We start from the raw sequence: 56,894 nt of genomic DNA, 5'->3' as shown, positions 1-56,894 counted from the left end.
GCGCGCACCAAGTTCAACGTCGACGGATCCGGCATGACGGTCGCCGTCCTCGATACCGGGCTCCGTACCACGCACGTCGATTTCGCGGGCCGGGTTCGGGCAGGCCGGAACTTCACTGCCGACAACAACGGTTCGCCCACCGATCCGAGCGACGGACAGGGGCACGGCACCAACGTCGCGGGGATCATCTGCGCCGGCGGGGTGCACACCGGGATGGCGCCGCGCGCGAACATCGTGCCCGTCAAGGTCCTCGGCAACACCGGCGGCGGTAGCTTCGAGGCGATCCGTGACGCACTGCACTGGGTGCTGGCCAATCGGGCATCGTTGGGCATCTCCGCGGTGTGTATGTCGCTCGGCGCATCCGACAACAACACCTCGGACGCGGAGTTCGCCGGCGACGGCATCGGCGAGGTGATGCGGAGACTCACCGACGCCGGCGTCGCCTGCTGTGTCGCGGCGGGTAACGACTACTTCGCCCACAACAGTGGCCAAGGCATGAGCTACCCGGCGATCTTCCGCCAGACGATCAGTGTCGGCGCGGTCTACGACGCCGACGAGGGCTCGTTCAGCTACGGCTCCGGGGCGACCGCCCTATCGACGGCGCCTGATCGGATCACACCGTTCTCACAGCGCCTGCACTCGAGTGTGGGTGGCGCCTGCGCGACCGATATCTTCGCGCCCGGCGCCCCGACGACCTCGTCGGGGATCCGCAACGACAGCGGCGAGTCGATCCAGCACGGCACCAGTCAGGCCACGCCCGTGGTCGCCGGCGTCGTGCTGCTGGTTCAGCAATTCCATCTGCGGGTGGCCGGGACGATGCCGTCGGTCGCCGATGTTCGCAAATGGCTGCTGGCGGGTGCCGTGCCGATCGTGGACGGCGACGACGAAAACGACAACGTCGTCCACACCGGACAGACGTTCAGCCGGATCAGCGCGTTCGGCGCGCTCACCGCCTGCGCGAAGGACGTGGCGCGCTCGGCGTTGGTCGAAGCGGGTATCGACCGTTCGCGGGTGTAGCTGCCATGAAGGCCAGGCTGTTCCTCAGCCATTCGAGCCGGGACAGCCGCGAAGCGGTCGCACTGCGGGCATGGCTGATCGAGGCGGAACCCGGTCTGGTGGGCGAGATCTTCCTCGATCTCGACCCGGACACCGGGATTCCGGCAGGCGTGCGCTGGAAGGACGCGTTGCGCCGGGCAGGCGACCGCTGCGAGGCGGTCATCTGCCTGCTGTCGGACAACTGGGACAGTTCTCATGAGTGCAAGGTCGAATACCGTCATGCCGAGACCCTGAACAAGCCGATCTTCACGGTCCGGCTCGAACCGCTGAGCGGGCGCGACATGACCAGCGAGTGGCAGCGCTGCGACCTGTTCGGGGACGGACCGAAGACCACGATCTCGGTGAACGGGGAAAAGGTCGAGTTCCTGACCGAGGGGTTGCAGCGACTACGTCACGGTCTGCGGGCGGCCGGTATCGGCGCCGACACCTTCGGCTGGCCACCGCCCGGCGACCCGGGACGCGCACCCTACCGAGGGTGGGAACCGCTCGAATCAGTGGATGCCGCAGTATATTTCGGCCGCGATGCGCAGATCGGGCGAGCGATGGACACCGTGCGCGGCCTGCGTGGGCTCGGCGGCGGCCATCTGTTCGTCGTCCTCGGTCCCTCCGGCGTCGGCAAGTCGTCGTTCGTGCGCGCCGGGTTGCTGCCCCGGCTGGCCCGCGACGACCGCCACTTCCGCACCATGGACATCGTGCGGCCGCACCGCAGAGCGCTCACCGGCGACGCCGGATTCGCGCGGTCGATCCACGCGTTGCGCGTCGGCGTCGGGCTGCGCCGACCCTGCCTCACCGAGATCGAGGACGGCGTCCGTGACATCGAACAGGTGCGGGCCTGGCTGATCGAAGCGCAGCAGGCCGCGCGCGATCGCGTCCTGGACTCCGACGACGACCCGGCGCCGACACTGATTCTGCCGATCGACCAGGCCGAGGAGCTGTTCGGCCCCGAGGCGGGGGAGCAGGCGGGCGTGCTGCTCACTCTCCTCGGCGGACTGCTCGACCGCGAGCGGGGGATCGCGATGATCGCGGTCGCCACCATCCGCTCCGACCGCTACGAACCGCTCCAGACCGCACCCATGCTCGCGTCGGTCGCGGTGCGGCCGTTCGACGATCTGAAACCGATGCCGCAGGCCCAGTTCAAAGAGGTCATCGTCGGGCCCGCGCGGCGGGCGAGGGAAGCCGGCGCGGCGTTGTCGTTCGCCCCGGACCTGGTGGAGCGTCTACTCGACGACTGGTCGCGCGGCGCCGACACCCTGCCGCTGCTCTCGCTCACCCTCGCCCGGCTGTATCGGGACTACGGGGACGGGGAGATCACCCTCGCGCACTATGAATCCCTCGGCGGATTGCGGCGGGTGGTCCAGCGGGAGGTCGACGAGCTTCTCGACGCCGACCCCCAGGTCCGGGCGGGGCAGTTGGCGATCCTGCGGCGGGCTTTCGTGCCGTGGCTGGCGACGATCAATTCCGGCAACGACCAGCCGATGCGCCGCCCGGCCCGCTGGTTCGATCTGCCGCCGGAGAGTCATCCGCTGCTCGAGGAGTTCGTCGCACGCAGGCTGTTGGTCAAAGATGAGCGTGACGGCGCCGTGGTCGTCGAGGTCGCGTTGGAAAGCCTGCTGCGCCAATGGGACACCCTCGCCGACTGGCTGCGGGTGCAGGCTGCCGAGCTCGAGGCCGCCGACAACCTCGAGCGGGCCGCGCAGGCGTGGGAGCAGAACGGGCGGCGCGAGGAATGGCTGCTGTCGGGGTCACGGCTCACCGATGCCGAATCACTGGCCACCGCACCAGGATTCCGCGAACGGCTCAACCCGGTCCGGGGATTGCTGCTGGCCTCACGGCAGGCCGAGGACGAGCGCCTCGCCGAGGAACGCCGGCACCGGGAGGACGAGCTGCGGGCCGCCAGGGAACGTCAGCAGGCCGCGGAAACGTTGGCTGCCACCGAGAGCCGGGCGAAGGAGGACGCGCAGCGTAGCGCCAGGGCGTTGCGCCGGCGGTCGCGGATCCTGCGGGCGGCGCTGGCGGTGACCATGGTGGCCGCGCTGGTCGCGGGTTTGCTGTGGGTGCGCGCGGATCGGGCGCAGGAACGAGCCGTCGCCGAGAGCCGTCGCGCGACAGTGCTGGCGTTGTCGGCGAATTCGCAGCTCATGCTCTCGGGCAGGTGGCCGGGCAAGAGCGACGACATCCTGGGTATGCAGATGGCTGTCGCCGCGTACCGTCTCGGCGAGGGGGACGGGCGGGAGTTCGCCCTGCTCAACGCAATTCACCAGCAGGGCAAAATCCGCAAGATCGCCCACATGGACGAGGCCGATGTCTCCAGCGTCACCTACAGCCCGAACGGGGAACTCATCGCCACGACTCGTGGCAACACGATCCAGCTCCTCGACGCCACGACGTGGACCCCGATCGGCGCTCCGCTGTCCGGTCATGCGTCCGAAGTCACTCGCATCGCGTTCAGTCCGGACGGTGCCCGGCTGGTGTCCGCGGGTCGAGATCGAACTGTTCGGCTCTGGGATGTCGAGTCCCAGAAGCAGATCGGGGCCGACATGCGCGGCCACACCGGTGTGGTCGTCGGCGTCGCGTTCAGCCCGGACGGCCGCACGATCGTGTCGGCGAGCTCGGACAAGACCGTCCGGCTCTGGGATGCCGACAGGCACGAGCAGGTCGTCGAGATGACCGGGCACACCATGCCGGTGACCTCGGTGGCGTTCGGTGGGGGTGGGCTGATCGCCTCGGGCGACGTCGGCGGCACCGTCTATCTGTGGGACGCCCGGACCGGACGGCCGGCAGGCGATCCGCTGACTGTGTACACCGGCAGCGCGGTGAACAGCCTTGCCTTCGACCGCACTGGCGACCGGCTGGTGGTCGCGGGATTCGATCTCCAGCAATGGGATACCAGGACTCGCAGGCCGATCGGGGAGCCGCTTCGTGGGCACACCGCGGCGGTGGAGCAGGTCGTTTACAGCCGCGACAGTACTCAGATCGCTTCGGCGGGCGATGACAAGAAGATCCGGCTGTGGGATTCTGCGACGGGTCGGCCGATCGGAGAGCCGCTGGAGGGTCACGAGCTCATCGTGTCCAGCGTCGCGCTGCATCCCGGCTCCGGTCGAATCCTTTCCGGGAGTATGGATTCCACCGTCCGAGAATGGGATGTGGGTGGTGGGCGAACCATCCACAGCGGCGCCAGGGTGTTGGGCGCGGACGTGAGCCCGGACGGCCGCCATATCGTCACCGGCGGTGCGGACGGCACCGTTCGGCAGTGGGATACCGGCACCGGTGCGCAGGTAGGTCCCCTGATCCGAGGCGAAGAGGGCCTTTTCCAGCTCGCGGAGTACACAGCAGAAGGCACACAGCTGGAGGCCGCCGGGTTCAGCCCCGAATCCCTCACCTGGACCGAAATCCGGTTCTGGGATGCCGCATCGGGCGCCGCGGTCGGGCCGCCGATCTCGCTGCCGCCCGAAACGGCTGTTTTCGCGCACGATCCTGGTCGGCGCAGGCTGGTGATCACCAGCGACGGCAATGCCCAGATTCGAGACATGGCGAGTATGCGGCCGATCGGATCCGAACTGCGACACGACGACGGCTCTGTGCAGATGGTGTCGATCGACAACGCCGGACGCCGCGTCGCCACCGGCGCGACCGACTACGCGGTGCGGTTGTGGGACGCGGACACCGGTCAGCCGGTCGGCGAGCCGATGGTCGGGAACGGGTGGGTCAAGAGCACCAGCTTCAGCCCGGACGGCCGCCTGCTCGCTGTCGGCTACGAAGACAAGACGATTCGCATCTGGAGCACCGACACCGGCCAGGAAATCGGCGCACCGATGGTGCAGGACGGCCCCGCCACCAGAGTCCAATTCTCTCGGGACGGCCGCACACTGGTCACCGTCGGTACCGATAACGTGTTGCGGCTGTGGGATGTGGGGACGCACCGCCAGATCGGACCGGCGCTGGTCGGTCACGGCGCCCCCGTCACCGCTGTCGATTTCCTGCCCGATGGTTCGGGGATCATGTCGGCGAGCGTCGACGAGACCATCCGGATGTGGCCCGTGCCGACCGCCTCGCCCGAGCAACTGTGCGCCAAGATGACGCACAACATGAGCCGGGAGATGTGGCGGACCTGGGTGTCTTCGGAGATCGACTACATCGAGCTGTGCCCGGGACTTCCGATTGCCGGCGAGGAGGAGTAGCCGATGTCCGACGACGATCTCCTGAACACTCTCTGGCAGCGGCGAACTCGCTGGTCGGCCACCGCTACCCGGATGAAGCGCCGGTTGGATCGAGTGCGGCTCACCGTACTGTGCCTCGGCAGCTGGGGTGCGATCGCCACGGCCTCGACCACGACGATCCTGCGCTCGGCCGGCACCGCGACCCGCGTCGTGGCGCTGTCGGGTGCCGTGGCGCTGGCGGTGGCGACGTTCCTCACCGCCCAGTACCTCACCGCGGAATCGACCCGCCGCTGGACCCGGGCGAGGGCGGTCTCCGAAGGCATCAAGCAGAGAATTCTCACCTTCCGCGCCATCGGCGACGCACAACAGGCCGAGCGATTGCGGGCCGAGATCGAAGGCATCGAGCAGGCCGCCGAGGACCTGCTGCCGGTGCTCGCGCCCGGCGACGACGCCGTCCAGGCGCCGCGATCGATGCGGCCCGACGAGTACGTTCGCGACCGGGTACGGGCACAGATCGACGACTACTACCTGCCGGCGGCCCGCTGCTACGGCGCCCGCGCGACCAGGTTGCGCCGCGCGGCCATCGGACTCGGCCTCGCGGCCACGATCGTCGCCGCGATCAACACCGGCGTCGGCGCGGAATCGTCGGGCCGGATCGCTCCATGGGTCGCGGTCATGACCACGCTGAGCGGATCGTTGCTGGCCTACCTCGCGGGCAAGCGGTACGACTTCCTGGTGATGACCTATCTCGCTACCGCGGATCGCCTGCGACGGCGGCTCGATCGGTGGCATGCCGACGGATCACCCACCGATCGGGTGCGGTGGGCGGAATTCGTCGCGGACTGCGAGAACACTTTCTCGATGGAGAACGCGAGCTGGATGGCGAAATGGAGCGAGCGCGCGGAGACCTGAACCCGTGCAGCCGAATCCGAGTTGCGGCAGGGGTTGCCCGTGCCGGATAACCTGAGCGCAGTCACGTGGGTGGTCGTGCGAAGGAGTGGTGATGGAGTTCGGGCCGGAGGCGATCCTTGCGGGATACCGCATCGAGCGCAGGCTCGGCGGCGGGGGGATGGGGACGGTGTATCTGGCCCGACATCCTCGGCTGCCTCGCCGCGACGCCGTGAAGGTGCTCGATGTGCGGCTCGCGGTGGAGCCGACGTTTCGGGCCCGGTTCGAGCGTGAGGCCGATCTGGCCGCGCGGCTGCGTCATCCGAATGTCGTGCAGATCTTCGATCGGGGCGTCGACGGCGATCGGTTGTGGATCGCGATGCAGTTCGTGGACGGGCTCGACGCGGCACAGCTGCTGCGCCAGGGACTGTCGGTGCTCACGCCCCAGCGGGCGGTACGCATTGTCGCCGAGGCGGCGAAGGGACTGGACTACGCGCATCGGCAGGGGTTGCTGCATCGCGATATCAAACCGGCGAACCTGCTGATCGCGCGTGCCGACGACGGAACCGACGAGGTGATGGTCACCGACTTCGGGATCGCTCGGAGCATGGGGGAGACGACGAGTCTCACCTCCGCGGGATCGGTGCTCGGCACGCTCGCGTACGCGGCGCCCGAACAGCTCGAGGGGCAACCGCTGGATGTGCGCACCGATGTGTACGCCCTCGGCGGCACCCTCTACGAGCTGCTCACCGGGTTCGTGCCGTTCCAGCGGGAGAGTCCGGCCGCGTTGATCAGCGCGCATCTGATCGAGCCGCCGCCGCGTCCGTCGGCCGGCAATCCGGGGCTGCCGTCTGCCCTGGACGGGGTGATCGCGCGGGCGATGGCGAAGAATCCGGGCGACCGGTACGCCAGCTGCGGTGAGCTCGCCGACGCCGCGGTCTCCGCTCTCACCGGCGCGCCGGTGGTGGGGGATACCGCTGTGCTGCGGCGGGACACGCCGCGGGCTCCTGGCTGGTCGCGGACCAGGAAAGTCCTGCTCGGTGTCGGTGGCGCGGCGGTGGTGGCCGCGGTGACCGCGTTCGCCGTGCTGACCGCCCAGGACCGGGGTGCCTCCAACTCGCCCGCCACGCCGCAGGCCGCGCGGATCGGTGCCGTTCCGAACAGCCCGAAGGCGGCGGCGGTCCTGCGTCCTTGGCTCGACGATGTCCTCGCCGGTGACATGAGCGCGCTGATCCGCAAGTGCTGGACCCAGTCGCCCGCCGAGATTCCCCGGATGTACGGCGACGTCCTGCCGATCGTCGATGCGGTGCAGCGCCCGGGTGTGCTCGGCCAATTCGGGCCCTACTGGCAGAACGAGGACCTCGTGATCAGCTTGCGCCCCAGCGAGTTGCGATCCGAATACGGCTGCCCGACCGTGAGCGAGCGATGGAAGACCGGCCTCACCGACGAGCAGGCTCGCTACACCGTCGAGCGCTACCTGAGCCGGGTGGTCGGCGATCCGGTGAACCCGGCCGACGTGGAACCGGACTATCCGCTGCTGTGCAACGGCGCGCAGGCGGGCACCGCCCTGTCCGGGGTGCGGCGATTCGAGGACACGGCACTCACGGTCCGCGGCTCGACAGGCTCGGTCGTAACCATCAACGCGCCGGTGAGCAGTGCGGACGGTGCGACGTCAGCGGTCGACCTCACCCTCGATCACGCCGCGAACGGCTACTGCATCTCCCGCATCGACCGGGCAGGCTGAGCTGGGGTTTCGAAAGCCCCGGCGGCAGGCGCAGCTCATCCGAAAAGGGTGATCCGTCCGGCTCGCCGCCGTGGCTACGGTGGAGGAACGTCCACGCTGAATCCAGTCAGGAGTTGCCGTGCCGAAGTTGGAGATCAAGAGGAAAACAGAGCTCTCCCGCAAAGAGGTAGGCGAGCGGCTCATCATGATCGGACGGGCCCTCGCCCACGGCTCCGAAGTGGAACTGAAGACCGGTGACGACTCGATCGAGATCGTCGTCGCCGACCGCCTCCACTGGGAATTCGAGATCGAAGTCGACGGCGACGAGACCGAAATCGAAATCGAGATCAAGTGGCACGACGATCCGGCCGCCGAGACAGGGGCCGACGCGAAACCGGCACCGGCACCGGCGACGAAAGCCGCACCGGCAAGGAAAGCGGCACCGAAACCGGCCAAGTCCACGCGCCGACCCCGGGCGCGCAAGACCACCGCCAAGTGAACCGGCTCCATGACCTCCCCGGACACCACCGGTAGCCGCGCTCGCCGCTGGTGGGCGCGGCTGGCGTTCGTCTGCGCCGCCGCGGCCGCGGCGGTGCCTGTGCTCGCCGCCGGAGTGCTCGGCGCCGTGGCGTTGCTGATCGTCGGCACCGGCGGTGTCGTGGTCGCCGTGGCGGCGCTCTACACGTTCATCACCCGGTTCGGAATCCTGCGGTGGATGGCACTGGGGGTGGCGCTGCTCGCACCGGTCATCGTGGTGGTCTCGTTCGTGCGGGCGAATCTGCTGTGGGTCGTCCTGGTGTCGGGTGCGCTCGCGCTGGTGACCATCGGCGCCGCCCGCATCGCCCTGCGCGGCAGCGGTGCGGAGACGACGATGCCCGAATACTCCGCTCCAGCACCGGAGCGCCCGTTCCTGATCATGAATCCGCGCTCCGGTGGCGGGAAGGTGTCGAAGTTCGACCTCGTGCGCAAAGCCGAGGAACTGGGCGCGCAGGTCGCTCTACTCGAAGGGCCCGAGGAAATCGACGTCACCGCGCTGGCCCAGCGGGCGGTCGCCGACGGTGCGGATCTGCTCGGGGTCGCGGGCGGTGACGGGACTCAGGCCCTGGTCGCGGCGGTGGCGGTCGAACACGATCTGCCGTTCCTGGTGATCAGTGCCGGCACCCGCAATCACTTCGCCATGGATCTCGGGCTCGATCGCGCCGACCCCACCCGCTCGCTCGACGCACTGCGCGACGGGGTGGAGTTGCGCGTCGATCTCGGCACCGTCAACGGACGGCCCTTCGTCAACAACGCCTCGTTCGGGGTCTACGCCGAGATCGTGCGCAGTCCGGCATACCGCGACGACAAGACCGCGACGGTGCTGGCGCTGCTTCCCGATCTGCTCAACGGACACCGGGGCCCGAGACTGGTCGCCCGGATCGGGGAACTCGTGGTGGACGGGCCACAGGCGATCCTGGTGAGCAACAATCCCTACGGCAGCAATGATCTCGCGGGCCTGAGCCGCCGCGTCCGCCTCGATCGCGGTGTCCTCGGCGCGGTCACCCTGTCTGTCACCAGCACGAGGGAAGCGGTCGGGCTGCTGCGCCGCACCCGGCTTCGCGGCCTGTCGCAGGAAACGGCGATCGAGTTGATCGTCGACGCCGACACCCCCGAGATCCCGGCGGGCATCGACGGCGAATCCATGCTCCTCGACACCCCGGTCCGGTGCACCATCCAACCGGCGGCTCTGCGCGTGCGAGTACCCAGAACCCGACCGGGAGTTCGTCCCGCCGCCGCGGCCTTCGACTGGGCACGACTGTGGCAGACGGCGCGCTGGGCTCGCTCCGGGTCATAGCTCTGCCGCCTGGTCGTCGAGCCGGGCCGGTCGATCATCGGGCTCGGCTCGCCCGAAAAGAGTGACTCCCTCGCTACAGTGGCCCGGTGCGTCGGTGGCGGGGCGAGAGCGGGTCGGATGGACCCACCTCAGGGGTAACCCCTGGGCATGTTTTGTCAGTTGAGCTCAGCGTCCAGAGCTCGGGCGCACGCTTCGCGTGCCTCGCAGCACCGCGGACGAAGGATTCTGGTCGCCCCGTCACCGCCGCATCCCGATGAGCCGGGCGATCGGGCTCGAGCTGGCCGCGCGGCTGGCGCGCTCGTTCGGGCTGCTCGACGACGGCTGGGGGCTGTCGACACTGGCCGAGGCCTTCGCCGACGTTGTCGAGCCCGATCGAGCACAGGACATCGCGGGGCGCGTGATCGAGCTCATGCCGGTGGAACCGGTCGATCCGGTGAACACGCTGCGCCGGGTACTGGTCGACCTGCCGAAGCTGCCGACGACCGTGGTCGCGCTTGATCCGGCGGTCGTGCCGACGCGATTCGGCGCGGTCGAGATCCCGGACCTCGCCGCACTGGCGCTGCTGCTGAACGTGACCCCGACCGAGCTCGAATGGTTCGCCGATCGGGGCGGCTGGTTGCGCCGCGCGTGGTCACAACCGTTGTCGCACTACCGATATCAGCGATTGCCCAAAGCGACGGGGGTGCGGGTCGTCGAGGCGCCGAAGGTGCGACTGCGCGAGATCCAGCGCCGGATCCTGCGTCGGATTCTCGCGGGCGTCCCCGCTCATCCGGCGTGTCACGGATTCGAGAAGGTTTGCAGCGCGGCAACTTTCGCCTCTCCGCATGCCGGCTCCACGCTCGTGATCAGACAGGATCTTCGCGACTTCTTCCCGACGATCACGGTGGCGCGGGTGCGCGCGGTGTTCACGGCCTGCGGTTATTCCCCGGCGGTAGCCCGCGTTCTCGCCGAACTGTGCACCACCGCCACACCGGTCGCGCAACTGCGTGGACTCGACTACTCCCAGCGCACCTTGCTCGCTACCCGCCATCTACCGCAGGGCGCTCCGACCTCGCCACGACTGGCCAACCTCGTCGCTCACGGTCTCGACCGCCGCCTGACGGGCTACGCTCTCCGGCACGGTCTGACCTACACCCGCTATGCCGACGACCTCGCCTTCTCGGGCACCGCCGGCCTCGACACCGGCCGGCTGATCTGGACGGTCACCGAAATAGCCCGAGACGAGGGCTTCGCCGTGCACACCGGCAAGACGCTGGTCCGCCGCGCCCACCAGCGACAGGTGCTGGCGGGCCTGGTCGTCAACGATTCCCCGGCCGCACCCCGCGACCGCTACGACGCCGTCCGTGCCCTGCTGCACAACTGCGCGCGCACCGGTGCTTCCACGCAGAACATCGACGAGCACAACGACTTCCGCGCCCACGTCTACGGCCTGATCTCGTGGATCGGCGAGACCAGCCCGCACCGCCGCGACAAACTCCTCGCCATGGCCGATCGAGTCGACTGGACCAGCTGACCGCCGGGGCTAGTGGTCGACGAGGTCGTCGGCGGAAATCCGGGCGAGTTCTTCGGCGAGGGCGGCGACGGTGTCGCGGATCTGGTCTTCGGTGTGGCAGGAGGTGACGAAGAAGCGGAGCCGGGCCAGGTCTTCCGGCACGGCCGGATAGATGATCGGGTTGACGTTGATCGCGCGATGCAGCAGCGCGGTGGACAGTTTCAGCGTCTTCATCGAGTCGCCGACGATGCACGGGATGATCGGAGTGTCGTGGCTGTCGCCGGTGTTGATGCCCGCCTCGCGGGCAAGACGGAGGAACAGTTCCGCATTGTGCCGAAGGCGGTCGAGCGGCGTGTGGTCGGCCCGCAACAGCCGCATCGCGGCCAAGGACGCGGCCGCGTTCATCGGTGTCATGCCGACGCTGTAGACGAAGCCCGGGGTGGTGTATTTCAGGAATTGGACCAGCTCCGCGCTGCCCGCTACATAGCCACCGCAGCCCGCGAGCGCCTTCGACATCGTGCCGGACCACAGCTCGACATCACGGCGGTCGACATCGAAGTATTCGCCGATGCCACCGCCGTTCCCGCCGAGCACGCCGACGCTGTGCGCCTCGTCGATCATCAGCAGGGCCTGGTGCTTCTTCTTGATCTCGATGATCGCGGGCAGATCGGGAATGTCACCGTCCTGGCTGTACACACCTTCGATGAGGATCAGGACCCGGCGGTACTGGTGCCGGATCTCGGTCAGCAACGCGTCGAGAGCGGCGTGGTCGTTGTGCGGGAACGGTCTGCGGGTCGCACCGGACAACCGGCAGCCCTGCAGGATGGAGTCGTGCGCCAGGCTGTCGTGGATCACCAGATCCTCGGGGCCGACCAGATGGCCGATGATCGTCACGTTCGTCGAGTGACCGCCCACCAGCGCGATCGCGTCCTCGGTACCGAGCAGGGCGGCCAGTTCGGCCTCGAGTTCACGATGGATCGGCTTCTCGCCGGAGAGCAGGCGGCTGGCCGAGACCGAACTGCCGTAGCGGGCCACGGCGTCTTGCACGGCGGCGACGACGGCGGGGTGACCCGACATCCCCAGGTAGTTGTAGCTGGAGAAGTTGACCACCTCCGTGCCGCCGATGAACGAGGTGTCTCGGGTGACGCCGTCGTTGATCAGGAAGTAAGGGTTGGCCAGGCCCAGTGCTTCGCCGCCCGCGAGCCGGTCGGTGATGGCCCGCACCTCGGCGAAGTCGGAGATCCGGTATTCGGGGGCGATGCCTGCCTGCCTGGCTTCGGCTGCGGTGGAGGGGGTTTCGGATGTCTCGACCGACGTGTTCGGTGCGGCGGGCGGATCGGAGCGTCGACCGGTGAAGTGGGCGATGACATCGCCGAGCGTCGTTGTTCCCGTGACCAGGGCCGGGTCGACGGTCGTGCCGGGGATCTTGCGGACCAGACCGGTGAACAGGTCGGTGAGCATGAGCGAGTCGAAGCCCAGGCTGTCGCCGAGTGTTCGGCTGTCCTCCAGCCGGTCGGCGGGAAATCCGCTCACCCTGGCCACTTCCGCGCGGACGATCGCGGCGGCGTCCGGGGCGTGATCGTGGCGCACGGAGCCGGAGCCGGTGTCGAGGGGTGTGCCGGGTGCCCGGCCGGGCGCCGCCAGCAGGCCTGCCAGTACCGCGTTCTGTTCACGGAAGAGCGCGATCAGTGAGTCCATCGTCGTTTCCTCGGTAGGTGCGGAGTGGGGTGCGGGTGCCGATGCGCCGGCTTCGCCGACTGTGGGTGGTTCCACCCAGAACCGGTGCGCGCCGGAGAACTCGTACACCGGCAGACGGTGACGGACGCGCTGCGCGGGTTCGTAGAGTTCGTTCCACACGGGGTCGAGACCGTCGCGGTAGAGCGCGGCGACGGTGGCAGCGAGGTCGTCGCCGGTCGCGCCGGGGCCGGGACTCGGGGACAGGCAGCGCGCGCCGAGCCCGGGATCGATCCTGCGCACCGCCGCGGCGAGTACGCGCCGGGGGCCGACCTCGACGAGGTGCGTCGGGTCGGTGCCGAGCGCGGCGTGGACGGCGTCGCCGAAACGGACTGTGGCGCGGACGTGTTCGGTCCAGTATTCGGCGTCCATCACCTCCTCGGGATCGAGAAGCCTGCCGTGCACGGTCGAGTAGATCGGCAGGGCGGCGGCGCGGTAGGAGCAGGTACTGGCGATGGTGTCGAACTCGGCGAGCATCGGCGCCATCAGCGGGCTGTGGAACGCGTGCGACACGGTGAGTGGCTTCGCGACCACCGACCGGGTGCGCAGCGCCGCGGCGATACGGTGCAGCGCCTCGGCGTCGCCGGAGAGGACGAGATCCTCCGGACCGTTGACGGCGGCGACCACAACGGCGGGTTCGCCGGTGAGCAGGTCGGCGATCCGCTCGGTGGCGGCGCGTACGGCCAGCATCGCGCCACCGGTCGGCAGTCGTTGCATCAGCCGTCCCCGGGCGGTGACCAGCTTGCAGGCGTCGTCGAGATCGAAGACACCCGCCACCGCCGCGGCCGCGAATTCGCCGATGCTGTGCCCGATCAGCCAGGCCGGTCGGATGCCGAGGTCGGCCAGCGTCTTGGCGATGGCGTATTCCATGGCGAAGATCGCCGGTTGCGCGAGGGCGGTGGGATCGAGGTCTGCGTCTTCGTCGAGCAGCAGGTCTCGGATCGATCGGCGGAGGTGGGGGGCCATGGCGGTGTCGACGAGTTCGAGTGCTCGCCGGAACCCCGGGCTCGTCTCGTGCAGCGTCCGCCCCATCCCGGGGAATTGCGAGCCCTGGCCGGTGAACATCCAGCCGGCGCGCACCGGCTGCGCGAGACCGTGGCGCCGGCTCCCGTCTTCGCCTGTGCCGTCATCGGGGCGCAACTGCGCGATCGCCTCGTCGCGGTGGCGGGCGACGACGGCGAGCCGGTGCCGACCCGACGACTTGACCTGATTGCTCGTCCAGCAGAACTGGGCGAAGTGGTCGTCGGTCACCGATGCCAACGCCTCCGACATTCGGATCGCGTTGCGTCGCAGTCCATCCTCGCTGTCCGACGACAGGGTGATCACCTTCGCTCCGGATGCCGTGGGCGTCTCGGAGGGTGCGGATGCCACGGGCGATGCGGTGGTGGCGCTCGCCAGCACCATGTGCACATTCGTCCCGCCGAGCCCGAAGCTGCTCACCCCACCGTGCGCGCGTCCGTCGAGCGGCATCGGATCGTCGAGCAGGCGCAGGCCGTGCCGCGCCATCTGCAGGCGAGGATTCTCCTGGTCGGCGAACCTCGACGGCGGGACCACACCGTGGTGCAGGCTGAGGACGGCTTTGATGAGTCCGGCCACGCCCGCGGCGCCCTCGGTGTGGCCGAGGTTGCCCTTGATCGACCCGATCCCGCAGGGCCGCGCCCGATCGCTGCCGTGCAGCTTGCCGAGCGCCTTGACCTCGATCATGTCGCCGAGAACCGTTCCGGTGCCGTGTGCCTCGATGAAGTCGATGTCGTCGGGCCGTACGCCCGCTCGCCGGTAGGCCTCGCCGATCACCTTCTGTTGCGCCCATCGGTTCGGCGCGGTGATGCCGTTGCTGCGCCCGTCGGAGTTGACCGCGCTGCCTTTGATCACCGCGTAGATCGGCAGCCCCGCGGCCTCGGCATCCGCCAGGCGGCGCAGGACGAGCACCGCCACGCCTTCACCGCGCACGATCCCGTCGGCGTTGCCGCTGAACGGTTTACACCGCGCGTCCGGCGCCGACAGACCCGCCTGGGTGTAGAACACGCCGACGGCCGGAGTCAGCACGAGATTGACGCCCCCCGCGACGGCTTGGTCGCAATCGCCCGCCGCCAGGGCATTGCACGCGAGATGGACCGCGACCAGCGACGACGAGCACGCCGTGTCGACCGCGATGCTCGGCCCTTCGAGGTCGAACTGGTAGGACAGCCGATTCGCGGTCATGAAGTAGCCGTTGCCGGATCCGTGCTGCGGCGTGATCGCGGCGTAGTCGCTCATCTGCAGGTTGGCCCACTCGTTGGCCATCACGCCGACATAGACCCCGGTCCGTGAGCACGCCTGCTCCCGGGGGTCGAGGGTGGCGTCCTCGAAGGCTCGCCAGGTGGCCTGCAACAGCAGTCGTTGTTGCGGGTCCATCGACTCGGCCTCGTGTGCGGTGATGCCGAAGAATTCGGCGTCGAACGCGTCGGCGTCGTCGATGAATCCGCCGCTGCGGGTGTTGATGGTGCCGGGCGCGCCCGCCGGGTCGTGGAAGTCGTCGGCGTTCCAGCGGCTCGACGGGACTTCGGAGATCGCGTCGCGGCCCTCGATCAGCAACTGCCACAACCGCGCCGGGTCGGCGGCGTGCGGGAAGCGGCAGTCGAGGCCGACGACAGCGATATCGGTCATGCCGCGACGGCGATTTCGGCGGTGAGGTAGGTGGCGATGGCCGCGATGGTGGGGTATTCGAAGACCAGGGTCGGGTCGATGTCGAGCATCCACCGGTCTTCGATCTCGCCGCACAGGGCCACTGCCGACACCGAGTCCATGCCGAGTTCGGCGAGCGGGATCGTCGGGTCCACCTGGTGCGGTGCGCGTTCGGTGTAGTCGGCGACGCGCTCGACGAGCCAGTCCTGGGTCGTCGTGGCGTGAGTGGTGATGGTGGCGAACATGTTTCGGCTCCTCAGTGGGTGGCGGTCGAGGATCGGCTCAGGGCCGGTTCGAGGTCTTCGTGCAGGACGGTCGAGATGCTGTTGTCGACGAAGGCCTCGCGCATCGAGGCCCGTTGGACTTTGCCGCTGGTGGTGCGGTGCACGGAGCGGCTCTCGACGAGGACGACGCTCGGTGCGGGGACATCGAAACCGCGGGCGACCGCGACCTTGATCGTCGAGGTCAGCTCGGCGAGGGTGGTACCGCGCAGCAGCGCTGTCTTGATGCCCTGCACGACGACGAGCCGTTCCCGGGCGCCTGCTTCGACGGAGACGGCCACGCCGGTGGTGAGCGCGGGATGCAACGCCTCCACCAGTTCCTCGACATCCTGCGGGTAGAGGTTTCGGCCGTTGATGATCAGCAGGTCCTTGAGCCGCCCGGTGACGAACAGTTCGCCGTCGCGCAGCATTCCGAGGTCGCCGGTGCGCAGGAAGGGCCCTTCGTCGCCGAGATGCGCGTCGAAGGTGTGCCGGGTCTCCTCGGGCCGATTCCAATAGCCGGCTGCCACGCTGTCGCCGCGAACCCAGATCTCGCCGACGGTGTCGTCGGTGACCTGCTGCCCGGTGTGCGGGTCGACGATGCGGACGGTGAGACCGCGCGCCGGTTGTCCGCAACCGACCAGCATGCTGTCGGGCCCTTCGGTGACGACGGGCTGTGCATCGACCGGCCCGGAGGTGACGAGCAGCGTCGCCTCGGCCAGGCCGTAGGCGGGCAGCAGTGCGGTCGGTCGCCACCCCGCGGGTGCGAACCGTTCGCGCATCGCGGTGATGGTGCGTTCGCGGACCGGCTCGGCGCCGCACAACGCCACCTCGAGGGAGGACAGGTCGAGGGTGGCCAATTGTTCGTCGGTGACGCGCTTGGCGATCAGTTCATAGGCGAAGTTCGGGGCGGCGGTGCAGGTGGCGCGGTACTTGTCGATCGCCTGCAGCCAGCGCACGGGACGCTTGAGGAAGGTGGTGGGCGACATGAACACCAGATTCGCGCCGACGTAGATCGAGGCGAGCAGCGAGCCGATCAGGCCCATGTCGTGAAATTGCGGGATCCAGGTGACGCCGGTCGAGGTGTCGTCACTCCCGATCGCGGCGGAGATCGCGGCTTCGTTGTGCAGGAGGTTGCCGTGGGTGACGACGACACCCTTGGGTGTGCCGGTCGAGCCGGACGTGTACTGCAGGAACGCGATGGTCCCGGTGTCGATGTCGGGCAGGCGCCACGCCTCGGGGTCGCCGAGCTGTTCGTCGGTGGCCACCACGGCCGCGGTGGTGGCCGCGGCGACCATCGGCTGGAAGTTGGCGGTGGTGAGAACCAGGCGGGCGCCGGAGTCGGCGATGATGCCCGCTACGCGCCGGGTGCTGCGCTCGTCGTGCGGCAGGGGCGCGGGCACCGCGATGACGCCGGCGTAGAGGCAGCCGAGGAAGGCCCGCAGGAAAGCCATACCGTCGTGGTAGAGCAGAACGACGGGTTCCGTCGATTCCGGGCGATCGGCCAGCCACGCGGCGAGCGCCCTGGCATCGCGATCGAGATCGCGGTAGGTGACGACCTCCTCGACGAGCTCGCGCCCCGCCTCACGCAGGTAGATGTAGGAGCGGGTCTCGCCGTAGACGCGAACCTGCTGCCTGACGTGGTGCACGTAGCTGGGCTGCATGTGGCCTTTCCTTCACAGGGGAGAAAGTCATAGGGGATGACTATGACTATCCGCTCTCTGTGCCGGTCCGGATAGTGCCCGCAGGTATCACCCAGCGAACCCGGGGGTGGCCGCTGTCCACCCCTGGGTGTGGGCCACCGCGGCCTCGGTGCGATCGCGCGTGAACAACTCAGATGACGATGACCCGGCGTCCGCGTGAGTGACCGGCCTGGCTGTCGATGTGCGCCGCGGCGGCGTCGGCCAGCGAGTACGACTTCTCGACCGGGATACGCAGTGTGCCCTGTGAGATGAGGGCGGCGGCCTCGGCGAGCGCGTCCGGCACGCTCCCGGCCACGCCGGAGAATCGGACCCCGAGCGCCGGCGCACCGAGATCGGCGATGGTGAGCACCCGCTGTGGATCCCCGGTCAGCTCGACCAGCTCGCCGATCACCCCCGAGCCCGCCAGATCGAGGGCCGCGTCGACCGGCCCGAACCGGCGCACCCGTTCGACCCACCCCTCGCCGTACGTCGTGGGGAGGGCGCCGAGGCTCCGGAGATAGTCCTGGTTCGCAGCCCCCGCGGTGCCGATCACCGTGATGCCACGCTCGCGCGCGATCTGCAGCACCGCCGATCCGACACCCCCGGACGCGCCGCTGACCAGCAGCGTCTGCCCGGCCCGCACACCGACCTCGCCGATGACGCGCAGCGCGGTCTCCACCACGGACGGATACCCGGCGGCTTCCTCGAACGTCAGGCTTTCCGGCATGCGGGCCCAGGCCGTCAGCACGGCGAACTCGGCGTAGGTGCTCGAGCCTTCGCCGAACACCGGGTCGCCGACCTCGACTCCGTCGACGCCCGCGCCGACCTCGTCCACCACCCCGGCCGCGTCCAGCCCGACACCGGCGGGCAAGGCGATCGGATGAGCCCCGAGCACCTGGCCTTCGCGCAGCCGCCAGTCCACCGGGTTGACGCCCGCCGCGCGCACCGCGATGCGAATCCGGCCGGGGCCCGCATGGGGCTCCTCGGCATCGATGAGTTGCAGGACGTCCGGACCGCCGAACTCGGCGAAGCTCACTTTTTTCATGCCTCGAACATAACACTAACGGTTAGTGTTTTGAAACGAGTATGAGTTCATAACTGATACAGATTGCTAACTGGTAGCCTCCTGGCATGACCGTGCCTACCGGACGTCGTGAGCGCAAAAAGGCCGCGACCCGCCAGAAGATCGCCGATACCGCCCTGCGGCTCTTCCTGGAACGCGGGTACGACGAGGTGGGCATCCGCGACGTCGCCGCTGAGGCCGACGTGGCCGTCACGACACTGTTCGCCCACTTCGCCGCCAAAGAGGCCCTGGTGTTCGAGCGGGATGAAGACTTCGAACAGGGACTCGTACGGGCGGTCACCGACCGTGCGGCCCACGAACCGCTCATCCCCGCGCTGCGGCGCGAAATCCATTCGATGGTGCGACATTGCTCGGCGGACAGCGCCGCCCCGATCTGGCGCATGATCGACGAATCCCCCGCGTTGCGCAGGTACGGGGAGTCGATGCGGGTGCGCCATGCGCAGGCGCTGGCAGCGGCCATCGCTGCCGATCCCGCGCTGGCGCGGACCGCGACGGAGAGCGCGGCGATCGCGAGGTTCGTGATCGACGCCTATGCGCTGGGCCGGGAGGCCGCCGATCCGGAAGCCGCGGTAGACGAGATCTTCCGGATGATCGAGGCGGCCTGGGAGATCACCGGCCCCGGGGCTTCGGTGTAACCCGCGCGGGAAAGAGCGGGCGGCCGCAGGCGGAGATGCCCGCGGCCGCCCGGATCGCACGCTTACCCGACGACGGCCGGGGCGAACGTCGAGCGTTCGAAGCGGCCCGCGGGGGCGAACTTCGCCAGCAATTCGGCCGCGTCCGTGCCGGTGACCTCGGTGATGTAGGCGGCGGCGTCGGCGGGGGAATCGATCGGCAGGAACGGCTGCGGACGGTGCAGCAGGCCGACCAACGCCGAAGCGAACTTCGGGTTCACGGCGGCGGTGGCGAAGAACTGGCCGCCGATGTCGCCGAATTCGGGGTCGCTGAGGAACAGGCGGGTCACCTTGGCGGCGGCGTCGCTGCGGGCGGCGAGGAACGCGGCGTACTGGTCGGTGATCCACTGTTCGTCGAACGGTCCGTCGTGTATGGCGGCGGCTGCGACCAGGCGCTGCGCCTGGATCAGCCCGCTCTGCGCGCCTTGGCCCGCGACCGGGTCGTAGGCGACCGCGGTGTCACCGAGAGCGGCGACCGGATGACCGCCCGCGGTGCGTCCCACCCCGACCCGCACGACCGGCCGGACCGCGCCCTTGAGCCAGGAGTGCGGGTCCTCGGGAATCACCTGGGTGGCCTGCACTTCCGGCAGATCCCAGTCGATGTAGTCGCGGTAGAGGTCCTTCACGATCTGCAACGCCGATTCGGCGGAATCGGCTGCGGCGAAACGGGTTTCCCAGTCGCTGCCCGGTCGGGCCCAACCCAGGAACGCCCAGCTCGGGCCCGCGTCCTTGTGCAGGTACGGACCCCACCACGCCTCGCCCTGCTCGGCGAGAATGGAGAACAGGCTGTGCGCGCCGCCCGCGGGGCTACGGTGCGCGAAGACCCCGGGGTCGAAGTCGAGGCCGGTGACGGTGACCGTGAGCAGCGAGCGCTGCGGCTTGTCGTAGACAGTGCGTTCCTCGTCGATCGGGAACAGGTCGGCCAGCCCGCCGCGGCCGGTCGCGACCAGGGTGAGGTCGTTGGCGGCGGCGATGGCGTCGAGGGATTCGGGGGTGACCGGTCCGACGACGAAATCCCCGCCGCGTTCGAGGAAGGCCGTGAGGCGCTCATCGGCCTTGAGCCGGGTGTCGACGGCGACGCCGACATAACCGTCGAAGGTGCCGTCGAAGGCGATCAGTTCGGCATTCTCGGGTCCGGCGATGCGCACGCTGAGCCCGGTGTGGCGGGGCGCGCGCCCGGTGTAACTGTCGAGCCCGAGCGCCGCCTCGGCCTGCTGGGTCTCGCCGAATTCGAGGGCGGTGCCGGTGGCGGGGACGTCGTCACGGAGTGAGCGTTGATCTCGGTCGCTGTAGAGGGTCACGGTGAAACCGGCGTCGAGTAGACCTAGCGCCGCAGTGACGCCGGTTTGGCCGGCGCCGATTACCGCGGCCGAACGAGGGGAACGGGAAACGGGTGTCTGCGATGTCATACCGGAATGGTGCGCTCACCTTCGCCCGATGATGAGTGTTGCGATCAGCGGGAATCGATCCGAATACTGTGCACTCCAACGGATATGGACATGAGCGCACGCCGATCGCGCCAGGGCGAGTGCGTCCTGACGCTGATCGACGACTGACGTCACGCTATGGACGGGCGAGTGCCTCCACCGGTTCGGGACGCGACTGCTCGGGTGACAACACGGTGGATCGCGGACCGCCGACGCGATACCCGGCGCCGCGATGCTCCGGCGGGAGCCGATCACCGGCACCGAACAGCGCGTTGCGCAACGTGCCCGGCTCGTAGTCGGTCCGGTAGACGCCGCGCTCGGTCAAGACGGGAACAACGTGGCGCACTATGTCTTCGAACGTCCCCGGCGTGATCGCGTAGGCGAGATTGAATCCGTCCAGGTCGGTGTCGGCGACCCACTCCTGCAACAGATCGGCGACTGTTTCGCCGGATCCGGTGAACACCGGGCCCATGCCACCGATACCCGCCCAGCGGCCGATATCGCGCACCGTCCATTCACGGCCGTCGTCGTCGAATTCCTGGAACGCCGCGACCGCCGACTGGATGGCGTTGCTCTGCACATCGCCGATCGGGTCGTCGAGGTCGTACTGCGACAAATCGATTCCCATCCAGCCGGACATGAACACCAGTCCGCCTTCGATGCTCGCGTAGGACAGGTATTCGTCGCGTTTGGCCCGTGCGGCGGTGTCGGTCTCGTCGGTGATGATGGTGGCCAGCGCGTAGATCCTGGCCGCGTACCGGTCACGGCCCGCGGCCTCGAGCGCGTCACGAACACGCGACACTGTCTGCGCCAGGATTCGTTTCGAGGGGCCGGCGATGAAGATCGCCTCGGCATTCTCGGCCGCGAACCGCACACCGCGCGGGGAAGCGCCCGCCTGATAGATCACCGGCGTCCGCTGCGGCGACGGTTCGCAGACGTGGATCCCCGGCACGGTGTAGTGCTTGCCGTAGTGGCCGATGTGGTGCACCTTCGACGGATCGGTGTAGATGCCGCGTTCGGTATCGCGCACCACCGCGTCGTCCTCCCACGAACCCTCCCAGAGCTTGTAGAGCACCTCGAGGTATTCGTCGGCCTGGTTGTACCGTTCGTCGTGGTCGAGTTGATCGGCCGCACCGAAATTCCTTGCCGCGGAGGGCAGATAGCCGGTCACCACGTTCCAGCCGAGCCGCCCGTTCGTGAGGTGGTCGAGGGTGGACAGGCGGCGCGCGAACGGAAACGGATGTTCGAAACCGGTGCCGGTCGTGATCCCGAAACCGAGGTGCTCGGTCACCGCCGCCATCGCCGACACCAGCAGCAGCGGATCGGCGACCGGCGTCTGCGCGCCCTGGCGCAGCGCGGCGATGTCGTTGCCGCCGTACACGTCGTAGGTGCCGAGGACGTCGGCGATGAAGATCCCGTCGAACCGCCCGCGTTCGAGGAGTTTCGCCAGCTCGGTCCAGTAGCCGATATCGGTGTAGCGGTGCGACTGGTCGTCGGGATGACGCCACAGCCCCGGTGATTGGTGGGCGACGCAGTTCATGTCGAAGGCGTTGAACCGGATCGGCCTGCTCATCGCGTCGCCGCCTCGGGGTGCACGGTGCTCGCATTCGTGGAAGCTGGTGTGCCGGTGTTCCGCTCGCCCGCGCTCCACCCGAAGGGCAGGTCGGTGCCGTTGAGCAGATAGTCGCCGACGGCGCGAGCTTTGAAGATCGCGGGATTGTGCACGGAGATGGTGCGGGCGTTGCGCCAATGCCGATCCAGGCGCAGCTGTTCGGACACGATCGAGGCTCCGCCGAGTTCGAACAGTCTTGTGGTGGCGTCGAGCACGATGTCGATCACCCCGAGTTGTGCCTGGGCGGCGGCCAATTCGGCTGCCACGAGAGCCTGCTCGTCCTTCGCCCCGGCGTCGAGTACCCCGTCGAGCACATCCGCCACGGCGAGCACTGCCGCACGCGCGGTGAACGCCGCCGCCGACAGCTTGCCGATCACCTGCTGGACGAGGGGGTCTTCGCGCGGCAGATCGGCGGCGGCGTGGGTGTAGGTGCGGGTGCGCGCGCTCACCCATTCCCTGGCATCACGTTCAGCGCGCGCGGCGATCCCCGCGAGCACCGCCAGCTGCACCAGTTGCAGGTAGGCGGTGCCGTAGGTGGGGCCCGCGACACCGTAACCGGGTCCGAGGACGCGGTCCTCGGCCACCACGACATCGGTGAACTCGGTGGTGCCGCTCGCGGTGAGACGCTGCCCGAAACCGTCCCAGTCGTCGTGTTGCACAACACCGTCGGCGTCCGAGTCGACCAGCACGCCGAGCCGCTCACCGTCGCTGTCGGCCGCGACGAGGATGTGATCGGCGAACAGCGATCCGGTGCTGTAGTACTTCACGCCGTTGAGCAGCAGCCGGTCACCGTCGCGGGTCAGCCGAGTGCGATACCGGTCCACCGCACCGACCCCCGGTTCGGTGATCGCATTGCCGACCAGCGTGCCCGCCGCGACCGCCCGCAACCATCGCTCCCGCGCCGGTCCCGCCTCCGCCAGGAGCTGATCCTCGACGAACGACCAGTGCACCCGCAGTGCCTGCGGCAGATTCGACTCGGCCGCCGCCAGGTCGATGAGCAACCGGAACAGCTGTCGCACACTTACGCCGTACCCGCCGAACTCGACCGGCACCCGCAACGCCCCGAACTTGGCCTCCTTCAACCAGCCCACCTCGTCGAACGGCAGCCGCCGATCGACCTCCCGTTCGACCGCGCCCGCGGCGATCCGGTCGAAGATCGGGGCGAAGATGGCGTCCAGCTCGGAATCGGTGGTCGATGGCGCGGCGATGGAAGTCATGCTTCCACGATCGCGCAGGGCGATGCCGGATTCACGGGTTGCGCGCAGCGCGATCACAACGGAGGGGAGGTGCTCGTCGCCTACTTCGAGTGGGCAGCAGTGGCCTGCCCGGAGTCCGTCATCGATCTTCGCGACTGAGACTCACCGGGTTCGAGGGATCACCACGCCGGATTCGTAGGCGAGCACGACCAATTGGGCTCGGTCGCGGGCGTGGAGTTTGGTCATCGCCCGGTTGATGTGGGTTTTCGCGGTATGCGGGCTGATCACCATGTGGACGGCGATCTCGTCGTTGGACAGACCCTGCGCGACGAGAACCACGGCCTCGCGTTCGCGGGTGGTCAGTTCGTCCAGGCCCGCGCCCGGGGTCGGTGTGCGCGGCTGGGTGACGTAGCGGTGGATCAGCCTGCGGGTGATCGAGGGTGCGAGCAGAGCATCGCCACGGGCGGCCACGCGGATGGCGTGCAGGAAGTCCTCCGGTTCGATGTCTTTGACGAGAAAGCCCGCGGCGCCCGCTCGCAAGGCGTCGAAGACGTATTCGTCGAGGCCGTAATTGGTCAGGATGACGACGTGAACGCCCGACAGCGCCGGATCGGCGGCGATGCGGCGAGTGGCTTCGATGCCGTCGACCACCGGCATCTGGATGTCGATGAGCGCGATGTCGGGCAGATGGGTCCGGGCCAGCTCGACGCCGTCGCGGCCGTCGGCGGCTTCGGCGACCACCTCGATGTCGTCCTCGATCTCGAGCAGCGCGCGAAAACCGCTGCGGATGAGAGGCTGGTCGTCGACGAGTAGGACGCGAATCATGTTCTGTCCACCGGTAATGCGGCGTGCACGGCGAAGCCGCCGTTGCTGCGTGGCGCGGCATGGAGGTGGCCGCCGAGCGCGGTGACGCGTTCGCGCATACCGAGTAGCCCGACGCCCGGGACCGGTGCGGTCGAAGGGTTCGCGGTGCCGTCGTCCTCGACCTCGACGACGAGAGCGTCCGTGCGGTAGTCGATGTGGACGGTGGCGGTCGCGGCGGCGGCGTGGCGGGTGATGTTGGTGAGTGACTCCTGCACGATCCGGTAGACGGTTCGGTCGACCGCGACCGGCACATTCTGGTGCGCGCCCTCGATCGTGAGAGTGGTGTCCAAGCCGTTGGCGCGCACGCGCTCCACCAGATCGGGGACGTGGGCAAGGCCGGGGCGCGGGGAAGTGTCGTCGTCGCGCAGCGCTTCCAGGGTCGCGCGCAATTCGCGGGCCGCCTCGCGACCGGCTTCGCGGATGGCCAGCAGTGCCGCCGGGACCTCTTCGCCCCGCTTGCGGGCCACATGGACGGCGGCTTCGGACTGCACCTTGATCACCGAGATCTGGTGGGTGAGCGAATCGTGCAGCTCGCGCGCGATGTGCAGGCGCTCCTCGTCGGCCCGCCGTCGCGCGGTTTCCTCCCTGGTGCGTTCGGCCTCGTCGGCTCGCCGCTCGGCTTGGCGCAGCGCTTCACCCGCGGCGCCCGCCGCGATGAGCCAGGCGATCTCGAGCGCGTCGCGGGCGCGGGCGAGCGCCTGGGTCGTGTCGTGCAGCGAGACCAGCGCCGCGAGCGGTAGCGCGGCGAGCACCGCCACCGACGTCAGCACGGCGACCATCCGATGGCCCGCACGGACCGTGAAATACACCGCGAACAGGAAGGCGACTGCCGGCACGTCGAAACCGAGTGCCTGGTAACCCAGTGCGCACACGCCGGTCACGACCAGCACCGCCACCGGTGCCCGGCGTTGCGCGGCGAGTGCCAGCCCGCCCGCGACCAGCAACGCGTAGCCGAGCCAGTCGAGATCGGTGGAGTGCTCGCGGCTCAGCCCGGTGACCAGCAGCACCGCGGCCACGCCGACGGCGATCACCCCGTCGACGGTTCTGCCCATGCGCCAACCCTAGCCCGCTCGGGTCCCGGGCGAATCCCGCGCACGGATGATCCACCGACTACTACGGCTGCGGTATCCGCGCAGCTCCTGACGCCTCGGCGGTAGTCGATACCGCGGCCGCGTCACCTCGAATTGTCCACCGCCGCACGATGACCGAACACCCGTACGTCGCCGACGATAGGTCCGTCCCCTACAGAACGCACGACGAGGAGTACTCCAATGTCCATCCGCCCACTCACCACAGCCGCTGTCACCACAGCGTTCACCCTCATCTGCGCCGCACCCGCCACCGCGGCGACCACCACACTCGCCGACTCCTACGGCATGACGACAGACCGCCTCGTCGCGACATCGGCCGCGTTCCTCGGTCTGGCCGCCGTGCTCGTGGGTGGTTGGGCAGTGTCGCGCGCCGGAAATCCCGCCCGATCGTTTCTCGCGATCGGGGCAGGCGCGGTCGCGGCGATCGTGGGAGTGATCGGATTCGCGACCGCGGACGGCGGCCCCGGCACCGGAAACGGCATCGTCGGCGCGGCGATCGCGATCTTCCTCGGCCTGGTGGCCGTCGCCCTCGGTACCCGCGCCTACCGGCGTGCCCACCGCTGATCGGCGGTGGGCACACGGTCAGTGTCCGCGGGCGATCCAGTCCGCGAGCGCGGGCCGCTCCGTGCCGATGGTGGTGGTGTCGCCGTGGCCGGTGTGGACCGTGGTCTCCTCGGGGAGCGTGAGCAATCGGTCTCGGATCGAGTCGATGATTGTGTCGAAGTCGGAGAACGAGCGGCCGGTGGCGCCCGGGCCCCCCGCGAACAGGGTGTCACCGGTGAACAGGGCAGCGAGGTCGGGCACGTGCAGCGAGACCGAGCCGGGGGAGTGACCGGGGGTGTGCAGGATGTCGATATCGGTGCCCGCCACCGTGATTCGGGTGGTGCCCGCCAGCGAGTGGTAGTCGGCGGCCGGGTGGGTCATGCGCCAGAGGGGCTCGTCGCCGGGATGCAGCAGGACGGGGGCATCGAGGCGCTTCGCGAGTTCCGGCGCGACGGTCACGTGGTCGTTGTGGCCGTGTGTGCACAGGATCGCGGTGACGTGCCGGTCGCCGACCGCGGCGGCGATGGCATCGGCGTCGTGGGCGGCGTCGATGACGAGCACCTCGGTGTCGTCACCGATGAGCCACACATTGTTGTCGACATCCCAGGTGCCACCGTCGAGCGCGAAAGTGCCCGAGGTGACGACTCTTTCGACGCGGGTCACCAGACCACCACCGAACGCAGCACCCGGCCCTGCGCCATCGCGGCGAACGCCTGCTCGACCCCGTCGATGCCGATCCGTTCGGTGACGAACCGGTCCAGCGGCAGCCGGCCCTGCCGGTAGAGATCGATGAGCATCGGGAAGTCGCGCTCGGGCAGGCAGTCGCCGTACCAGGAGGATTTCAGCGCGCCGCCGTGCGAGAAGAAGTCGATCAGCGGCATCTCCAACGTCATGTCGGGTGTCGGGACGCCGACGAGAACGACCGTGCCCGCCAGGTCGCGCCCGTAGAACGCCTGCTGCCAGGTCTCCGGGCGGCCGACCGCGTCGATCACCACGTCGGCACCGAAACCGTCGGTGAGTTCCTTGATCCGCTCGACCACGTCCTCGCTGGTCGCGTCGATGGTGTGGGTGGCGCCGAAGTCCTTGGCCCAGTCCAGTTTTCGCTGATCACGATCGATCGCGATGATCGTGCCCGCACCGGCGAGGCGCGCTCCGGCGATGGCGGCGTCACCGACGCCGCCGCAGCCGATCACCGCGACGCTGTCACCGCGCGAGACGTTGCCGGTGTTCACGGCGGCGCCGATCCCGGCCATCACGCCACACCCGAGCAGGCCGGCGACGGCGGGGTCGGTCTCGGAATCGACCTTGGTGCACTGCTTTTCGTGCACGAGGGTCTTGTCGGCGAAGGCGCCGACGCCTAGGGCCGGGGTGAGCGGGGTGCCGTCGGTGAGCGTCATCGGGACGCTGGCGTTGTGGGTGTCGAAGCAGTACCAGGGGCGTCCGCGCCGACACGCTCGGCATTCGCCACACACCGCGCGCCAGTTGAGGACGACGAAATCGCCCTCGGCCACATGGGTCACGGCCGCGCCGACGGACTCGACCACACCGGCGGCTTCGTGCCCGAGCAGGAACGGGAACTCGTCGTTGATGCCGCCGTCGCGATAGTGCAGGTCGGTGTGGCACACCCCGCAGGCCTGGACACGGACGACGACATCGTGCGGTCCCGGGTCGGGAATCACGATGTCGACGGTTTCGACCGGCGCATCCTTCGCGCGGGCGATGACTCCGCGGACGGTGTCTGGCATGCGGACCTCCTCATGGTTGGCGTGGGTCTACGCCAACGCTAGCGGGGCCGCTCGCCCGGTCAATGCGGGATGGGTGGGATCTCACCTGTCGGACTGCCGAGTTCTTCTCGCACGTGGTGCTCGACGAGCAGCGGGACATAGTTGCGGATGTGCACCTTCCCGAACGCGTCGTAGACGTTGTGCACGATGTCGGCGAGCTCAGCGGGTGCGATGGTCGGGTACCGGATGATCAACCGCTCGATGACCTCGTCGAGTTGGCGGTTCTCGTGAGTAGTCATATTCCGGGGGTACCCGGCGATACCGTCGATCAACGGGGCGGCGCCTACTTTTCGTCGAAACCAGAGATCGCCCAGTTCACCGCATCGCGTCCTGACGGCGGCGCATAGACGGTGTCGATGGTGACAACGGGCGCACACCACCGGTCGCCGCCACCAAGAACACGGCGACCTCGGCCTCGTCGGCCTTGATCGAGGCGGGCGCCGACGTGAACGCTGCGGACGGCCTCCAGGACTCCGCCTACCTGTACGCCGGAGCCGAGGGCCTCGACGCGATCCTCGCCGCGACCCTGCGCCACGGCGCGGACCTGCGCATCGTGAACCGTTACGGCGGTACGGCACGAGATGTGGAGCTGCTCCGCGGCCCGGGTGAAGTTCCCGTGCTCGGCGACAGCGGCCGGATAGCGCAGGTGCCGCAGTTCCGGCGTCACTGTCGGTCGCCGTCCGGTCCGATCCGCGCCAGCACCGCGTTGACCACCAGGCATGCGCTGTCCACCACATCGTCCATCGGCTGGCGGTAGGCGTCGAGCACCCACTTCTGGGCGATGATCACGATGGCGCCGACCAGGCCGAACAGCACTGTGCGCACGCTGACAGCGGGGTGGGTTTCCAGGTCGACATGCGGGGTGATCAGAGCCAGGCAGATATCGACCAAGGCGTCGAGAACGTCGTGGTAGGCCCGGTCGACCGCGGGGCTCACGCCGAGGATCTCGAAGAACGCGATCCGAGGGACCCGGGGGTCGTCGAGGATGAGCTGGAAGTAGGCGGTCAAGCCGACACGCACCTGAGCGTCGACGGCCTCGGCCTCGCGCAGGCCGGTATGGATCGCCTCGATCATCCTGGCGGCTGTCTCGCGATACACCTCGAGCAGCAGATCCTCACTGTCGGTGAAGGATTCGTAGAAGTAGCGTTTGCCGACGCCGGCCGCCGCGCAGATCGTGGTGACTGTGGTGTTGCGGTAGCCGTCGATGCCGAAGGCGTCCGTGGCCGCCTCGAGCAACCGGGCGCGGCGTTCCCGCTGACGTTGCCCAGGGGCAGCCCCGCGGTACCGGCGGCCGTCATCGAGTTCGGACGCTGTCACAACGCCAATTCTGTCAGGTGACCGCGGTGGGGCGCGCGCGGGCGCTGAACGAGGATTGCCCAGAACATGTTCTTGCGATCGGACGTGACCCACGCTACGTTACTTCCCGGTACGGGAACGTCGTAGTTCCCGATGGTGGAGGGCTGAACCGAAGCATGATCACACATCGTGGGCGGCTGGCTGCGCTGGTTGCATCCGTCGTCGTAATGGCAGGCGCCGTCGCATCCGCACCGGTCGGACAGGCATCGCCGAATGCCGAGGGTCTCGACGCGCAGTTCGTCGCCACCCATAACGGGCCGCAGCAGTACCCCAACGTCTTCATCGAGTGGGATGTGCCGATCACCATGAGTGACGGCACCGTATTGAAAGCGAATGTCTATCACCCGGCCGGTGCGGACGGTCAGCCCGTCGCCGAGCCGACGCCCACGATCGTCAACATGACGCCCTACACCAAGCTCGTCACCAACGTCGCCGACTCGGCGCTCGCGGTCCCCGGCCTGTCGGACCTGCTGATGCCGGTGCTGCAGAACCTGGACTTCACGCCGTTCGGTTTCAGCAGCCTCAGCGACATGATGCACGCGCTGCCCGGCGGCGCGGCCCGCACCTTCGGTGTCGACCGGAATCTGATCCGCGGCGGATACACCCAGGTGGTCGTCGATGTGCGCGGCACCGGCTTCTCCCAGGGCACCTGGCAGGTCTTCGGTGAACGCGAGCAGCTCGACGGTGTGGAAATCGTCGACTGGGCCGCGAAACAGGGCTGGTCCGACGGCAAGATCGGGATGAGCGGCATCTCCTACTCGGCGATCAACCAGCTGCAGACCGCACAGCGGCACCCCGAGGCGCTCAAGGCGATCTTCCCGATCGTGCCCGGTAGCGACCTGATCCGCGATGTCGCTGCCCCCGGTGGCGCGCTCGGGATCGGGTTCATCCCGGCCTGGCTGCTCGCCGTCGACGGCGCGAAGCTGCTGCCCGACCTGATGTCGATGCTGAACGGCAAATTCGACTGGGTCTGGCTGCGCGACCGGGTGACCGATCCGTTCACCTTCTTCAACGTGCTCATCGCCGCGCTCACCACTCCGAACGTGGAGCAGATCCCGCCGGAGATGGCGTCGATCCTCGACGACGAGAGCGCGCTGCGGACCGCCTGGGTGGGCTCGCCCGATCAGGTGCGGGTGCCGACCTTCCTCTACGGCGGCTGGCACGACATCTTCACCTACTCCACCCCGCGCATCTACAACGCGGTGAACGTGCCCGCCGAGCAGAAGAAGCTCGTCATGGACGACGTCTACCACGTGACGGTGAGCTCGGGACTCGGCCGGCCGGGTGCGCCCGCGCCGGCGGATTCGTTGCAGCGCGCGTGGTTCGACAAGTGGCTCAAGGGAATCGACAACGGCATCGACCGCTACGACCCGGTCACGTTGTGGCAGCAGGGCAGTGGGCAGTGGACCGCCGACGTCGCGTTCCCGCGGCCGGGCATGCAGTACCGGCGGATGTATCTCGACGCCGCCTCCTCCGGCACCGCGCCGGGCGCCCGCCACGACGGCAGCCTGCGCACTGCCCCCGGTGCCGCGCAACGCGTTTCGGTGGATCCGAGCCTGACCACCATCTGCTCGCGTGATGCCGCGCAGGGCACGGCCGGCCTGGTCCCGCTGCCCGATATCTGTGCCAAGGACGCCCGGATCAGTGAGGGTGCCGCGCTCACCTTCACCACGGCTCCGGTGGCCGCGCCGACGAGGATCTCCGGGCCGATCGCCGCCCATCTGAACACCGTGCTCGACGCGACCGACGGGTACTGGACGGTGACGGTGAACGATGTCGCCCCCGACGGCACGTCGACGGTCTGGTCTCAGGGGCAGCTGATGGCATCCCTGCGCACGGTCGACGAGGGCAAGGCGACCCGCTCGCCGAACGGCGACTACACCGACCCGTATCCGTACCTCACCCTGGATACCCGTCAGCCGATCGTGCCCGGCGAGCCGACGACGATCGACATCGGCGTCCGCGCCACCGACGGTGTCCTGCTGCCGGGTCACCGCCTGCGTGTCGACGTGTTCGCCGGCAACTTCCCCAGCGGAATCCCGCTGCGGCCGTTGCTGAACGAAAGCGGCCTGCGCACCCAGCACCTCGAGCTCGACCCGTCGCGCCCCAGCTGGATCAACGTCCCCCTGGACACCGATCCCGGCTGGTGAGCGCTGGTTCACCCCGCCTCCGATCTCGCGCCGATCATCGATCGCGCAGCATCGGGGGCGGGGTTCGCCGTCTTGTTCGGCCTGATCCTCCCCATCGGCTCGCTGATCAGCCCGCGGTCGCGCGCGCATCGGGTACCCGCGTCGCATCCGCGCCCGCGGCCGCCGCGAGGTGGGCGAAGGTGGCCGCGTCTCGGACCGCCGCACCACCGTGATCGTTGTTGAAATAGACGTAGCTGTCGGCGTCGGGAGACCAGGTGTCGAGCAGCCGATGCGCCCAGCCATTCAATGCCTGCTTGCCGTAGGACGGCAGGGGAGCGGCGCGGCCCGCGTGCAGGCGCAGATAGGCCCAGTCGGTGGTGCGCCACAGTGGCGTGATCGGGTGCGAATCACGGTCCGCCCAGGTCAATGCCGCGCCACGGGATCGCAGGACCTCACCGATCTCGTCTGTCCACCACGAATCGTGGCGCGGTTCCACCGCCACTCGCACCGTGTCGGGGAAGCAGCGAAGACAGTTGTCGAGCAGATCGGGGTCCGCGCGCAGGGTCGGCGGCAGCTGGAGCAGGATCGGTCCGAGCCGATCACCCAGTCCCTCGGTCCGGTCGAGCAGGCGCTGCACGGGTTCGGCGGGGTCGCGCAATCGCTTGATATGGGTCAGGTAGCGACTCGCCTTCACCGCCATCACGAAGCCGGCGGGCGTGCGCTCGCGCCAAGCGGCGAAGTTCTCCCTGCTCGACAAGCGATAGAACGCGTTGTTCGACTCCACCGTCGCGAAGGCCCGCGCATAGTGCTCGAGCCATTGCCGGACGGGCAGCCCCGGCGGATACAGCACGCCCCGCCAGTCGCGGTACTGCCAGCCGGAAGTGCCGACGTACATGGTCATTTCGGCTTCCCTCCGCAGCGCGGGCCGTCAGATCTCCGCGCGCAGCAGGGGCGCGAGTTCGCTGCTGTAGAAGTCGAGGAACGCGTCCATGTCGGGTCCCGCGTTCATCAGCACCACATGGTCGAAACCCGCGTCGGCGGCCTTGCGCACCGCCTCGACGTAGCGCTTCGGATCATTGCCGCAGACAAAGGATTCGAGCATGTCGTCCACTCGCACGGTGCTCGACGCGGCGGCGAAGTTCGCCGGATTGGGCAGTTCGCTCATCACCTTCCAGCCACCGGTCGACCACCGGTTGGTCGACAGTGCCGCTTCGGCGCCCGCGCGATCGTCCTCGGCGAAGGCGACCCCCACTTCGACAAAGCGCGGACCGGAGCCGCCCTTGTCGTGAAAGGTCCGCACGAGTTCGGGATCGGGTTCGGTGGCGAACAGTCCGTCGCCGAGTTCGGCGGCGATCGCCGCGGCGCTCGGCCCGCCCGCGGCCACCGCGATCACCGGCGGTGTCTCCGGCAGATCGAACACCCGCGCGTCCGACAGCTCCAGAAACTCGCCGTAATAGTTGTGATAGCCGCCGCGCCACAGCAACCGGATGATCTCGAGCGCCTCGCGCAACATCCGCTGACGGATCAGCACCGGCGGGAACTCGTGGCCGACGACGTGCTCGTTGAGCCGCTCGCCCGAACCGATACCCAGGGTGAACCGCCCATCCGAGATCAGGGCGGTGGTGGCGGCGGCCTGGGCGATGATGGCGGGGTGATAGCGGATGATCGGACAGGTCACGCCGGTGGCGAGCCCGATGTCGGTGGTGCTCGCCGCGATCGTGCCCAGGACCGTCCAGGCGAAGGGTGAGTGGCCCTGCTCGTCGAGCCACGGGTGGAAGTGGTCGCTCATCTCGACGAAATCGAAACCGGCCGATTCGGCCCGAACTGCCTGTCGAACAAGCTCTTTCGGGCCGAAAGCCTCGGCCGCCAGTTTGAATCCGAGCTGCATGGCGAACCTTTCGCAGTGGGTCAGCTACGGCCGAGGGCGTTGGCCAGTTCCTGCTTGTTCATCTTGGAACGGCCGTCGATATTGCGGCGGCGGGCCTCGTCGTAGAGCTGATCGCGGGTCTTGCCGCCGCCCTGTGCCCGCTGGCCGCCGCTGCGCTGTGAGGAACCGCTGGATCGCGACGACTTGCTCGACCCCTTGGTCTCGCCGTGCTGGGCGCGCGTCTTGTTGACCGTCCGCGCGGCGATCTCCTCGGCCCTGCCCTCACTGCGGCCGCGGTCGCGCTCGGACTTCTTGATGTCTTTGTACTGCCGTTCGCGCTTGTCACTCCAGGCTTGCTGAGGCATCACATGCTCCGTTCCGGTCGGTGGACGGGTCTGGTTGCCGCCTACCCGGGGATCGGTCGGGGAAACAACCGCCCGGCGAGGATGACCGGAACCGTGATCGAGGACTGGCACACTGGCGTGGTGAGCGCCTCGGGCAGCGTGCGGGCGGCCGCCGCCTCGGCGTGGCGGTGGATTCGCAGCGCCCCCGGCACCTATGTGTGGCTGGCGGCGCTGGGTGTGACCACCGCGATTCAGCAGCGGCTCACGCCGGAGGAAGCCAGAGTCTGGCTCGGGCACCGCTCGACGAATATCGATCGTCTCGGCGACGACCCGATCCGGGTGCTGATCGGCAGCGCGTTCTGGACCGACGGCGGCGGGTGGCTGGTCTACGCGGTGCTGTTCAGCCTCGTGCACGCCAACGCCGAACGGTGGCTCGGGACGTTGCGCTGGCTGGTCGTGGTCGTCCTCGCGCATGTCGGCGCCACGTATCTCAGCCAGGGCGTGCTGCTCTGGGCGATTCGCCACGACAGAGCCCCGGAGCGTGCGGCGTTCGCGCTCGATGTGGGAGTCAGTTACGGGCTGGCCGGAGTAGCCGCCGTCCTCGCCTACCGTGTGTTGCTGCCGTGGCGGGTGCTGTACGTGCTCGGTGTGCTGGCGGTCTGTGTGCCACCGGTATTCCTGGACCGCACGTTCACCGATGTGGGCCACGCGGGTGCGGCGTTGATCGGCTTCGCGTGCTATCCGCTGACGCGAGGGCGGGCCCGCGACTGGGATCCGAGCCCGCGCCTTCGCGGTTTGTGTCTTCGGATCAGACGAAGAAGTCGAAGATCATCCTGGCCGACCTCGGGGAGCAAACGATGACCGTGATCGTTCACCTTCCTTCCGCCCCTATCAGTTACCGCTCAGCTGTTGCGGATGAAGGAATAATCCGGCCGTCATAGTCACAGGTGAAATGGTTTTTCACTCGCAGATATCGAGGTTGTCCGGTAGGCGTCAGCAATAGCTCGGCGATCTGATTCACCGGTGCTGCGGTTAGGGTGGCCGGGTGATCTTGCTGGCGATAGGTGTGGTTCTGCTCGGGGTGTTCGCGCTGTGTTTCCGTCAGGAGCGGCGCCGGTTCAGCAACGCGGTGTTGTTGCTGCTCGGAGTTCTGTGTGTCGGCGCCGCGCTGATCGGTTCGGGCGCCGAAGGATCGGGGCCCGAAATACTGGTCTTCTTCGCCCTGGCGCTGTCGCCGCTGCTCGTGCTGGTCCTGGCCGGACTGCTGATGCTCAACGGTGTGGTGATGCTGCGCCGCGAAGGCGTGCGTCCGGCGAACCTGCTCTCCTTCGGCCTCGGCGTGGCGCTGCTGGTTCCGTACGCGCTGCTGGTGATGGCGGTGATCGCCGAGTGGGCGGTTCTCGGGGTGTTGCTGCTCGCGGTGGTGCTCGTCGCCGCCTACCTCGGCTTCGTGCTGGTCGCGTTCCTGCTCTATTCGGTCGTCTACGCCGGGGTGACCCGTACCGACGATGCCGTCGCGATCGTGGTGCACGGCTCCGGCCTGCTCGGAGACCGGGTCCCGCCGCTGCTGGCGAGCAGGCTCGACCGCGCGCTGCAGATCTGGCGTACCGACCGCGCGCACGGCCCCGCGCCGCTGTTGGTGACCAGCGGCGGCAAGGGTTCCGACGAGAAGGTCGCCGAGAGCACGGCGATGGCCGCCTACCTCGTCGAACACGGCGTGCGCGACGACGAGATCCTGCGGGAGGATCGCTCGACGACCACCCGCGAGAACCTGCTGTTCAGCCGGGAACTGCTCGCCAGACAGGGGATCAACAGCCGCATCCTGCTGGTCACGAGCAATTTCCATGTGCTGCGCACCGCGTTGCTCGCCCGTTCGGTCGGGATCGACGCCCAGGCCGTCGGCGCGCCGACCGCGCGCTACTACCTGCCCAGCGCTGTCCTGCGCGAATACGTCGGGATTCTGGCCGAACACAAGACGATCAACGCCGTGATCTGCGGGTTGCTGGTGGCGGCGCCGATCGCGCTGGCGATCTTCGGTGCGGCCAGCTGACACATTTAGGTGTTACGTACAGTTATGGATAGTTGTATCATCGGAACTACCGAGCAGGACGCAACGTCGCGACCTGGTGCACGGATGCTCGTGCGCGGTTGATCGAGGAGTACCGATGAAGCTATTTCCTTGGGGAAGAGAAAGCCCGGAGATCGATCCGGGCGTGGTGGCATTGCACGCGCGCAATGTCAGCTTCGACTGGTCGGGTGTCGACCTCCAGTGGATGTCGGCGGAACCGATCGCCGGTCACCTGATCAGCGCGCTGAACATGCTGCTGCCCGAGGGCGAGCGCATGTTCATCGAGACCTATCGCGAGGCACTGCCCTACGTCAAGGACGAGAAGCTGCGCGAGGACATGCTCGGCTTCATCGGGCAGGAGGCGATGCACGCGCAGACCCACGGGAAGGTGCTCGACGACGTCTTCACCGCCCACGGCGTCGACGCGAGTCCCTACCTGGCGCAGATGGAATACCTGTTCCGCATCTCGCTCGGCCCGCGCGGCGGCGACGATCGCGCCGGCCGCCAGATGCTGGTCGAGCGGCTCGCCTTCATCGCCTGTCTCGAGCACTTCTTCGCCTGGCTCGGGGACTGGGTGCTCAACGCCGACCTCGAGAAGTTCGGCGCCGACCCGCGGATGGCCGACCTGTTCCGCTGGCACGGTGCCGAAGAGGTCGAACACCGCAATGTCGCCCACGATGTCGCCGAGTACTTCGGGGTCGGCTACGTCCGGCGCTGCGCGTCGATGACGCTGGTGTTCCCGATCTTCCTCATCGTGCTGGTGCGCGGGGCGCGCTTCCTCGTCCAGCAGGATCCGCAACTGCCGGATCAGGGCTACGCACGGCTGCTCGCCGGCGTGTTCGGCGCGATGTGGCGTGGTGCGCTGCCCGGCGTGCCGTCGCTGCTGGCCAGTGCGCTGTCGACCTTCCAGCCCGGCTACAACCCGCAATCGGTCGGCTCGACGGCGCAGGCGATCGCGTATCTGGCCGCCTCGCCCGGCGCCCGCGCGGCAGCGTCGTGACCACGCGCGACATCCCCGCCGATCTCTACGGCAGGTACCGCCACGATCCGGCGATGAAGGTCATCGACGCCATCGCGGCCACCCGGTTGCGCTGGAGCGCACTGGTCAACCGCGGTGATCTGCGCCCACGGGTCGATGATCGCCGCCTGGCCGTGGTGGTGACCGATCGCCGGATCGAAGCGCACGACCAGGACGTGGTGAGTCTTCGCCTCGAAGCACCCGACGGGCGCGTGCTACCGCGCTGGTGGCCCGGGGCGCACCTGGACCTGGAACTACCGTCGGGTCGGCTGCGCCAGTATTCGCTGTGTGGCGATCCCGCCGACGAGCGCGCGTACCGCATCGCTGTGCGCCGCATCCCCGGTGGCGGCGGCGGCTCGATCGAGGTGCACGACGCATTGCCCGTCGGCTCCGGGCTGGTGGTGCGCGGCCCGCGCAACGCCTTCCCGTTCGCCGTGCCCGGCCACGGATCACCGTCGCAGCGCCTGCATTTCGTGGCCGGCGGGATCGGCATCACCCCGATCCTGCCGATGGCCAGGCTCGCGCACCGGCTCGGCGTGCCGTGGACCCTGGTCTACAGCGGACGCAGTCGCGACACCATCCCGTTCCTGGACGAGATCGAAGGCTTCGGCGCGAACGTCGTGGTGCGCACCGATGACGAGCACGGTCTCCCCGCCGCGATGGACCTGCTGCCCGATGTCGGGCCCGGCACCGCGGTCTACGCGTGTGGCCCGACCCCGATGACCTCGTCGATCGTCGCCGCGGTGCGCGAGATGGCCGACGTGGAACTGCATTTCGAGCGGTTCTCGCCGCCGCCGATCGTCGACGGCACCCCGTTCGAGATCGAATTCGCGTCCAGTGGTGCGGTGGTGACGGTCGAAGCCGACCGCACCGTGCTGGACACGATCCTCGATTCCCGTCCCGACCAGCCCTACTCGTGCCGGCAAGGCTTCTGTGGCACCTGCGTGGTGCGGGTTCGCTCGGGCGAACCCGACCATCGCGAGACCACGCTGTCCGCTGCCGACCACGCCGAGGGTGCCATGCTGGCCTGCGTATCCCGTTCTCGCGGTGAGCGTTTGGTGCTCGACCTGTGATTTCTCCGCTGGACAAGGAGTCCGAAAGATCATGACGAACGACAGCCCGCAGCCCGCGAACCAGCGCACCGTCCGCAGCGGTGATTTCGACATCGCCGTGTTCGAATACGGCGACCCGGCCGCCGATACCGTCGTGCTCGTGCACGGCTGGCCCGACACCCACCACCTGTGGGACAGGGTGATTCCGCTGCTCACCGAGCGTTTCCACGTGGTCGCCTACGACACCCGTGGCCACGGCGAGTCCACCCGCACCCAGCGCACCGGCGATTTCCGCCTCGACGAACTTGCGCGCGATTTCTACGCCGTGATCGACGTGGTGAGCCCCGATCGTCCCGTGCACGTGCTCGCCCACGACTGGGGTTCGGTGCAGGTGTGGGAGGCGGTGTGTGAACCGCAGGCCACCGAGCGCGTCGCCTCGTTCACCTCGGTCTCGGGCCCCAACCTCGACCACCTCGCCTCCTGGGTGCGTGACCGCCTCTCCCGGCCCACCCTGCGCAATGTGTGGCAGCCGATGACCCAGCTGGCCTCCTCGGCCTACACCTTCTTCTTCATGACTCCCGGGCTGCCGCGCGCGACGTTCAACGCCATCGGTACCGAAAAGCTGTGGCAGCGTGCGGTGTCGATCATGAACGACACCCCCGCCGCCAATGTGAAGCTCGGCCCCACCTTCCGCCGCGACATGGTCGACGGGCTGCTCATCTATCGCGCGAACATCGTGGCGCGCATGCTCTCCCCGCGTGAGCGTCGCACCGAGGTGCCGGTGCAGTTGATCGTGGCAGGACGCGATGTCGCCGTGCGGCCCGCGGGCTACGACGATTCGGGCAAGTGGACCGACCGGCTGTGGCGTCGCGACGTCCCTGCCGGGCACTGGATGCCGTTCTCGCATCCGGAACTCCTCGCGACCGCGACCACCGAGCTCATCGACGCGCTCGACGGCGCCGGCGTCTCGCGCGGACTGGCCAGGGCCGAAGTGGGCGCTGCGCGAAGGGAATTCGAACACAAGCTGGTGGTCGTCACCGGTGCGGGCAGCGGCATCGGCCGGGAGACCGCCCTGGCTTTCGCGCGCCTCGGCGCCGAAGTGGTGGTCTCCGATGTCAACGAGCTCGCCGCCAAGGCCACCGCGGAGCTCGTCGCATCCGAAGGTGGTGTGGCGCACTCCTATCCACTCGATGTGTCGAACGAGGACGCGGTGCGCGCGCACGCCGACACGGTGATCGCCGCGCACGGCGTGCCCGATGTGCTGGTGAACAACGCCGGTGTCGGCCAGGCAGGCGGATTCCTCGATACTCCGTCGGAGGAGTTCGACCGCGTACTGCGGATCAACCTCGGCGGTGTCGTCAACGGCTGCCGGGCCTTCGGCGCGGCGATGGCCGATCGCGGGCTCGGCGGGCACATCGTGAACCTGTCCAGCATGGCCGCCTACAGTCCGCAGTGCGACATGGCGGCCTACGCCACCAGCAAGTCGGCGGTCTTCATGTTCTCCGATTGCCTGCGTGCCGAACTGGCCGACCGTGGCATTTCGGTGTCGACCGTGTGCCCGGGCATCGTGCACACGAATATCGTTGCCACCACCCGCATCTCGGGCGTTTCCGCCGCCGAGGAGGCCGCCGCGCAGCAGAAGTTCGACAAGCTGTACGAGCGACGCGGCTACACCCCCGACCGGGTGGCGGCGCAGATCGTGAAGGCCGTGCGGACCGGGCGCGACATCGTGCCGGTGACGCCGGAGTCGTGGGTGCAGTACCGGATCAACCGGATCGCACCCGGCGCGGTGCGGTTCGCGGCACGCCGGATGAAGCTGGTCTAGATCGGCTACGCCCGGCGCAGTTGCTCCTCTACGGCGGCAACGTGCCGGGCGTCCACGCCCCACGCGTTCTCGACGCCGACCTTGCGGTCCAGGTCCCACAGCACGCACTCTTCATCGGGTCGCGCGACCAGCGACCAGGCGACCACGGTGCGGCCCAGCTGTTCGACCATGGTTCCGTGATTCTGCGTGCTCTCCCCGACGCCCTCGGGGAAATGATGCAGGAAACGTCCGTAAGCCTGCTCGCAGAACCTCGCGTAGAGCTGGGTGCAGAGGATGAAACCGTGCCACGCCTCGTCGACCGCGTGCGAGGGCATCCCGATCACCTGGTCGTCGCGAAGGGCGGCACCGCAGCACCGCAACCATTGGCGCAGCCCGGTTTCCACGAGTTCGCGAGGCTGCCAGGGCGAGGTTTTGAAGATCGCTTCGGGGAAGACCAGGGCGGCGACAGTGCGGTCGACGGTGGGAAGGTCGACTTGCCGTCTGCCGGTCCGGGGGAAGGAGAACGCCACAATTCACTGTAAGGCCACTGACAGTGGGGATGCTGTGGCCGGGTTCTGGCGTTAGCCTGCGAACATGGTGTTGACGCTCGTGATCGTGCTCGGTTTCCTGGCGGTGTGTATCGGCGCGGTGGTGACGACCGTCGTGTGGCTGATCCAGAAGTCGACTCAGCCGCAGAACGCGCGCCCGCTGGATCGCCGATGGGTGGCCGGGTCGGCCGGGATGACCGCCTATGTCGACGGGACCTCGGGGCAGCCGTGGGATCCGGGCAGCCCGTCCGGTGGCTGCGGTGGCGGCTCGAACAGCGGTTGCGGCGGGGGGAGCGGCTGCGGTGGCGGGAGCAGCAGTAGCTGTAGCGGTGGAAGCAGCAGCAGTTGTTCCGGTGGGAGTAGCAGCAGCTGTGGAGGTGGCAGCAGTAGCAGCTGTGGAGGTGGCAGCAGTAGCAGCTGTGGCGGCGGGTCCTGATCGTGTGACCTGCGTCCCAGTGCGCTTGACCTGAACTCGACTTCAGGTTTCATCCTTGACTCGTTCGGTCAACACCACGAAGGAGTCGCGATGCGCGCAGTGCAGGTCAAAGAATTCGGTGGGCCCGAGGTTCTGAACCTGGTGGAAGTTCCCACGCCACAACCGGATTCGGTTGAAGTGGTCGTCGACGTCGAGGTCGCCGACGTGATGTTCCTCGATACCCGGCTGCGCAGCGGGTGGGGTCAGGACTACTTCCCGCTGAGCCTGCCCTACGTCCCCGGTGGTGCGATCGGCGGCGTGGTGAGCGCGGTCGGCGCCGAGGTCGACCCCCGCTGGCTCGGTAAGCGCGTTGTCACCCAGACTGCCGCCAGCGGCATCGGCGGCGGCCTACCCACCGGCGGTTACGCCGAGAAGTCGCTCGCCAAGGCTGCCACGCTGACCGAGATCCCCGACGGGCTCACCACCGAGCAAGCCGTAGGTCTCGCCCACGACGGCCGGACCGCGCTGGCTGTCTTCGACAGGGCTGCCGTGCAGCCGAATTCGTGGGTATTGATCACCGCCGCCGCGGGCGGCCTCGGCACGCTGCTCATCCAGCTGTCGATCGCGGCGGGCGCGCGGGTTGTCGCCGCGGCGGGCGGACCGGAAAAGCTCGCGCTCGCAACGCGATTGGGTGCGACCGCGGTCGTCGACTACTCCGTCGACGGCTGGGCGGGCCGAGCACGTGAGATCACCGGCGGGGGAGCGGCGGTCGTGTTCGACGGTGCGGGTGGCGACATCGGTGGCGCGGCCCTGACCGCCGCTGCCGACGCCGGACTCTTTCTCGGATATGGGTCCGCCGCAGGTGATTTCGCGACGGGCGACACCGATGCCGCTGTTGCGCGCGGTGTCACGGTGCTCGGTCTGTTCGATATCGTCGGCCAGGACGTGGACTGGGTGGGCATCACTGCCCGCGCTCAGGAAGCGGTCGCCGAGGGTGCGCTGGAAGTTGTGATCGGGCAAACCTTCCCGATCGATCAGGTGCGGCAGGCTCACTCCGCGATCGAGAGCCGTTCCGCCCTCGGCCGTACCTTGTTGACGGTCGGCGCGTCATTGTAACTTATTGTGCGCTGCAACGGAATACACGTTAAGTTATGTTCCGTGCAGGGATTGATAATCATCGCAGTGATAGCTGCGGTTCTGTTGTTGGTAGTTGGAGTCATCAAGTTGGCCAGCAACCCAGGGGGCAACATCGAACGTCGCGAACGCGATGTCCGAGCGCGGGGAGGCCAGCGAGCTGAACGCTCGTAAACCCTACCCCCGGGTGCAGCACCACCACGGCGATCGGTCGCCGCGTCTTCCTCGGAAGCCGCGACCCGATCGCCGTTCTCGTACCTGACTACTCGACACGACCACCGCGTCGAGTGGTCAACCCCGCACTCCGCCGGGTACCATGCGACTCGCCCGCGGAGACCCCCGCGGCGAGGGGCGGTAGCTCAGTCGGTTAGAGCCGCGGACTCATAATCCGCTGGTCGTGGGTTCGAGCCCCACCCGCCCCACCTCCCTCTCCTGAACTGCGGTTTCTCAGTGCCTAGCCGGCCTGGACCAATAGTTTGCCGGTGAGATCGGCCAATCGGTCGGCGGCTTCGGGGGCGAAGGGTTCGCCGTCGACGTCGACCGGGTTGTCTTGCATGAATGCGGACAGTGGGGCGGTCGGCGGGTTGTCGAGGTGGTGGAGGATGCGGCGCAAGGCTGCTTCGACGGGTTGGCCCTGATCTCGCATTCGGGCGACCAATGCCGCACTGGCGGCGTCGTATTCGCCCGTGAAGGCGGTTGAGGTCAGGCCCGGGTGCAGGAGGATGTAGCGAGTCCGGCTGTGGGGGTACCGGCGGGTGAAGGCCACTGCCAGTAGATCGCTCAGTTTGCCGCACTGGCCCATGACCTCATCGGGGTGGTAGGACTCCTCGAATTGCAGGTCGTCCCAGCGGATTCGGGACAGGTCGCCGCCCGGGCCGGACAGGTCGAGGATGACCGGCGCTTCGGCATGATCGAGTCGGTCGGCGAGGCCGTGACCGAGCAGGTAACGGCTCAGGTAGAACAGTGCGAAGTTGGCTTCGAATCCGTCCTCGGTGACAAACCGCGTCGCGCGGAAATAGCGCGCAGCCAGGACCAGTGTGTCGACGGTTCGATGCGCCGCCCGGACTCGCTCGATCACCCGCCAATTCTCGGCTACCAGGCTCAGGTCCGCTTGAATGAACTCGACGCGGTGCCCCGCCCCGATCTCGGCGGCCGCTGTGAGGATCGCTCGGCCCTTCTGCGCATTGGTGCCGACGACAACCACCTGCTCACCGCGGCCCAGGTACGTGAGCGCGAGAGCCTTGCCCATGCCGTCGGTTCCGCCGGTGATGACCACGGTTTTCACACGAATCTCCTTCGGTAGTACTCACTGCCCGCACTGTGCAGACTGTTTATCTATACTCGTGAGTCTAAACAGACGCGCGGGTCTATGTAAACAGGGTGATGAGTCCACTCTGATCGAATTGGCTATAGGATCGGGCGATGAGTGCGGCTTCGAATCCGACCCGATCGCCATCGGTCACACCCCGTGGACGGATCGACAAGCAGCAGGCGGTGCTGGCGGCGGCGTTCACCGTTTTCGCGCGTGGTGGCTACGCGCAGGCCCGTGTCGACGAGATCGCCGCCGAGGCGCAGGTCGCCAAAGCCACCGTCTACAACCACTTCGGCGACAAGGAAACCGTGTTTCGCCAGGTGGTGCAGTCACTCACGAACACGGCCCTGGCGGCCAACTTGGCCGCAGTCGACCAACTCTCGGGCGGCAGCACCGACCTGCCCGCCACCCTGCGCGAGGTCGGTCTGCGATTGGCGACCTGTTATTGCCTCGAAGAATCCCGCGCCCTACGGCGACTGGTCGCCGCCGAATCCGCGCAGTTCCCCGACTTGATAGACATCGTCGCCGAGGTCCCCCATCGGGTAGTCCAATCCCTCGCCGACCGCCTCTCCCGCCTAGCGCTCGCGGGCGCACTCCAGCTCGATGACCCGGAATTGGCGGCCACCCACTTCACCGCCCTGCTCACCGGCAGCATCGACACCCGCTCCAAACTGGGCACCCACCCTCTCGCCACCCCCGAACTACGCACCATCGCCGACGCCGCCACAACAACCTTCCTCAAGGCTTTCGGGCCACCTACGCACTCGGCCCATGATGAGGAGTGATCAGCGAACCCGGCGGCGCGCGATCATGACTCCGCGAGCTATCTCGATCATTCGGGGCGACAAGTCGATTCCGAACACGTTCATGCCCGATCGAGACAGGTAAGCGGTGATCCGGGCGTCCCGCACCCCGCGTCCGCAGCGTGCCCTCCGGCTTGCGTGCACACCAGATCGGCGTCAGCCATCAGTATTCGGCCCCACTCCCACGAGCGCAGGCTGCCGACCAACCCGGGCTGGACCGCCATATCTGGGGGAGCTCCTGCGCATCTACCTCACGCTCAGCCCCGCGATGAGGAGGGCGACCATTCGGCGGGGGTGGTAGCGGGGGGTGTTGCCGCCGATGCAGAGGTTGCCGACGGCGCGCAGGAGTTCGTAGGGGTCGGTGCCGGGGGGGATTTCGCCTGCGCCGGCGGCGGCGGTGAGGAGGGTTTCGCAGGTGGGGACCAGGCGGTCGAGGAAGTAGGTGTGGAGGGTTTCGAAGGTGGCGGCGTCGGATTGAAGTGCTTCCGCCAGGCCGTGTTTGGTGGTCAGGAAGTCGACGAACAGGGTCATCCATTCGCCCAGTGCGGCGTGGGGGGAAGCGAGGGCGGCCAGGAGTGTGGGGCCCGCCTCGGCGCACGCTTCGACCTGGTGGCGGTAGACGGCGACGATGAGGTCGGCCCGGGTCGGGAAGTGTCGATAGATGGTGCCTACGCCGACGCCGGCTCGGGTCGCGATCTCGCGGACGGGGACATCGACGCCCGAGGCGATGAAGGCGGCCGCGGCCGCGTCGAGCAGGGCCTGCTGGTTGCGCCGGGCGTCGGCTCGGCGGCTCGGCGGCTCGGTCGGGCTGTCGGCCACGAGACCTCCCTCTTGTTAAACGGAACAGTGTTCCGTATGTTGATTAACGGAACATTGTTCCGCTTGGTTGAGGATGCCAGAGTCGGCGAGCCGAACCAAGCCCATCTGGGAGGAACCGCCATGCAGTACCGCACTCTGGGCCGTACCGGCGTTCAGGTCAGCACGCTCGTGCTCGGCGCGATGAACTTCGGCAAGCTGGGAAATTCCACGCAGGACGAGGTCACCGCCATGATCGACGTCGCCATCGACGGCGGCGTCAACCTCATCGACACCGCCGACATGTACGGCCAGGGCGAATCGGAGGAGCTGGTCGGCAAGGCCGTCGCGGGTCGCCGCGACGACATCGTGCTGGCCACGAAGGCGACCATGCCGATGGGCGAGGAGCGCAATCATCGCGGCGGTTCACGCCGCTGGCTCACCACCGCCCTCGACGACAGCCTGCGCCGACTCGACGTCGACCACGTCGATCTCTATCAGATCCACCGCTGGGACCCCGAAACCAGCGATGAGGAAACCCTCTCGGCGCTCACCGATCTTCAGCGTGCGGGCAAGATCCGCTACTTCGGATCCTCGACGTTCCCCGCCTACCGCATCGTGCAGGCGCAGTGGGCGGCCAAAGAACACCACCTGAGCCGCTATGTCGCCGAACAGCCCAGCTATTCGATCCTGCAGCGCGGCATCGAAACTCACGTCCTGCCGGTCACCGAGGAATACGGTCTCGGCGTGCTCGCCTGGAGCCCGCTGGCCTCGGGATGGCTCTCGGGCGCCATCCGCGCCGACCGCGAGATAACCACCAGCCGTTCGGCATTCATGCCCGACCGGTTCGACACCACCATCCCGGCCAACCACGCCAAGATGGCCGCCGTCGAACAACTCGCGGCACTGGCAGACCAGGCGGGCCTGACCCTGATCCAACTCGCCCTGGGTTTCGTCACGGCCCATCCCGCCGTCACCAGCGCCATCATCGGCCCCCGGACCATGAACCACCTGCACGCCCAGCTGGCCGCCGCCGACACCGTCCTGTCACCCGAGATCCTCGACGCCATCGATGCCATCGTGGCCCCTGGCACCGACCTCGCCCCCCACGAAAAGCACGACACCCCACCATCTCTGCTGGACACGTCCCTGCGTCGTCGATGAGTTGACGCTAGAAGCTCGTGGTGCGTGCCGGCCGCGCCTCGGACGTGAGGAGATCACGCCATCGGTTCATCAGCAGCGCGGTGTACTGGTCGGCGGTGATGTCGTAGGCGCCGAGGGCGTAGCCGTCGTTGGCCTCGACGAGCGTCGTTTCACCGTTGGCCAGTACGCCGAAATCGATGGCGTAGGCCGTGGGGGCGGTTCCGGAACGGTAGTAGGCACTGACCGCTGATTCGACCGCTTCCATGTTCAGCGGCACGGAGTTGTCACCCTCGTAGTGGTCGACGGCCACGATCTGCCAGCCGATGACGTAGACGCGGTATTCCGACACCCAGGTGACGACCTCGGAGCACCAGACGCGCTGGCGCCGACTGGTATTCCCCCATGCGGCGAAATCGTGTTCCGAGTAGCAGACCGAGCCCGTGAAGGCCTTTCGGCGGTCCGCGGGTTTGACGAAAACCGGTGGGGAGGAGCCGCCGTCCATCGAGCGCTCGATCTCCCCCAGTGTCGATGCCCACACCTTGCGTCCGAGGAAGCCGCGAAGCACGTCGGGATAGTCGTCGGGTTGCGGTATCGGGATGCCCAATTGGCGCATCGCGCCGTGCATCGCATCCATGTCCCCGGCGATGAAAATGCCGGGCCCCAACGCCAACTGCCTGCGTTGAATACGCTTCAGGCTGTAGTGACGGACGGGGACGTCGAGTCTTGCGAGTCCCTCGGTGAGGAGCTTCTCCTCGTGCCGCATCGGACCCGATCCGGCGTACTGCAGGTAGGCCACCGTAAAACTCATCCCTTGATGATGCCTGTCGACAGCGTCGCGGATTCAGCAAATGGCTGGGAAATTACCTGTGCGCCAGCCGAAGTCCCCGCCGGTCGCCCGTGGATCGGCGTACGGCAGCGGAGGAGACCGACCGGCGATGCTGGTCGGGTGACATCTAGGTGCGCGGGGTGAGGATCACGATCGGGATCTTGCGGTCGCCTGCGTGACGTTGGTAGAAGTCGTAGCTCGGGAAGAACTCGATGAACCTCGGCCACAGCAGGTTTCGTTCCGCGTCGGTGGCTACGCGAGCCCGCACGGGGTGCGACCGGGCGCCGATCCGGATCGTGGTGTCCGGGTTGGCTTTCAGGTTGTGGAACCAGGCGGGGTGAGTCGGTTGGCCGGCTTTGGACGCGGCAAGGGCGATGGTGTCGCCGTCGGCGTGGTACATCAGGGGCGAGGTTCGGTGGGTGCCGGTTCTGGCGCCGACGTGGTCGAGGAGCAGGATTCGGGCGCCGGGCCAGGCGGGCAGGTGCCCGCCCACCCGGCCGTTGGTCCAGCGGTACAGGGCCACATGGAGTTTCGTCGATCGGCGGCCCAGGTAGATGCCGCGCTTGTTCGCGAATCGGGAGCACGATTCCACCAGCCGTGCCATCGATGACCTCTCGGCGCCATGGCCGGGATCGGTCTTGTTCGGATCACTCACTGCCCCTCCAGTGTTCGTTCTACTACGATCGATAGTAGACAAGTTTCCGGTCGGCCGAGGGCGAATCGTCAAGCGAGGAGTTCGCGGGCGAGGGTGGTGGTCCACCAGGTTTCGACTCGGTCGGGAGACCAGCCTCGTTCGGTGGTGAGGGTGGTGTAGACGTCGATGGTGCACAGGGCGGCGTAGATGTCGACCGAGGTGGGGAGGTCTTCGCGGAGGGTGCCGGGAGGCCAGGAGGTGAAGACCTCGATGCGGGTTCGGTCGGCGCGGTGGCGGGCGTCGAGGTAGGTGGTGGCCAGGGCTGGTTCGGTGCGGCCCGCTTCGCGGATCAGGCCGATGACGTCGGCGGCGCGTTCGTAGAGGCGACGGTCGTAGCCGGCCATGGCGGCCAGTTGGGCTCGGGGGTCGCCTGCGGCGGCTTCCAGGGTGTCGAGCATCCGTGGGGCGTCGGCGGAGAGATCGGCGGCGTCGACTATTGCCTGGATGAGCCCGGTTTTGTTGCCGTAGGCGGAGTAGACGGTGGGAACGGAGACGCCGGCTTCGCGGGCCACGTCGCGGACCGTGGTGGCGGCCCAGCCCTGCTCCACGAACAGCCTGCGGGCGGCCTGGGCGATCTCGGTGCTGGTCGCCTGAGCTTGCAGGGTGCGGCGAAGGGAGTCGTAGCGGCGGCGGGGTGGGTCGGTGGCCATGGGTTCCCCTTTCGGTTTACGGTACCTATATTCAAAATATGAGCGATAAATCTAATCTGTCGAGCGGTGCGCGGTTCCAGCGGGTCGCGGGGATCGCCGGTATCGGCTTCGTGCTGGTCATCCTGGGCGCCAATCTGATCTTGGCACCTGCCGGGTTGCCGAAGCCCGGTACCGACTCGCGCACGGCCGTCACGTTCTTCGTCGACCACCGCGACCTCGTGGCGCTGGCGATGGCACCGGTACCGCTGGGCTGGTTCTGTGCCGTGCTGTTCGGCGCCGGTGCACTGGCGGCCCTGCGACCGGCCGAGCGGACGGCGGGGACCGGATGGTCGCTGGTCGGCTTCGCCGGATTGCTGTTGCAGAACGCGACTTTCACAGTGATCGTCGGAATTCGTTATGCCCTAGGCACTTCGAGCGGGGAAGGTGGCGCACTGTGGGCGCTGCACGATGCCCTGCTCGCGCTGAACGGCACCTTCCTCGCGACAGCACTGGTCGGTCTGACGGTCGCGGGCCGACTCGGCGGCCTCGTCAAGCCATGGCACGCGGCCATCGGATTCCTCGCCGCCGCACTGCAATTCACTGCGGCGACCATCACGCCCCTGATCATCGACCACGACGGCCCGCTCGGTCTCATCGGCCTGTCCGGCTGGCTGTTGTGGTCGGCCTGGTTCATCGCCTACGGCGTGGCGCTCCTGCGCACAGCCGCAGTCCGATGACTTATGTCATGGCTTACCCATGTGAATCCCATCGGGGATCGGTGACTGCGCTTACTACTGGCGATGCCCCGCGTCGACCACGGTAGAAGGCATGAGAAACACAGACGTCATCACCGCACGCGGGCTGCGCCGAACCTACGGCCGCGGCGACGACGCGTTCGAAGCCGTCAAAGGCGTGGACCTCGAGGTGCGCGAAGGGGAGGTGTTCGCCCTGCTCGGAACCAACGGCGCGGGAAAGACTTCCACCCTCGACATGCTGGAGGGGCTCATCGCCCCCTCGGCAGGCGAGGTCGAAGTCTTCGGCCTCGACCCGCTCCGGCACCGCGACCAGGTGCGCCCGAGGGTCGGCATCATGTTGCAGTCGGGCGGGTTGCCCGCCGAGCTGACCGTCGCCGAGACGCTCGAAATGTGGCGCGGAACGTGTACCGCACCGACCACCGCCGAGGCGGTCTTGGCGCAGGTCGGCCTGACCGACCGATCCGGGGTGCGGGTCGGCTCGCTGTCGGGTGGTGAGCAGCGCCGCGTCGACCTGGCCTGCGCCCTGCTCGGACAGCCGCGCCTGCTGTTCCTCGACGAACCGACCACCGGCCTCGATCCGGAAAGCCGGCGGGGGACATGGCAATTGCTCGCCGACCTCAAAGCGTCGGGGGTGACGATGGTCCTCACCACGCACTACCTGGACGAGGCCGAAGCGCTCGCCGATCAGATCGCGATCATGCACAAGGGCGCGATCGCCCGCAGGGGCACGCTGCGCGACATCGTCGACGACCATCCGGCGCGGATCGCCTTCGATCACCCCGGCCTGCCCGTACCGCAGTTGCGTGGCGCCCGCGTCGACGCGCAAGCGCGAGTCACCATCAGCACCAACGATCTCCAAGGTCACCTGTTCGAGCTGCTCGGCTGGGCCCGCGAAGCGGGCGTGCGCCTGACCGGACTCGAAGCGCGCGCCGCATCCCTGGAATCGGTCTTTCTCGATATCGCCGAGGCAACCACTCCCACCTTGATCGGAGCACGATGACCACCGCCCTGCCCGCCGCCGGATTTCGCCGTCGACCACTCACCGCGCTCGCCACGGCGGAGTGGCTGCAGTTCCGGCGCAACAAGACTCTCGTCTACATGGCGACGGTCTTCCCGATCGGAATTCCGCTGGCCAGCTACTTCATCGCCCGCAAAGACGCCGAGCCCACAGCGGCGATGGCGGCGGTGACCTTCGAATTGCTGGCGCTGCTCACCCTGCTGTTCGTGCAGTACTACTCGGTGCTGTCGATGGTGACCACCCGCCGTAGCGAAGGCGTCCTGAAACGGTTGCGCACGGGCGAGGCCGCCGACTGGCAGATCCAGCTCGCTCCGGCCGTCCCAGGCGCCATCATGACGCTCGCGTGCACCGCCGTCATCACCGCGGTGGTCTACGGCACCGGCGCCCCCGCGCCCGTCAACCCACTGGCGATCGTGGTAGCACTCGTCGGCGGGACAGTGCTGTTCTCACTGCTCGCCCTGGCGACCAGCGCGTACACCAAGAACGCCGAGGCCGCGCAGATCACCTCACTGCCGGTGATGATCATCGCGATGCTCGGCATGTCCTCGATCCGCGGTGTGCTGCCCGATCGGCTGGCGCAGGCGGCCGACTGGACCCCGTTCGCCGCCGTCTCCGACCTCATCTCCCTCGGCACGTCGGGCACGCTGTCGTCGTTCGCCGAATCCGACGCCGCGCTCGGCTTCGCCGACACCGTCACCGAATCCGGCCGGCCGTTTGCGACACTGGCGCTATGGACCGTGCTGGCGCTCGTGCTGACCCGCAAGAGCTTCCGCTGGGACGACCGCGGGTGACGCGCGCGACCGCCTGGTGGCATGAGCTGTCGGGAGCCGCCAAGTTCCGGCTCTACACCCGGCTCTCGTTTCAGGCGGTGATCGCCGTGCTCGTCGTCGCGCTGGCGATCGGTGCCGAGTCGGTGCCATCGGTGCTCGGGATCGTCGCCGGTGGCATCGCGGCCGGGTTCGCGTTGGAGGCACAACCCGCTTTCGCCACCGTTCCCGGTGTGGTGGCACGGCCGCGGATGTTGCCCGTCGCCATCGTGATGCTGGTCGCGCTGTGGGCGATCAGCGGGCTCGTCGCCCGCGTGGCCACCGACGAGGCGACCGTCCTCAGCGCGCGCACGGTGGGTGTGTCCGCGGTGTTCATGGCGATCTTCTCCGTCATCCCGTTCACTCGTCACAAGTGGTGGATCCTGGTCGTTCTCAGCGTGGCCACTCCGCTGGTGGTCTTCGGCACGCCACTGGGCGCGGGCCTTCGAGGCGCGGCGGCGTTTCTGTTCACCGGGGTCTTCGCGATCGTGTTGACCCGGCTCACCGTGTGGGGTCTGGGAATCATCGACGAGTTGGAGCGAACCAAAGGTGTCGAGGCGCAACTGCAGGTCGCCGAGGAACGATTGCGCTTCTCGCGCGACCTCCACGATGTCGTGGGACGCGGCTTCTCGGCCATCGCGGTGAAAAGCGAACTGGCGGTGGCACTGTCACGGGCAGGCGACATCGATCGAGCGACCGCGGAAATGGACGAGGTCAGAACACTGGCGGTCGAATCGATGGGGCAGATGCGCACTCTGGTGCGCGGCTACCGCAATATCGACCTGCGCGGGGAGGTGGCCGGGGCGCGATCACTGTTGTCGGCGGCGGGCTGCGTACTCGTCGTGGAGGGTGACGCGGCCAAGGTGCCCGCGGCGTTCCATGAAGTCGCGGCCTGGGTGGTCCGGGAAGGCACAACCAATATCGTCGAACACTCGGCCGCGACCACCGCGACCCTCGCACTCGGCGGGTCCGGCATGTCGCTGCGCAACGACCGACCGCAGGGCGCGATCGGTGAACGATCCGGGCTGCGCGGCCTCGGCGAACGACTCGCCGCTGTCGGCGCGACCCTCGACGTCGCCACCTCCGGCGACGAATTCGCCCTCGAAATCCATTGGGAGAAGCAGTGATTCCCGTATTCCTCGCCGACGACGAGACCCTCATCCGCGCCGCCATGGCGACGATGCTCGGCCTGGAGCCCGATCTGGAGGTCGTCGCCCACGTCGGCTCCGGTGCGGAACTCGTCGCCGCGTGGCGCCGCAGGGCCGAGGACGGCGAACCGGGCGCGGTCGCGGTCATCGATCTGCAGATGCCGGGCATCGACGGCATCGACACCGCCGTCGAACTGCTCCGAATCACTCCTGGTGCGGGCACTTTGATCGTCACCAGTCATGGCAGGCCCGGTTATCTCAAGCGCGCTCTCGCGGCCGGTGTGCGCGGATTCCTGCCCAAGACGACCTCCGCGGCGACGCTGGCCGAGGTGATCCGGTCGGTGCACAACGGTGGCCGATATGTCGATCCCGAGCTCGCGGCCGAAGCCATCAGCGCGGGCGACACCGTCCTCACCGCCCGCGAGGCCGACGTCCTCGAATTCGCCGCCGACGGCGCCTCCGTGGAGGACATCGCCAAACGCGCACACCTGTCCCCGGGTACCACCCGCAACTACCTGTCCTCGGCGATGACCAAGCTCGGGGTGTCCAATCGCTACGAAGCCGCCCTCAAAGCGCGCGAGAAGGGCTGGATCTAGCCCGTATTCGCCTAGGGTGTGGGGCATTACGGTGCGATGAGAGGGATGGCGATGGCTGCTGCGCTGGTCAAGGGACAGAATGCGGGCTTGGCTTCGGGGGAGGTGGTGCTGTCGGTTCGCGGCGGCGTGGCCGCCGACCTCTCGGCACTGCTGGTGACCGACGCGGGAAAGGTGCGTTCGGACGCGGACTTCGTCTTCTTCAATCAGCCGCAGGCGCCGGGTGTTCGGCTCCACGGTGCCGGGCTCGAGGTGTCACTCGGCGCCGTACCGGTCGAGATCGCGCAGATTCGCGCCGTGATCACTGTCGCGGCAGAAGGGGATACGTTCGGCGGCGCCACGTCGCCGGTGGCCTCGGTCGCCGACCGCGCGGGGAATGTGCTGCACGAGTACGTGATCGACGGACTCGGTCGCGAGTCGGTGGTGATCGCGCTCGAGCTGTATCGCCGGGGTGACCAGTGGAAAGTCCGTGCCGTCGGACAAGGCTACGCGGGCGGATTCGCCGACCTGGTCACCGACCACGGGGTGAGCGTCGACGAGCCGGAAGCGGTGGTGGAAGTTCGGACGGTTCCCGGTGAGGCGGCGCTGTCGTTCGAGAAGCGGCAGCGGCTGGACATGCGCAAGCGCGAAGTCGCGAAGGTGCTGATCGACAAGAGCGCGTTCGGCGCCAGGGCGCGGGTGGTGCTGGTGATCGACAAGACCGGCAGCATGGAGAAGATGTATCGCGCCGGGACGGTGCATCGGGTCGTCGAGCGAATGATCCCGGTCGCCACGCAACTCGATGACGACGGCGTACTCGAGGCCTACCTCTACGCGCTCAGCTACGTGAAACTGCCCGATATCACCGTCGAGGGCGGGGAGCAGTGGGCGCACACCTATCTTCATCTCAAGGGCACGCACCAGGGCGTCGACTACAACGCCATCGGCGGCCGCAACGACGAACTGCCGATCATGCGTGCGGTCATCGACACCCTCACCGAGCCCACCCTCGTCCTGTTCTTCACCGACGGTGGCTTCGCGAAGAAGCGCGAGATCGCGGCCGTGATGCGCGAGGCCGCCCACCTGCCCGCCTTCTGGCAGTTCATCGGCCTCGGCACAGCCAACTTCGGTGTCCTGCGCACCCTCGACGAACTCGACGGCCGCGTCGTGGACAACGCGGGCTTCTTCGCCCTCGACGACATCGACCAGATCAGCGACGCCGAGCTGTACGGGAGACTGCTCGGTGAGTTCCCCGACTGGCTGCGCGCCGCGCGGGCCGCGGGGATCCTCCGCTGACAGCCGGGCCATCGGCGGGGATGCTCGTCACCGGTGGCCGGAAAACAGGTTGTCTCCGCAGGTGGGGATCGTTAGCGTGTCTACCGTTTGCAGTACGCAGACTGGAAAGGAGCAACGCATGGAACCCATTACCGAACGCGATATCAGGTCGTCGTTCGTCAACTGTTCGAAGGGCGACGCCAAGCGCTTGAATGTGCCGCGTGACCTGGTCGAACGCCCCTGGGAGGATCTCGACTTCCTCGGCTGGACCGACCCCTCGTACGCGGGGCGCTGTTATATCTCGGTGCCGCGGGAGGACGGGCTGGTCAGCGTCGCATTACGGCACGAGACCGGCGGGTCGGGCAAGACGCAGATGTGCACGATCTGCCTCACCACGCACTCCGGCGGCGGCGTTTCGCTGATGACCGCGAGCAAGACGGGCGAGTCGGGGCGTAAAGGCAACACGGTCGGTAGCTACATGTGCACCGATCTGGCCTGCTCGCTGTACGCGCGCAACAAGAAGCGGCCGTCGATGGGCAGCCGGTATCGCGAGGATCTGACCCCGGAGGAGAAGGCCCAGCGAGTGGTGGAAAACCTGAACGCCTTCGTGGACCGGCTCTACACCTAGCCGACCCGAACCACCGAACGACAGGAGGTAGATGCTGTGCGCCGACACTCGAGAGTTCAGCTGACCCGAGTTCTGTTGAACCCCAACAGAACTCGGGTCGAAGCGTTTCTGGCCGGTCGAGTCGGCCCGGGCTGATCCCGGACCGTCCCGAGCGGAGCAGGAACCTAGAGCATCGCGTTCATGATGGTGCCCGCGCTGGTGGCGACGACGCCGCCGATCATTGCGCCCGCGACCATCTTCGGCGACTCCATGGAGCTACCGGTCCACTTCTCCCAGGCGAATTTTCCGCCCGCGACAGTGATGGCGATGATGCCGGACAACAAGATGAACCAGGTCAGGTACCTGACCAGCTGCATGATCTTGTCCGCCAGTGGCGGTGCTTCGGGGGTCGGATTGCCGATCTGCGCCAAGGTATCGGTGACGGCGGCCAGGAGCATGGGGTCTCACTCGGTATCTCGGAGGAACGGGACGACGATGAACTCTGCACTGATGGTATCCGGTCATCTGTCACCGTGTCGGTGCCCATCCGACCGAACCGATCGGTTTTGTTGGTGTGCAGGGGGTTCGCGCCCGTATCCTGGACCACGATCGAATACGGCAGGGCTGGAACGCAGTTCGCGTCACGCGATAGGGGAGCAGGCTATGAGCATCATTCTGACGTCGATGGCCGACACCATCACCACGTATGCGCAGATCGGCAATCCCTCGCCGGAAGCGCCTCCGCTGTCGGACAAGATCATGAAAATGGTTCAGTACCTGACCTGGTTCATGATTCTGTCGGGTGTGCTCGCCATCACTGTCGCCGGTGGAAAGTTCGCCTGGGAGAAGTGGAACGGTAGTGCGATGGAGTCGCCGAAGATGATCGCGGGCGCGATGATCGGCGGCGTCGTCGCCACCAGTGGCGGCACCATCATGAACGCGATTCTCGGTTAGATCCGCGCGCCCTTGGCGCGATTGCAGGCCCGGCACAGGATCTGCAGGTTCGTCACGCTCGTCGCACCACCGCGGCTGAGCGGGATGATGTGGTCGAACTCCAGGTAGTGGCCGTCACCGCATTCGACGCACGCGCCACCGTCGCGCTGCCACACCTGGGCTTTCACATCCTGGGGGATGCTGCGGCTGTCGAGCTGGCCCGGCGTCAGGACCAGACGTTTCGATACGCGCAGTGCGCCTTCCAATGCTGCCGCCACATAGTCGGGGTCGGCGACGCCGAAGGTCGCGCCGCCGCGCGCCGAGGTCGCCGCGAGCACGACGGTGCCGTGCTCGGGATGCACCGACACCACCCGGTTCCACGGCAGCTCGATGCCGGTGCCGTGGCCGACGAAACGCAGCTTCTTGGAACTGCCGATCAGGCGACCCTCGGTGTTGCGTGGGCCGCGCGCGAGCATGCGGACGTGGACGGCGGGCAGATCGAGGTGCACGCGTTCGTCGGGGTCCAGATGCAGACCGGGAGTGTTGACGGTGGGCAGTTCGCCGGCGCGCAAGCGGGACAGGGTGCGGCCGCGATGCATTCGGCGACGCAGATCGTCGACGATGCCGCCGGACAGCGCCAGCTCGCTGACCACGTGTTCGAAGGCGTCCAGTTCCTCGGCGAACACCTCACCGTCGGCGAAGGCGAAGGCGACCATCCGCTCGACCTGGGTCAGACCCGCCTCGCGCAGCAGTGTTCGGCCGCGCTCCTCGTCGATGCGCTGGAAGCGCAGAGCGGCCCATACCTCGGTCCATTCCACTGACATCGTGCCGGGACCCGCGAGGACGCGCCTGGCCCGGTTGCGCCAGTGCGTGAGGAACTCCTCGATTTCGGCGGCACAGTTCTTGCACGGTCCGTGCCCACCGAACAGCTTGCGCCGCAGAGGGCTACCACAGCGGGTACAGCGGGTTCGGTGATCGTGGATGTGCGGGTGGACGCTCGAGGTCCACTCGTCGCCGTCCCACCAGCGGAGTTGATCGGGGGTTTCCGGGTCCGGATGCCAGTCGGCGACCTCCGGGTCGACCGGTGGCGGGGGCGGTACGTCGATGACGCGGCGGGACAGGGCCGGTGGGCGCGTCGACGTCGGTCCGTCGTGTCGCGCTGCGGCGGGATTCGCAGACTCGGCAGACGACCAGTTCGCCCGGTGATCGGCGTCGGGCAGATCGGCAGTAGACGCGTCGTGCCGTGACGGCACACTCGCGAATCGTGCGCGATCGACGGAGCGCGCGGCGGCGTCAGCGGCGGCCCCATTCGGTCGCGCGGGTACCCGCGAGCTGTCGTCGGGCGTGATGCTGGGACGCCCGGTGGCCGGCTCGTCGACCGTGACCCCGAATTCACTGGCGAGGCCGGCCAGCCCGCCCGACCAACCCTGGCCGATCGCGCGGAACCGCCACTGGCCGTCGCGGCGATAGAACTCGCCGAACATCATCGCCTGGACGTCTTCGATACCGTCGATGGTGAACTGGGCGATCGGGCCGTCGGCGGCGTGCACGGTCAGGGTGAGGTCGAGGAGCTGGTCGAAGGTGGCGTCGTCGAGGGACGCGCTGATGACGATGCGCGCCACCTCGGGTTCGGTGCGGGGCAGTGAGATGCTCAGCCGCGCGGTGCCGGGGGCGGGTTCCTGGTCGAGGGTCACCGCCTGGGAGGCGTGCCGGGGCGCGTTGAAGAAGACGAAATCGCGGTCGGCGCGGACCAGGCCCGATTCGGTGACCAGCAGGGCATGCGCGTCTACGGTATGCGCCGACCGCCATGAAACGACCACGGCGAGAAGCGATGTCGGTACCGGCGCGTGCGCACCCTTGCGTAGTTCCATGGTGCTCGCATGATGTCATGGGGGTCCGACAGGGTTTTGGTGCTGGGTGGTGGAGTGGCGGGGCGTACGGGGATTCGGGGGTTCGGTAGTCCCAGGACGGTTTGAGGCTGTGTTTATCGGCGCGCTGGCGCGCGCGTGTCCGCGGCCCTGAGGGGCTGCCGGTTAGGCGCCGCGGAATCGCTCCTTCGTCGCATCTCCGCGGCGCCTAAC

50 protein-coding genes, 1 tRNA gene and 1 pseudogene (1 of these 52 running past the window's edge) are annotated in these 56,894 nt (G+C 68.0%); 27 read left to right on the top strand and 25 right to left on the bottom strand.

Features of this window, described 5'->3' with window-relative positions; all coding sequences use genetic code 11:
• The 7 genes from ACFULV_RS31580 to ACFULV_RS31550 all read left to right on the top strand — a co-directional run.
• Nucleotides 1–1,017: the 3' portion of a S8 family serine peptidase gene (locus tag ACFULV_RS31580; protein WP_378663110.1), read on the top strand. 138 nt of this gene lie to the left of the window's left edge; the window shows 1,017 of its 1,155 coding nt (coding positions 139–1,155); its start codon lies off the left edge, out of view; the stop codon is at nt 1,015–1,017.
• Between the two features lie 5 nt (nt 1,018–1,022).
• On the top strand, nt 1,023–5,234 hold the full coding sequence (locus ACFULV_RS31575; RefSeq protein WP_378663107.1) for a TIR domain-containing protein: 4,212 nt from the start codon (nt 1,023–1,025) through the stop codon (nt 5,232–5,234).
• A gap of 3 nt (nt 5,235–5,237) precedes the next feature.
• Nucleotides 5,238–6,125, top strand: a complete 888-nt coding sequence (locus ACFULV_RS31570) for a DUF4231 domain-containing protein (RefSeq protein ID WP_378663105.1) — start codon at nt 5,238–5,240, stop codon at nt 6,123–6,125.
• 91 nt (nt 6,126–6,216) lie between these two features.
• The gene (locus tag ACFULV_RS31565; RefSeq protein ID WP_378663102.1) at nt 6,217–7,845 is read left to right on the top strand and encodes a serine/threonine-protein kinase; all 1,629 of its coding nucleotides are present in this window, start codon (nt 6,217–6,219) and stop codon (nt 7,843–7,845) included.
• Nucleotides 7,846–7,963: 118 nt separating this feature from the next.
• On the top strand, nt 7,964–8,323 hold the full coding sequence (locus ACFULV_RS31560; protein WP_378663100.1) for an amphi-Trp domain-containing protein: 360 nt from the start codon (nt 7,964–7,966) through the stop codon (nt 8,321–8,323).
• A gap of 9 nt (nt 8,324–8,332) precedes the next feature.
• Nucleotides 8,333–9,658, top strand: a complete 1,326-nt coding sequence (locus tag ACFULV_RS31555; protein ID WP_378663097.1) for a diacylglycerol/lipid kinase family protein — start codon at nt 8,333–8,335, stop codon at nt 9,656–9,658.
• Nucleotides 9,659–9,854: 196 nt separating this feature from the next.
• The gene (locus ACFULV_RS31550; RefSeq protein ID WP_378663094.1) at nt 9,855–11,171 is read left to right on the top strand and encodes a reverse transcriptase family protein; all 1,317 of its coding nucleotides are present in this window, start codon (nt 9,855–9,857) and stop codon (nt 11,169–11,171) included.
• Between the two features lie 9 nt (nt 11,172–11,180).
• Here ACFULV_RS31550 and ACFULV_RS31545 read toward each other — a convergent pair whose 3' ends face one another.
• The 4 genes from ACFULV_RS31545 to ACFULV_RS31530 form a co-directional block, all read right to left on the bottom strand.
• Nucleotides 11,181–15,530, bottom strand: a complete 4,350-nt coding sequence (locus tag ACFULV_RS31545; protein ID WP_378663092.1) for a type I polyketide synthase — start codon at nt 15,528–15,530, stop codon at nt 11,181–11,183.
• Nucleotides 15,527–15,793: an acyl carrier protein gene (locus ACFULV_RS31540; protein WP_378663089.1), complete on the bottom strand. Its 267-nt coding sequence runs from the start codon at nt 15,791–15,793 to the stop codon at nt 15,527–15,529. Before ACFULV_RS31540 ends, ACFULV_RS31545 begins: the two co-directional genes overlap by 4 nt.
• An 11-nt stretch (nt 15,794–15,804) precedes the next feature.
• On the bottom strand, nt 15,805–17,472 hold the full coding sequence (locus tag ACFULV_RS31535) for a fatty acyl-AMP ligase (RefSeq protein WP_378663086.1): 1,668 nt from the start codon (nt 17,470–17,472) through the stop codon (nt 15,805–15,807).
• 169 nt (nt 17,473–17,641) lie between these two features.
• The gene (locus tag ACFULV_RS31530; protein ID WP_378637647.1) at nt 17,642–18,535 is read right to left on the bottom strand and encodes an NADP-dependent oxidoreductase; all 894 of its coding nucleotides are present in this window, start codon (nt 18,533–18,535) and stop codon (nt 17,642–17,644) included.
• Between the two features lie 86 nt (nt 18,536–18,621).
• Here ACFULV_RS31530 and ACFULV_RS31525 point away from each other — a divergent pair, with 86 nt between their 5' ends.
• Entirely contained in the window at nt 18,622–19,209 is a 588-nt protein-coding gene (locus tag ACFULV_RS31525; protein ID WP_378663083.1) for a TetR/AcrR family transcriptional regulator, read from the top strand.
• A 62-nt stretch (nt 19,210–19,271) separates the two neighbouring features.
• On the opposite strand, the gene ACFULV_RS31520 is transcribed toward ACFULV_RS31525, so the two are convergent.
• From ACFULV_RS31520 to ACFULV_RS31500, 5 genes are all read right to left on the bottom strand, one after another.
• Complete coding sequence (locus ACFULV_RS31520) at nt 19,272–20,654, bottom strand: styrene monooxygenase/indole monooxygenase family protein (protein WP_378663080.1); 1,383 nt, start codon at nt 20,652–20,654, stop codon at nt 19,272–19,274.
• Between the two features lie 154 nt (nt 20,655–20,808).
• The gene (locus tag ACFULV_RS31515; protein WP_378663077.1) at nt 20,809–22,245 is read right to left on the bottom strand and encodes an LLM class flavin-dependent oxidoreductase; all 1,437 of its coding nucleotides are present in this window, start codon (nt 22,243–22,245) and stop codon (nt 20,809–20,811) included.
• Entirely contained in the window at nt 22,242–23,501 is a 1,260-nt protein-coding gene (locus ACFULV_RS31510) for an acyl-CoA dehydrogenase family protein (protein ID WP_378663074.1), read from the bottom strand. Before ACFULV_RS31510 ends, ACFULV_RS31515 begins: the two co-directional genes overlap by 4 nt.
• 141 nt (nt 23,502–23,642) lie before the next feature.
• On the bottom strand, nt 23,643–24,305 hold the full coding sequence (locus tag ACFULV_RS31505; protein ID WP_378637659.1) for a response regulator: 663 nt from the start codon (nt 24,303–24,305) through the stop codon (nt 23,643–23,645).
• Nucleotides 24,302–25,396 carry a sensor histidine kinase gene (locus tag ACFULV_RS31500; RefSeq protein WP_378663071.1) on the bottom strand — a complete coding sequence of 365 codons (1,095 nt, stop codon included), beginning with the start codon at nt 25,394–25,396 and terminating at the stop codon, nt 24,302–24,304. Before ACFULV_RS31500 ends, ACFULV_RS31505 begins: the two co-directional genes overlap by 4 nt.
• A 219-nt stretch (nt 25,397–25,615) precedes the next feature.
• On the opposite strand from ACFULV_RS31500, the gene ACFULV_RS31495 reads away from it, so the two are divergent.
• Nucleotides 25,616–25,999, top strand: coding sequence for a DUF6223 family protein (locus ACFULV_RS31495; RefSeq protein WP_378637665.1), 384 nt, complete (start codon nt 25,616–25,618; stop codon nt 25,997–25,999).
• Between the two features lie 18 nt (nt 26,000–26,017).
• On the opposite strand, the gene ACFULV_RS31490 is transcribed toward ACFULV_RS31495, so the two are convergent.
• The 5 genes and pseudogenes from ACFULV_RS31490 to ACFULV_RS31470 all read right to left on the bottom strand — a co-directional run bounded on the left by ACFULV_RS31490 (nt 26,018) and on the right by ACFULV_RS31470 (nt 29,079).
• On the bottom strand, nt 26,018–26,644 hold the full coding sequence (locus ACFULV_RS31490; protein ID WP_378663116.1) for an MBL fold metallo-hydrolase: 627 nt from the start codon (nt 26,642–26,644) through the stop codon (nt 26,018–26,020).
• Complete coding sequence (locus ACFULV_RS31485; protein ID WP_378637667.1) at nt 26,638–27,723, bottom strand: S-(hydroxymethyl)mycothiol dehydrogenase; 1,086 nt, start codon at nt 27,721–27,723, stop codon at nt 26,638–26,640. The genes ACFULV_RS31490 and ACFULV_RS31485 overlap by 7 nt, the downstream gene beginning before the upstream one ends.
• A 59-nt stretch (nt 27,724–27,782) precedes the next feature.
• Nucleotides 27,783–28,001, bottom strand: a complete 219-nt coding sequence (locus ACFULV_RS31480; RefSeq protein WP_358067951.1) for a three-helix bundle dimerization domain-containing protein — start codon at nt 27,999–28,001, stop codon at nt 27,783–27,785.
• A 328-nt stretch (nt 28,002–28,329) separates the two neighbouring features.
• Nucleotides 28,330–28,429 (bottom strand): annotated as a pseudogene (locus ACFULV_RS31475) (LysR family transcriptional regulator); the annotation flags it as partial.
• On the bottom strand, nt 28,426–29,079 hold the full coding sequence (locus tag ACFULV_RS31470; RefSeq protein ID WP_378663069.1) for a TetR/AcrR family transcriptional regulator: 654 nt from the start codon (nt 29,077–29,079) through the stop codon (nt 28,426–28,428). The gene ACFULV_RS31470 and the pseudogene ACFULV_RS31475, both read right to left, overlap by 4 nt.
• A gap of 155 nt (nt 29,080–29,234) precedes the next feature.
• On the opposite strand from ACFULV_RS31470, the gene ACFULV_RS31465 reads away from it, so the two are divergent.
• Nucleotides 29,235–31,268 (top strand): CocE/NonD family hydrolase, encoded by a 2,034-nt coding sequence (locus tag ACFULV_RS31465; protein ID WP_378663066.1) that lies wholly within the window; start codon nt 29,235–29,237, stop codon nt 31,266–31,268.
• A gap of 106 nt (nt 31,269–31,374) precedes the next feature.
• Here the strand turns inward: ACFULV_RS31465 and ACFULV_RS31460 are convergent, their stop codons facing one another.
• From ACFULV_RS31460 to ACFULV_RS31450, 3 genes are read right to left on the bottom strand one after another with little or no spacing between them, the layout of a single operon-like run.
• The gene (locus tag ACFULV_RS31460) at nt 31,375–32,148 is read right to left on the bottom strand and encodes a DUF72 domain-containing protein (RefSeq protein ID WP_378663063.1); all 774 of its coding nucleotides are present in this window, start codon (nt 32,146–32,148) and stop codon (nt 31,375–31,377) included.
• A gap of 27 nt (nt 32,149–32,175) precedes the next feature.
• Complete coding sequence (locus ACFULV_RS31455) at nt 32,176–33,135, bottom strand: TIGR03557 family F420-dependent LLM class oxidoreductase (protein WP_378663060.1); 960 nt, start codon at nt 33,133–33,135, stop codon at nt 32,176–32,178.
• A 20-nt stretch (nt 33,136–33,155) separates the two neighbouring features.
• Nucleotides 33,156–33,479, bottom strand: coding sequence for a plasmid stabilization protein (locus ACFULV_RS31450; protein WP_378663057.1), 324 nt, complete (start codon nt 33,477–33,479; stop codon nt 33,156–33,158).
• Nucleotides 33,480–33,560: 81 nt separating this feature from the next.
• Between ACFULV_RS31450 and ACFULV_RS31445 the strand changes: the two genes are divergently transcribed.
• The 5 genes from ACFULV_RS31445 to ACFULV_RS31425 all read left to right on the top strand — a co-directional run bounded on the left by ACFULV_RS31445 (nt 33,561) and on the right by ACFULV_RS31425 (nt 39,421).
• Nucleotides 33,561–34,319 (top strand): rhomboid-like protein, encoded by a 759-nt coding sequence (locus tag ACFULV_RS31445; protein ID WP_378663054.1) that lies wholly within the window; start codon nt 33,561–33,563, stop codon nt 34,317–34,319.
• A 184-nt stretch (nt 34,320–34,503) separates the two neighbouring features.
• Nucleotides 34,504–35,508 carry a YdcF family protein gene (locus tag ACFULV_RS31440; protein WP_378663052.1) on the top strand — a complete coding sequence of 335 codons (1,005 nt, stop codon included), beginning with the start codon at nt 34,504–34,506 and terminating at the stop codon, nt 35,506–35,508.
• Nucleotides 35,509–35,623: 115 nt separating this feature from the next.
• The gene (locus ACFULV_RS31435; RefSeq protein WP_378637694.1) at nt 35,624–36,526 is read left to right on the top strand and encodes a metal-dependent hydrolase; all 903 of its coding nucleotides are present in this window, start codon (nt 35,624–35,626) and stop codon (nt 36,524–36,526) included.
• Nucleotides 36,523–37,617 (top strand): PDR/VanB family oxidoreductase, encoded by a 1,095-nt coding sequence (locus tag ACFULV_RS31430; protein WP_378663050.1) that lies wholly within the window; start codon nt 36,523–36,525, stop codon nt 37,615–37,617. The genes ACFULV_RS31435 and ACFULV_RS31430 overlap by 4 nt, the downstream gene beginning before the upstream one ends.
• Nucleotides 37,618–37,648: 31 nt before the next feature.
• On the top strand, nt 37,649–39,421 hold the full coding sequence (locus ACFULV_RS31425) for an SDR family oxidoreductase (protein ID WP_378663047.1): 1,773 nt from the start codon (nt 37,649–37,651) through the stop codon (nt 39,419–39,421).
• Nucleotides 39,422–39,426: 5 nt separating this feature from the next.
• Here the strand turns inward: ACFULV_RS31425 and ACFULV_RS31420 are convergent, their stop codons facing one another.
• Nucleotides 39,427–39,930, bottom strand: coding sequence for a hypothetical protein (locus ACFULV_RS31420; RefSeq protein ID WP_378663045.1), 504 nt, complete (start codon nt 39,928–39,930; stop codon nt 39,427–39,429).
• A 544-nt stretch (nt 39,931–40,474) separates the two neighbouring features.
• On the opposite strand from ACFULV_RS31420, the gene ACFULV_RS31415 reads away from it, so the two are divergent.
• Nucleotides 40,475–41,479: a zinc-binding dehydrogenase gene (locus ACFULV_RS31415; RefSeq protein ID WP_378663042.1), complete on the top strand. Its 1,005-nt coding sequence runs from the start codon at nt 40,475–40,477 to the stop codon at nt 41,477–41,479.
• Nucleotides 41,480–41,845: 366 nt separating this feature from the next.
• A tRNA-Ile gene (locus ACFULV_RS31410) sits at nt 41,846–41,919 on the top strand.
• A 32-nt stretch (nt 41,920–41,951) separates the two neighbouring features.
• Here ACFULV_RS31410 and ACFULV_RS31405 read toward each other — a convergent pair.
• Nucleotides 41,952–42,782, bottom strand: a complete 831-nt coding sequence (locus tag ACFULV_RS31405) for an SDR family NAD(P)-dependent oxidoreductase (RefSeq protein ID WP_378663040.1) — start codon at nt 42,780–42,782, stop codon at nt 41,952–41,954.
• A 137-nt stretch (nt 42,783–42,919) separates the two neighbouring features.
• On the opposite strand from ACFULV_RS31405, the gene ACFULV_RS31400 reads away from it, so the two are divergent.
• Complete coding sequence (locus tag ACFULV_RS31400; RefSeq protein ID WP_378663037.1) at nt 42,920–43,594, top strand: TetR/AcrR family transcriptional regulator; 675 nt, start codon at nt 42,920–42,922, stop codon at nt 43,592–43,594.
• 264 nt (nt 43,595–43,858) lie between these two features.
• Here ACFULV_RS31400 and ACFULV_RS31395 read toward each other — a convergent pair whose 3' ends face one another.
• A complete protein-coding gene (locus ACFULV_RS31395) occupies nt 43,859–44,431 on the bottom strand; it encodes a TetR/AcrR family transcriptional regulator (RefSeq protein ID WP_378663034.1) in 573 nt (190 codons plus the stop codon).
• Between the two features lie 120 nt (nt 44,432–44,551).
• Here ACFULV_RS31395 and ACFULV_RS31390 point away from each other — a divergent pair, with 120 nt between their 5' ends.
• Entirely contained in the window at nt 44,552–45,571 is a 1,020-nt protein-coding gene (locus ACFULV_RS31390) for an aldo/keto reductase (RefSeq protein ID WP_378663031.1), read from the top strand.
• A gap of 7 nt (nt 45,572–45,578) precedes the next feature.
• Here the strand turns inward: ACFULV_RS31390 and ACFULV_RS31385 are convergent, their stop codons facing one another.
• The 3 genes from ACFULV_RS31385 to ACFULV_RS31375 all read right to left on the bottom strand — a co-directional run bounded on the left by ACFULV_RS31385 (nt 45,579) and on the right by ACFULV_RS31375 (nt 47,720).
• Nucleotides 45,579–46,358, bottom strand: a complete 780-nt coding sequence (locus tag ACFULV_RS31385; RefSeq protein WP_378663028.1) for an ATP-grasp domain-containing protein — start codon at nt 46,356–46,358, stop codon at nt 45,579–45,581.
• A 145-nt stretch (nt 46,359–46,503) separates the two neighbouring features.
• Complete coding sequence (locus ACFULV_RS31380; RefSeq protein ID WP_378663025.1) at nt 46,504–47,031, bottom strand: nitroreductase family deazaflavin-dependent oxidoreductase; 528 nt, start codon at nt 47,029–47,031, stop codon at nt 46,504–46,506.
• A gap of 68 nt (nt 47,032–47,099) precedes the next feature.
• Nucleotides 47,100–47,720, bottom strand: a complete 621-nt coding sequence (locus ACFULV_RS31375; RefSeq protein ID WP_378637714.1) for a TetR/AcrR family transcriptional regulator — start codon at nt 47,718–47,720, stop codon at nt 47,100–47,102.
• 38 nt (nt 47,721–47,758) lie between these two features.
• Here ACFULV_RS31375 and ACFULV_RS31370 point away from each other — a divergent pair, with 38 nt between their 5' ends.
• The 7 genes from ACFULV_RS31370 to ACFULV_RS31340 all read left to right on the top strand — a co-directional run bounded on the left by ACFULV_RS31370 (nt 47,759) and on the right by ACFULV_RS31340 (nt 53,901).
• On the top strand, nt 47,759–48,436 hold the full coding sequence (locus tag ACFULV_RS31370; protein WP_378663023.1) for a hypothetical protein: 678 nt from the start codon (nt 47,759–47,761) through the stop codon (nt 48,434–48,436).
• Between the two features lie 91 nt (nt 48,437–48,527).
• Nucleotides 48,528–49,454, top strand: a complete 927-nt coding sequence (locus ACFULV_RS31365) for an ABC transporter ATP-binding protein (RefSeq protein WP_378637718.1) — start codon at nt 48,528–48,530, stop codon at nt 49,452–49,454.
• Entirely contained in the window at nt 49,451–50,263 is an 813-nt protein-coding gene (locus ACFULV_RS31360; RefSeq protein WP_378663020.1) for an ABC transporter permease, read from the top strand. The genes ACFULV_RS31365 and ACFULV_RS31360 overlap by 4 nt, the downstream gene beginning before the upstream one ends.
• Nucleotides 50,260–51,405: a sensor histidine kinase gene (locus tag ACFULV_RS31355; RefSeq protein ID WP_378663018.1), complete on the top strand. Its 1,146-nt coding sequence runs from the start codon at nt 50,260–50,262 to the stop codon at nt 51,403–51,405. The genes ACFULV_RS31360 and ACFULV_RS31355 overlap by 4 nt, the downstream gene beginning before the upstream one ends.
• Complete coding sequence (locus ACFULV_RS31350; RefSeq protein WP_378637725.1) at nt 51,402–52,022, top strand: response regulator; 621 nt, start codon at nt 51,402–51,404, stop codon at nt 52,020–52,022. The genes ACFULV_RS31355 and ACFULV_RS31350 overlap by 4 nt, the downstream gene beginning before the upstream one ends.
• A 51-nt stretch (nt 52,023–52,073) precedes the next feature.
• On the top strand, nt 52,074–53,294 hold the full coding sequence (locus ACFULV_RS31345) for a VWA domain-containing protein (protein WP_378663015.1): 1,221 nt from the start codon (nt 52,074–52,076) through the stop codon (nt 53,292–53,294).
• A 118-nt stretch (nt 53,295–53,412) separates the two neighbouring features.
• The gene (locus ACFULV_RS31340; protein ID WP_378637730.1) at nt 53,413–53,901 is read left to right on the top strand and encodes an FBP domain-containing protein; all 489 of its coding nucleotides are present in this window, start codon (nt 53,413–53,415) and stop codon (nt 53,899–53,901) included.
• A 164-nt stretch (nt 53,902–54,065) separates the two neighbouring features.
• Here the strand turns inward: ACFULV_RS31340 and ACFULV_RS31335 are convergent, their stop codons facing one another.
• Nucleotides 54,066–54,338 (bottom strand): hypothetical protein, encoded by a 273-nt coding sequence (locus tag ACFULV_RS31335; protein WP_101469239.1) that lies wholly within the window; start codon nt 54,336–54,338, stop codon nt 54,066–54,068.
• Between the two features lie 205 nt (nt 54,339–54,543).
• On the opposite strand from ACFULV_RS31335, the gene ACFULV_RS31330 reads away from it, so the two are divergent.
• Nucleotides 54,544–54,834 carry a hypothetical protein gene (locus ACFULV_RS31330; RefSeq protein ID WP_378637732.1) on the top strand — a complete coding sequence of 97 codons (291 nt, stop codon included), beginning with the start codon at nt 54,544–54,546 and terminating at the stop codon, nt 54,832–54,834.
• On the opposite strand, the gene ACFULV_RS31325 is transcribed toward ACFULV_RS31330, so the two are convergent.
• Nucleotides 54,831–56,684 carry a TerD family protein gene (locus ACFULV_RS31325; protein WP_378663013.1) on the bottom strand — a complete coding sequence of 618 codons (1,854 nt, stop codon included), beginning with the start codon at nt 56,682–56,684 and terminating at the stop codon, nt 54,831–54,833. The genes ACFULV_RS31330 and ACFULV_RS31325 overlap by 4 nt on opposite strands.
• Between the last annotated feature and the right edge of the window lie 210 nt (nt 56,685–56,894).

Origin of the sequence: Nocardia sp. NPDC057272 (assembly GCF_042668615.1) — a bacterium.
In the GTDB taxonomy this organism is placed as follows: domain Bacteria; phylum Actinomycetota; class Actinomycetes; order Mycobacteriales; family Mycobacteriaceae; genus Nocardia.
This window is presented reverse-complemented; position numbering and strand designations above follow the sequence as displayed.

Bases quoted from the DNA above. Each gene is read 5' to 3' on its own strand.
- ACFULV_RS31365 (WP_378637718.1), top strand. From the start codon at position 48,528: ATGAGAAACACAGACGTCATCACCGCACGCGGGCTGCGCCGAACCTAC.
- ACFULV_RS31450 (WP_378663057.1), bottom strand. From the start codon at position 33,479: ATGCCTCAGCAAGCCTGGAGTGACAAGCGCGAACGGCAGTACAAAGAC.
- ACFULV_RS31525 (WP_378663083.1), top strand. From the start codon at position 18,622: ATGACCGTGCCTACCGGACGTCGTGAGCGCAAAAAGGCCGCGACCCGC.
- ACFULV_RS31480 (WP_358067951.1), bottom strand. From the start codon at position 28,001: ATGACTACTCACGAGAACCGCCAACTCGACGAGGTCATCGAGCGGTTG.
- ACFULV_RS31460 (WP_378663063.1), bottom strand. From the start codon at position 32,148: ATGACCATGTACGTCGGCACTTCCGGCTGGCAGTACCGCGACTGGCGG.
- ACFULV_RS31415 (WP_378663042.1), top strand. From the start codon at position 40,475: ATGCGCGCAGTGCAGGTCAAAGAATTCGGTGGGCCCGAGGTTCTGAAC.
- ACFULV_RS31500 (WP_378663071.1), bottom strand. From the start codon at position 25,396: ATGGGCAGAACCGTCGACGGGGTGATCGCCGTCGGCGTGGCCGCGGTG.
- ACFULV_RS31335 (WP_101469239.1), bottom strand. From the start codon at position 54,338: ATGCTCCTGGCCGCCGTCACCGATACCTTGGCGCAGATCGGCAATCCG.
- ACFULV_RS31485 (WP_378637667.1), bottom strand. From the start codon at position 27,723: ATGCCAGACACCGTCCGCGGAGTCATCGCCCGCGCGAAGGATGCGCCG.
- ACFULV_RS31565 (WP_378663102.1), top strand. From the start codon at position 6,217: ATGGAGTTCGGGCCGGAGGCGATCCTTGCGGGATACCGCATCGAGCGC.
- ACFULV_RS31345 (WP_378663015.1), top strand. From the start codon at position 52,074: ATGGCTGCTGCGCTGGTCAAGGGACAGAATGCGGGCTTGGCTTCGGGG.
- ACFULV_RS31360 (WP_378663020.1), top strand. From the start codon at position 49,451: ATGACCACCGCCCTGCCCGCCGCCGGATTTCGCCGTCGACCACTCACC.
- ACFULV_RS31340 (WP_378637730.1), top strand. From the start codon at position 53,413: ATGGAACCCATTACCGAACGCGATATCAGGTCGTCGTTCGTCAACTGT.
- ACFULV_RS31375 (WP_378637714.1), bottom strand. From the start codon at position 47,720: ATGGCCACCGACCCACCCCGCCGCCGCTACGACTCCCTTCGCCGCACC.
- ACFULV_RS31545 (WP_378663092.1), bottom strand. From the start codon at position 15,530: ATGACCGATATCGCTGTCGTCGGCCTCGACTGCCGCTTCCCGCACGCC.
- ACFULV_RS31325 (WP_378663013.1), bottom strand. From the start codon at position 56,684: ATGGAACTACGCAAGGGTGCGCACGCGCCGGTACCGACATCGCTTCTC.
- ACFULV_RS31520 (WP_378663080.1), bottom strand. From the start codon at position 20,654: ATGACATCGCAGACACCCGTTTCCCGTTCCCCTCGTTCGGCCGCGGTA.
- ACFULV_RS31515 (WP_378663077.1), bottom strand. From the start codon at position 22,245: ATGAGCAGGCCGATCCGGTTCAACGCCTTCGACATGAACTGCGTCGCC.
- ACFULV_RS31425 (WP_378663047.1), top strand. From the start codon at position 37,649: ATGACGAACGACAGCCCGCAGCCCGCGAACCAGCGCACCGTCCGCAGC.
- ACFULV_RS31385 (WP_378663028.1), bottom strand. From the start codon at position 46,358: ATGAGTTTTACGGTGGCCTACCTGCAGTACGCCGGATCGGGTCCGATG.
- ACFULV_RS31555 (WP_378663097.1), top strand. From the start codon at position 8,333: ATGACCTCCCCGGACACCACCGGTAGCCGCGCTCGCCGCTGGTGGGCG.
- ACFULV_RS31455 (WP_378663060.1), bottom strand. From the start codon at position 33,135: ATGCAGCTCGGATTCAAACTGGCGGCCGAGGCTTTCGGCCCGAAAGAG.
- ACFULV_RS31400 (WP_378663037.1), top strand. From the start codon at position 42,920: ATGAGTGCGGCTTCGAATCCGACCCGATCGCCATCGGTCACACCCCGT.
- ACFULV_RS31505 (WP_378637659.1), bottom strand. From the start codon at position 24,305: ATGATTCGCGTCCTACTCGTCGACGACCAGCCTCTCATCCGCAGCGGT.
- ACFULV_RS31330 (WP_378637732.1), top strand. From the start codon at position 54,544: ATGAGCATCATTCTGACGTCGATGGCCGACACCATCACCACGTATGCG.
- ACFULV_RS31465 (WP_378663066.1), top strand. From the start codon at position 29,235: ATGATCACACATCGTGGGCGGCTGGCTGCGCTGGTTGCATCCGTCGTC.
- ACFULV_RS31445 (WP_378663054.1), top strand. From the start codon at position 33,561: ATGACCGGAACCGTGATCGAGGACTGGCACACTGGCGTGGTGAGCGCC.
- ACFULV_RS31495 (WP_378637665.1), top strand. From the start codon at position 25,616: ATGTCCATCCGCCCACTCACCACAGCCGCTGTCACCACAGCGTTCACC.
- ACFULV_RS31435 (WP_378637694.1), top strand. From the start codon at position 35,624: ATGAAGCTATTTCCTTGGGGAAGAGAAAGCCCGGAGATCGATCCGGGC.
- ACFULV_RS31575 (WP_378663107.1), top strand. From the start codon at position 1,023: ATGAAGGCCAGGCTGTTCCTCAGCCATTCGAGCCGGGACAGCCGCGAA.
- ACFULV_RS31535 (WP_378663086.1), bottom strand. From the start codon at position 17,472: ATGCAGCCCAGCTACGTGCACCACGTCAGGCAGCAGGTTCGCGTCTAC.
- ACFULV_RS31540 (WP_378663089.1), bottom strand. From the start codon at position 15,793: ATGTTCGCCACCATCACCACTCACGCCACGACGACCCAGGACTGGCTC.
- ACFULV_RS31570 (WP_378663105.1), top strand. From the start codon at position 5,238: ATGTCCGACGACGATCTCCTGAACACTCTCTGGCAGCGGCGAACTCGC.
- ACFULV_RS31530 (WP_378637647.1), bottom strand. From the start codon at position 18,535: ATGAAAAAAGTGAGCTTCGCCGAGTTCGGCGGTCCGGACGTCCTGCAA.
- ACFULV_RS31370 (WP_378663023.1), top strand. From the start codon at position 47,759: ATGAGCGATAAATCTAATCTGTCGAGCGGTGCGCGGTTCCAGCGGGTC.
- ACFULV_RS31390 (WP_378663031.1), top strand. From the start codon at position 44,552: ATGCAGTACCGCACTCTGGGCCGTACCGGCGTTCAGGTCAGCACGCTC.
- ACFULV_RS31510 (WP_378663074.1), bottom strand. From the start codon at position 23,501: ATGACTTCCATCGCCGCGCCATCGACCACCGATTCCGAGCTGGACGCC.